The sequence below is a fragment of the Mesorhizobium captivum genome (genome assembly GCF_033977165.1).
GTDB classification, from domain to species: domain Bacteria; phylum Pseudomonadota; class Alphaproteobacteria; order Rhizobiales; family Rhizobiaceae; genus Mesorhizobium; species Mesorhizobium captivum.
Genome location: NZ_JAVIJB010000042.1, coordinates 1 through 55,695, shown reverse-complemented (window position 1 = coordinate 55,695; position 55,695 = coordinate 1). Strand labels below are relative to the sequence as shown.

At 64.7% G+C, this 55,695-nt stretch carries 52 protein-coding genes and 2 pseudogenes (1 of these 54 only partly in view); 28 read left to right on the top strand and 26 right to left on the bottom strand.

What is annotated here, in order from left to right; translation table 11 throughout:
• The 8 genes from RFM40_RS27425 to RFM40_RS27390 form a co-directional block, all read left to right on the top strand.
• A protein-coding gene (locus tag RFM40_RS27425; RefSeq protein WP_320225627.1) for an ABC transporter ATP-binding protein crosses the window boundary here: on the top strand, nucleotides 1-128 show its final stretch. Its footprint begins 1,045 nt before the window's first position; the window shows 128 of its 1,173 coding nt (coding positions 1,046-1,173); its start codon lies beyond the left edge, outside the window; it ends in the stop codon at nucleotides 126-128.
• Complete coding sequence (locus RFM40_RS27420; RefSeq protein ID WP_320225628.1) at nucleotides 109-1,272, top strand: ABC transporter substrate-binding protein; 1,164 nt, start codon at nucleotides 109-111, stop codon at nucleotides 1,270-1,272. The genes RFM40_RS27425 and RFM40_RS27420 overlap by 20 nt, the downstream gene beginning before the upstream one ends.
• Before the next feature lie 77 nt (nucleotides 1,273-1,349).
• Nucleotides 1,350-2,213, top strand: a complete 864-nt coding sequence (locus RFM40_RS27415; protein ID WP_430691735.1) for an ABC transporter permease — start codon at nucleotides 1,350-1,352, stop codon at nucleotides 2,211-2,213.
• Complete coding sequence (locus tag RFM40_RS27410) at nucleotides 2,213-3,025, top strand: ABC transporter permease (RefSeq protein WP_320278598.1); 813 nt, start codon at nucleotides 2,213-2,215, stop codon at nucleotides 3,023-3,025. The genes RFM40_RS27415 and RFM40_RS27410 overlap by 1 nt, the downstream gene beginning before the upstream one ends.
• An 11-nt stretch (nucleotides 3,026-3,036) precedes the next feature.
• Nucleotides 3,037-3,798, top strand: coding sequence for an SDR family NAD(P)-dependent oxidoreductase (locus tag RFM40_RS27405; protein WP_320225631.1), 762 nt, complete (start codon nucleotides 3,037-3,039; stop codon nucleotides 3,796-3,798).
• Nucleotides 3,799-4,183: 385 nt separating this feature from the next.
• Complete coding sequence (locus RFM40_RS27400; protein ID WP_320225632.1) at nucleotides 4,184-5,560, top strand: glutamine synthetase family protein; 1,377 nt, start codon at nucleotides 4,184-4,186, stop codon at nucleotides 5,558-5,560.
• A gap of 2 nt (nucleotides 5,561-5,562) precedes the next feature.
• Nucleotides 5,563-6,861 (top strand): NAD(P)/FAD-dependent oxidoreductase, encoded by a 1,299-nt coding sequence (locus RFM40_RS27395; RefSeq protein WP_320225633.1) that lies wholly within the window; start codon nucleotides 5,563-5,565, stop codon nucleotides 6,859-6,861.
• Nucleotides 6,862-7,158: 297 nt separating this feature from the next.
• Nucleotides 7,159-7,941, top strand: coding sequence for a DeoR/GlpR family DNA-binding transcription regulator (locus RFM40_RS27390; protein ID WP_320225634.1), 783 nt, complete (start codon nucleotides 7,159-7,161; stop codon nucleotides 7,939-7,941).
• Nucleotides 7,942-7,966: 25 nt separating this feature from the next.
• Here RFM40_RS27390 and RFM40_RS27385 read toward each other — a convergent pair whose 3' ends face one another.
• The 8 genes from RFM40_RS27385 to RFM40_RS27350 all read right to left on the bottom strand — a co-directional run bounded on the left by RFM40_RS27385 (nucleotide 7,967) and on the right by RFM40_RS27350 (nucleotide 16,717).
• Nucleotides 7,967-9,040, bottom strand: coding sequence for an ABC transporter ATP-binding protein (locus RFM40_RS27385; protein ID WP_320225635.1), 1,074 nt, complete (start codon nucleotides 9,038-9,040; stop codon nucleotides 7,967-7,969).
• A complete protein-coding gene (locus tag RFM40_RS27380; protein WP_320225636.1) occupies nucleotides 9,037-9,837 on the bottom strand; it encodes an ABC transporter permease in 801 nt (266 codons plus the stop codon). The genes RFM40_RS27385 and RFM40_RS27380 overlap by 4 nt, the downstream gene beginning before the upstream one ends.
• A gap of 1 nt (nucleotide 9,838) precedes the next feature.
• Nucleotides 9,839-10,699: an ABC transporter permease gene (locus RFM40_RS27375; RefSeq protein ID WP_320225637.1), complete on the bottom strand. Its 861-nt coding sequence runs from the start codon at nucleotides 10,697-10,699 to the stop codon at nucleotides 9,839-9,841.
• Nucleotides 10,700-10,754: 55 nt separating this feature from the next.
• Nucleotides 10,755-11,759: an ABC transporter substrate-binding protein gene (locus tag RFM40_RS27370; RefSeq protein ID WP_320225638.1), complete on the bottom strand. Its 1,005-nt coding sequence runs from the start codon at nucleotides 11,757-11,759 to the stop codon at nucleotides 10,755-10,757.
• 65 nt (nucleotides 11,760-11,824) lie between these two features.
• Nucleotides 11,825-13,297 carry an aldehyde dehydrogenase gene (locus RFM40_RS27365; RefSeq protein WP_320225639.1) on the bottom strand — a complete coding sequence of 491 codons (1,473 nt, stop codon included), beginning with the start codon at nucleotides 13,295-13,297 and terminating at the stop codon, nucleotides 11,825-11,827.
• A 12-nt stretch (nucleotides 13,298-13,309) separates the two neighbouring features.
• A complete protein-coding gene (locus tag RFM40_RS27360) occupies nucleotides 13,310-14,347 on the bottom strand; it encodes an LLM class flavin-dependent oxidoreductase (RefSeq protein WP_320225640.1) in 1,038 nt (345 codons plus the stop codon).
• On the bottom strand, nucleotides 14,344-16,137 hold the full coding sequence (locus RFM40_RS27355; protein WP_320225641.1) for an alpha/beta fold hydrolase: 1,794 nt from the start codon (nucleotides 16,135-16,137) through the stop codon (nucleotides 14,344-14,346). Before RFM40_RS27355 ends, RFM40_RS27360 begins: the two co-directional genes overlap by 4 nt.
• The gene (locus tag RFM40_RS27350) at nucleotides 16,130-16,717 is read right to left on the bottom strand and encodes an amino acid synthesis family protein (protein ID WP_320225642.1); all 588 of its coding nucleotides are present in this window, start codon (nucleotides 16,715-16,717) and stop codon (nucleotides 16,130-16,132) included. Before RFM40_RS27350 ends, RFM40_RS27355 begins: the two co-directional genes overlap by 8 nt.
• A 134-nt stretch (nucleotides 16,718-16,851) precedes the next feature.
• Here RFM40_RS27350 and RFM40_RS27345 point away from each other — a divergent pair, with 134 nt between their 5' ends.
• On the top strand, nucleotides 16,852-17,529 hold the full coding sequence (locus RFM40_RS27345) for a GntR family transcriptional regulator (protein ID WP_320225643.1): 678 nt from the start codon (nucleotides 16,852-16,854) through the stop codon (nucleotides 17,527-17,529).
• A gap of 6 nt (nucleotides 17,530-17,535) precedes the next feature.
• Here RFM40_RS27345 and RFM40_RS27340 read toward each other — a convergent pair whose 3' ends face one another.
• Together RFM40_RS27340 and RFM40_RS27335 are read right to left on the bottom strand one after the other, a co-directional pair.
• Nucleotides 17,536-18,942 carry an ROK family protein gene (locus RFM40_RS27340; protein WP_430691734.1) on the bottom strand — a complete coding sequence of 469 codons (1,407 nt, stop codon included), beginning with the start codon at nucleotides 18,940-18,942 and terminating at the stop codon, nucleotides 17,536-17,538.
• A gap of 198 nt (nucleotides 18,943-19,140) precedes the next feature.
• The gene (locus tag RFM40_RS27335) at nucleotides 19,141-20,046 is read right to left on the bottom strand and encodes a tagatose-bisphosphate aldolase (RefSeq protein ID WP_320225645.1); all 906 of its coding nucleotides are present in this window, start codon (nucleotides 20,044-20,046) and stop codon (nucleotides 19,141-19,143) included.
• Nucleotides 20,047-20,315: 269 nt separating this feature from the next.
• Here RFM40_RS27335 and RFM40_RS27330 point away from each other — a divergent pair, with 269 nt between their 5' ends.
• The 4 genes from RFM40_RS27330 (at nucleotide 20,316) to RFM40_RS27315 (ending at nucleotide 24,509) form a co-directional block, all read left to right on the top strand.
• A complete protein-coding gene (locus RFM40_RS27330) occupies nucleotides 20,316-21,221 on the top strand; it encodes a sugar-binding transcriptional regulator (RefSeq protein WP_320225646.1) in 906 nt (301 codons plus the stop codon).
• 425 nt (nucleotides 21,222-21,646) lie between these two features.
• Nucleotides 21,647-22,624, top strand: a complete 978-nt coding sequence (locus RFM40_RS27325; protein WP_320225647.1) for an ABC transporter substrate-binding protein — start codon at nucleotides 21,647-21,649, stop codon at nucleotides 22,622-22,624.
• Nucleotides 22,625-22,699: 75 nt separating this feature from the next.
• On the top strand, nucleotides 22,700-23,761 hold the full coding sequence (locus tag RFM40_RS27320) for an ABC transporter permease subunit (RefSeq protein ID WP_320225648.1): 1,062 nt from the start codon (nucleotides 22,700-22,702) through the stop codon (nucleotides 23,759-23,761).
• On the top strand, nucleotides 23,754-24,509 hold the full coding sequence (locus RFM40_RS27315) for an ATP-binding cassette domain-containing protein (protein WP_320225649.1): 756 nt from the start codon (nucleotides 23,754-23,756) through the stop codon (nucleotides 24,507-24,509). The genes RFM40_RS27320 and RFM40_RS27315 overlap by 8 nt, the downstream gene beginning before the upstream one ends.
• A 177-nt stretch (nucleotides 24,510-24,686) precedes the next feature.
• On the opposite strand, the gene RFM40_RS27310 is transcribed toward RFM40_RS27315, so the two are convergent.
• The 6 genes from RFM40_RS27310 to RFM40_RS27285 all read right to left on the bottom strand — a co-directional run bounded on the left by RFM40_RS27310 (nucleotide 24,687) and on the right by RFM40_RS27285 (nucleotide 30,535).
• Entirely contained in the window at nucleotides 24,687-25,196 is a 510-nt protein-coding gene (locus tag RFM40_RS27310) for an L-2-amino-thiazoline-4-carboxylic acid hydrolase (protein ID WP_320225650.1), read from the bottom strand.
• On the bottom strand, nucleotides 25,193-25,972 hold the full coding sequence (locus RFM40_RS27305) for an ABC transporter ATP-binding protein (RefSeq protein ID WP_320225651.1): 780 nt from the start codon (nucleotides 25,970-25,972) through the stop codon (nucleotides 25,193-25,195). Before RFM40_RS27305 ends, RFM40_RS27310 begins: the two co-directional genes overlap by 4 nt.
• A complete protein-coding gene (locus tag RFM40_RS27300; RefSeq protein ID WP_320225652.1) occupies nucleotides 25,969-26,796 on the bottom strand; it encodes an ABC transporter ATP-binding protein in 828 nt (275 codons plus the stop codon). Before RFM40_RS27300 ends, RFM40_RS27305 begins: the two co-directional genes overlap by 4 nt.
• Nucleotides 26,793-27,623, bottom strand: a complete 831-nt coding sequence (locus tag RFM40_RS27295; protein ID WP_320225653.1) for an ABC transporter permease — start codon at nucleotides 27,621-27,623, stop codon at nucleotides 26,793-26,795. The genes RFM40_RS27300 and RFM40_RS27295 overlap by 4 nt, the downstream gene beginning before the upstream one ends.
• Entirely contained in the window at nucleotides 27,620-28,606 is a 987-nt protein-coding gene (locus RFM40_RS27290) for an ABC transporter permease (RefSeq protein ID WP_320225654.1), read from the bottom strand. The genes RFM40_RS27295 and RFM40_RS27290 overlap by 4 nt, the downstream gene beginning before the upstream one ends.
• A gap of 318 nt (nucleotides 28,607-28,924) precedes the next feature.
• Nucleotides 28,925-30,535: an ABC transporter substrate-binding protein gene (locus RFM40_RS27285; protein WP_320225655.1), complete on the bottom strand. Its 1,611-nt coding sequence runs from the start codon at nucleotides 30,533-30,535 to the stop codon at nucleotides 28,925-28,927.
• A 341-nt stretch (nucleotides 30,536-30,876) separates the two neighbouring features.
• Here RFM40_RS27285 and RFM40_RS27280 point away from each other — a divergent pair, with 341 nt between their 5' ends.
• A complete protein-coding gene (locus tag RFM40_RS27280) occupies nucleotides 30,877-32,067 on the top strand; it encodes a Xaa-Pro peptidase family protein (RefSeq protein WP_320225656.1) in 1,191 nt (396 codons plus the stop codon).
• 175 nt (nucleotides 32,068-32,242) lie between these two features.
• On the opposite strand, the gene RFM40_RS27275 is transcribed toward RFM40_RS27280, so the two are convergent.
• From RFM40_RS27275 to RFM40_RS27265, 3 genes are read right to left on the bottom strand one after another with little or no spacing between them, the layout of a single operon-like run.
• Nucleotides 32,243-32,632, bottom strand: a complete 390-nt coding sequence (locus RFM40_RS27275) for a cupin domain-containing protein (RefSeq protein WP_320278597.1) — start codon at nucleotides 32,630-32,632, stop codon at nucleotides 32,243-32,245.
• Nucleotides 32,633-32,639: 7 nt separating this feature from the next.
• A complete protein-coding gene (locus RFM40_RS27270) occupies nucleotides 32,640-33,494 on the bottom strand; it encodes a phosphoenolpyruvate hydrolase family protein (protein WP_320225658.1) in 855 nt (284 codons plus the stop codon).
• Between the two features lie 11 nt (nucleotides 33,495-33,505).
• Nucleotides 33,506-34,702, bottom strand: coding sequence for a Tm-1-like ATP-binding domain-containing protein (locus RFM40_RS27265; RefSeq protein ID WP_320225659.1), 1,197 nt, complete (start codon nucleotides 34,700-34,702; stop codon nucleotides 33,506-33,508).
• 112 nt (nucleotides 34,703-34,814) lie between these two features.
• On the opposite strand from RFM40_RS27265, the gene RFM40_RS27260 reads away from it, so the two are divergent.
• The 8 genes from RFM40_RS27260 to RFM40_RS27225 all read left to right on the top strand — a co-directional run bounded on the left by RFM40_RS27260 (nucleotide 34,815) and on the right by RFM40_RS27225 (nucleotide 42,583).
• Nucleotides 34,815-35,510 (top strand): TetR/AcrR family transcriptional regulator, encoded by a 696-nt coding sequence (locus tag RFM40_RS27260; RefSeq protein ID WP_320225660.1) that lies wholly within the window; start codon nucleotides 34,815-34,817, stop codon nucleotides 35,508-35,510.
• Nucleotides 35,511-35,866: 356 nt separating this feature from the next.
• Nucleotides 35,867-37,183, top strand: a complete 1,317-nt coding sequence (locus tag RFM40_RS27255; protein ID WP_320225661.1) for an ABC transporter substrate-binding protein — start codon at nucleotides 35,867-35,869, stop codon at nucleotides 37,181-37,183.
• Nucleotides 37,184-37,252: 69 nt separating this feature from the next.
• The gene (locus RFM40_RS27250; protein WP_292341205.1) at nucleotides 37,253-38,158 is read left to right on the top strand and encodes a carbohydrate ABC transporter permease; all 906 of its coding nucleotides are present in this window, start codon (nucleotides 37,253-37,255) and stop codon (nucleotides 38,156-38,158) included.
• A 1-nt stretch (nucleotide 38,159) separates the two neighbouring features.
• Nucleotides 38,160-39,119 (top strand): carbohydrate ABC transporter permease, encoded by a 960-nt coding sequence (locus RFM40_RS27245; protein WP_126097797.1) that lies wholly within the window; start codon nucleotides 38,160-38,162, stop codon nucleotides 39,117-39,119.
• The gene (locus RFM40_RS27240; protein ID WP_126097798.1) at nucleotides 39,116-39,352 is read left to right on the top strand and encodes a hypothetical protein; all 237 of its coding nucleotides are present in this window, start codon (nucleotides 39,116-39,118) and stop codon (nucleotides 39,350-39,352) included. The genes RFM40_RS27245 and RFM40_RS27240 overlap by 4 nt, the downstream gene beginning before the upstream one ends.
• A complete protein-coding gene (locus tag RFM40_RS27235) occupies nucleotides 39,349-40,452 on the top strand; it encodes an ABC transporter ATP-binding protein (RefSeq protein WP_320225662.1) in 1,104 nt (367 codons plus the stop codon). Before RFM40_RS27240 ends, RFM40_RS27235 begins: the two co-directional genes overlap by 4 nt.
• Before the next feature lie 105 nt (nucleotides 40,453-40,557).
• Nucleotides 40,558-41,643 (top strand): ABC transporter ATP-binding protein, encoded by a 1,086-nt coding sequence (locus RFM40_RS27230; protein ID WP_320225663.1) that lies wholly within the window; start codon nucleotides 40,558-40,560, stop codon nucleotides 41,641-41,643.
• Between the two features lie 370 nt (nucleotides 41,644-42,013).
• Nucleotides 42,014-42,583, top strand: a complete 570-nt coding sequence (locus RFM40_RS27225) for a c-type cytochrome (protein ID WP_320225664.1) — start codon at nucleotides 42,014-42,016, stop codon at nucleotides 42,581-42,583.
• Nucleotides 42,584-42,788: 205 nt separating this feature from the next.
• Here the strand turns inward: RFM40_RS27225 and RFM40_RS27220 are convergent.
• Nucleotides 42,789-43,221: pseudogene (locus tag RFM40_RS27220) on the bottom strand (DUF4437 domain-containing protein).
• A gap of 107 nt (nucleotides 43,222-43,328) precedes the next feature.
• Nucleotides 43,329-44,294, bottom strand: a complete 966-nt coding sequence (locus tag RFM40_RS27215; protein WP_320225665.1) for an AraC family transcriptional regulator — start codon at nucleotides 44,292-44,294, stop codon at nucleotides 43,329-43,331.
• A gap of 92 nt (nucleotides 44,295-44,386) precedes the next feature.
• Here RFM40_RS27215 and RFM40_RS27210 point away from each other — a divergent pair, with 92 nt between their 5' ends.
• Nucleotides 44,387-45,601: an MFS transporter gene (locus RFM40_RS27210; protein WP_320225666.1), complete on the top strand. Its 1,215-nt coding sequence runs from the start codon at nucleotides 44,387-44,389 to the stop codon at nucleotides 45,599-45,601.
• 61 nt (nucleotides 45,602-45,662) lie between these two features.
• Nucleotides 45,663-45,854 (top strand): annotated as a pseudogene (locus tag RFM40_RS27205) (short-chain dehydrogenase); the annotation flags it as partial.
• Nucleotides 45,855-45,863: 9 nt separating this feature from the next.
• On the opposite strand, the gene RFM40_RS27200 reads toward RFM40_RS27205, so the two are convergent.
• On the bottom strand, nucleotides 45,864-46,211 hold the full coding sequence (locus RFM40_RS27200) for a GFA family protein (protein ID WP_320225667.1): 348 nt from the start codon (nucleotides 46,209-46,211) through the stop codon (nucleotides 45,864-45,866).
• Between the two features lie 171 nt (nucleotides 46,212-46,382).
• Between RFM40_RS27200 and RFM40_RS27195 the strand changes: the two genes are divergently transcribed.
• Nucleotides 46,383-47,678, top strand: a complete 1,296-nt coding sequence (locus tag RFM40_RS27195) for an amidase (protein ID WP_320225668.1) — start codon at nucleotides 46,383-46,385, stop codon at nucleotides 47,676-47,678.
• Between the two features lie 267 nt (nucleotides 47,679-47,945).
• Here the strand turns inward: RFM40_RS27195 and RFM40_RS27190 are convergent, their stop codons facing one another.
• From RFM40_RS27190 to RFM40_RS27175, 4 genes are read right to left on the bottom strand one after another with little or no spacing between them, the layout of a single operon-like run.
• Nucleotides 47,946-48,926, bottom strand: a complete 981-nt coding sequence (locus tag RFM40_RS27190; protein ID WP_320225669.1) for a hydroxyacid dehydrogenase — start codon at nucleotides 48,924-48,926, stop codon at nucleotides 47,946-47,948.
• A 5-nt stretch (nucleotides 48,927-48,931) separates the two neighbouring features.
• Complete coding sequence (locus RFM40_RS27185) at nucleotides 48,932-49,648, bottom strand: FadR/GntR family transcriptional regulator (protein WP_320225670.1); 717 nt, start codon at nucleotides 49,646-49,648, stop codon at nucleotides 48,932-48,934.
• Between the two features lie 2 nt (nucleotides 49,649-49,650).
• Nucleotides 49,651-50,820: a mandelate racemase/muconate lactonizing enzyme family protein gene (locus RFM40_RS27180; RefSeq protein ID WP_320225686.1), complete on the bottom strand. Its 1,170-nt coding sequence runs from the start codon at nucleotides 50,818-50,820 to the stop codon at nucleotides 49,651-49,653.
• Nucleotides 50,821-50,874: 54 nt separating this feature from the next.
• Nucleotides 50,875-51,762: a sugar phosphate isomerase/epimerase family protein gene (locus RFM40_RS27175; protein ID WP_320225671.1), complete on the bottom strand. Its 888-nt coding sequence runs from the start codon at nucleotides 51,760-51,762 to the stop codon at nucleotides 50,875-50,877.
• Between the two features lie 401 nt (nucleotides 51,763-52,163).
• Between RFM40_RS27175 and RFM40_RS27170 the strand changes: the two genes are divergently transcribed.
• The 3 genes from RFM40_RS27170 (at nucleotide 52,164) to RFM40_RS27160 (ending at nucleotide 55,582) form a co-directional block, all read left to right on the top strand.
• Nucleotides 52,164-53,219: a sugar phosphate isomerase/epimerase family protein gene (locus RFM40_RS27170; protein ID WP_320225672.1), complete on the top strand. Its 1,056-nt coding sequence runs from the start codon at nucleotides 52,164-52,166 to the stop codon at nucleotides 53,217-53,219.
• A 155-nt stretch (nucleotides 53,220-53,374) separates the two neighbouring features.
• The gene (locus RFM40_RS27165; protein WP_320225673.1) at nucleotides 53,375-54,562 is read left to right on the top strand and encodes a Gfo/Idh/MocA family protein; all 1,188 of its coding nucleotides are present in this window, start codon (nucleotides 53,375-53,377) and stop codon (nucleotides 54,560-54,562) included.
• 168 nt (nucleotides 54,563-54,730) lie between these two features.
• Nucleotides 54,731-55,582 (top strand): sugar phosphate isomerase/epimerase family protein, encoded by an 852-nt coding sequence (locus RFM40_RS27160; protein WP_320225674.1) that lies wholly within the window; start codon nucleotides 54,731-54,733, stop codon nucleotides 55,580-55,582.
• Nucleotides 55,583-55,695 lie beyond the last annotated feature (113 nt).

Genomic DNA, 55,695 nt, shown 5'->3' with positions numbered 1-55,695 from the left:
GCAAATTTTTCAAGCCGGGCGAACCCGTCGCCATCGGCTTTGCCGCCGGAGCGCCGCTGGCGTTTCCGGGCACAAAGAATAACGGGACCAACCAGAGGGAAGACCAACATGTCGAAATCCTATCGTGACGGGCTGCCGATAAGCCCCGAAAAATTCGTCGACCAATTGATGCGCCTGAAGCGCGGCTCGATCAGCCGGCGCGACTTCCTCGGCCTCACCGGCCTTGGCGTCGCGACCGCGGTGATGGCGCGCGAGCTCGGCATCATGCCGACGCCGGCCTTTGCCGCAGAAAACCTCGGCGACCGCATGTCGATCGCCACCTGGCCGAACTACCACGACCCGCAGACCTTCGAGAATTTCAAGTCCGAGACGGGCGTCGCGGTCGAGGTCAACGTCTTCGGCTCGAACGAGGAGATGCTGGCCAAGCTGCAGGCCGGCGGCTCGGGTTGGAGCCTGTTCGTGCCGACCAACTACACCATCTCGACCTACAAGAAGCTCGGCATCATCGAGCCGTTGGACATGGCCAAGCTCGGCAATTTCGACGGCTCGCAGGAGGATGTGCGGTTCACGGCGGAAGGCACGATCGACGGGACGATCTACGCCGTGCCGAAGAACTGGGGCACGACCGGTTTCGCGGTCAACACCAAGAAGCTTTCCAAGCCGATGTCGAGCTGGAAGGAGTTCTGGGACACGGCGATGGCTGAAGGCGACGGCCGCACCATGGTGCATGACTACCAGCTGACCACGATCGGCAACGCGCTGAAATATCACGGCTACTCGTTCAACTCGCTGAAGCAGGACGAGCTCGCCAAGGCCGAGGAACTGTTGCTCAAGGTCAAGCCGCATCTGTTTGCGGTGTCGAGCGACTATCAGCCGGGAATGCGCGCCGGCGACGCCTGGATGACGATGTGCTGGACCAATGACGGCGCGCAGCTCCATCGCGACATGCCCGAGATCGCCTATGTGCTCGGCAAGGAAGGCGGCGAGATCTGGACCGACTTCTACGCCATCCCGAAGGATGCGCCGAACAAGCCGGCCGGCTATGCGCTGCTCAACTATCTGATGAACCCGAAGGTGGCGGTGAAGGAGCATCTGGCCAATGGCGCGCCCTCGACCGATGCGCGGGTCAACGCGCTGCTGCCGAAGGAGGTGCTGGAGAATCCGATCCTCTATCCGGCCGCCGATCTTCTGAAGCCGCTCGAATTCGGCGCCGCCGCGACGCTCACCGATCCGGGCCGCGCCGAGCTGATGGCGCGCTTCAAGTCGGCTTGACCCGCACCAGCCACAAACCCGATCCAGACAACGAGACCGGCGGACGAATGTCCGCCGGCTCCGACCCGGCTTTCTTGATGCGCGGCAGTCCCTTTCGCAAAAATATCCTGACGGCGCTGCTGCTCGCACCGGCGACGCTGTGGCTTGTCGTCTTCCTGGTGCTGCCCTTCGTAGCCATCGCCATCTTCAGCGTCGGCGAGCGGGCGCCCGAGGGCGGCTATCAGGCGGCGCTGACCTTCGCGCAATATGCCAATTTGCCGGCGCGGGCGACCGCCTTCTGGAACACGATGGTGCTGGCGCCGGCCGGCGCGCTCGCCTGCCTGCTCGTCGCTTATCCGGTCGCCTATTATCTGGCGCTGCGCGCGCCGCAGCGCTGGCGGCTGATCCTGCTCGCGCTGATCGTCATCCCGTTCTGGACCAGCCTTCTGATGCGCACCTATGCCTGGATGTACATCCTCGGCGGGCGCGGCATCCCGGCCCTGCTCGCCTATGTCGGCATCGAGGATCTTAGGCTGATCAACACGCCGGGTGCCGTGCTGCTCGGCATCGTCTACGGCTATCTGCCGCTGATGATCCTGCCGATCTATGTCAGCCTCGAGCGGCTCGACCGCCGGCTGCTGGAAGCCTCCGCCGATCTCGGCGCGACGCCGTTGTCGACCTTTCTCGGCGTGACGCTCAGGCTTTCGCTGCCAGGCGTGATGACCGGCTTCTCGCTGGTGATGATCCTCTTGCTCGGCGAATATCTGATCCCGACACTGCTCGGCGGCGGCAAGGTGTTCTTCATCGGCAATGCGCTGGTCGACCTCTTCCTGCAGTCGCGCAACTGGCCGTTCGGATCGGCCATTGCCATCACGCTGGTGCTGGTTTCGGTGGTGGTGCTGATCGTCGCCAACCGCATCTCGACCCGGCTCTCGGGCGCGCGCCGCGTGGACCTGATCTGATGCGTGCCTTCGTCGTTGCCGTCTTTGTCTTCCTCTATCTGCCGATCGCGCTGGTCGTGCTGTTCTCCTTCAATGCCGGCCATCATGCCAGCGAGTTCACCGGCTTCTCGGCGCAATGGTACGGCAAGGCGCTGTCCAATCCGTTCCTGGTCGAGGCGCTGAAGAACAGCCTGTTCATAGCCACCACCAGCGCCCTGCTCGCGGCCTTCTGCGGCACGGCGGCGGCGCTCGGGCTGCAGCGCGTCGGCGCGCGGACGCGGGCGCTCTTCGATGCGCTGCTGGGCGCCGCGATCGTCGTGCCGGGTGTGGTCATCGGCATCTCGACGCTGGTGGCGCTGGTGCAGCTCTTCGCCGTCGTCAATCCGTTCCTCGCCTCGCTGTGGCCGACCGACCAGCCGCCGCGCCTGGCGCTCGGCTACGGCTCGATCATTGCCGCACACGGCCTGTTCTCGATGGCGCTGGTGACGATGATCGTCGGCACGCGCCTTGGCAGCCTCGACCGCAACCTGGTCGAGGCATCGAGCGATCTCTACGCCACGCCGCTGACGACGTTCCGCTCGGTCGTGCTGCCGCAGATCATGCCCGCGGTGATCGCCGGCTTCCTGCTCGCCTTCACCTTCTCGTTCGACGATTTCATCATCGCCTTCTTCGTCGCCGGCGCGCAGACGACGTTGCCGATCTATGTCTTTGCCTCCATTCGCCGCGGCGTGACGCCGGAGATCAACGCCATCGCGACGATCGTGCTCGCCGTGTCGGTCCTGCTCGTCCTGCTCGCCCAATGGCAGCTCGGCCGACGAAAGCCATCGCCTTGAAAGACAAGTCCATGATTCTGAAAGATCGTATCGCCGTGGTGACGGGCGCCGGGTCGGGCATCGGGCGCGCCGGCGCCATGATCATGGCCAGCGAAGGGGCTGTCCTGGTGATCGCCGACCGGGACCCGGCGGCCGGCGAAGCCACCGCGTCCGGCATCCGCGACGCCGGCGGCCGCGCCGAAGCGGTCGCCACGGATGTCGGCAACGACACCGCGGTCGAAGAGCTCATCGCGGGGACGCTCGGCAAGCATGGTCGGATCGATATCCTGCATAGCCATGCCGGCATCCAGGTCGGCGGCACGCTGACCGAAGTCAGCACCGACGGCATGGACGCCTCCTGGCGGATCAACGTGCGGGCGCAGTTCCTTGCGGCCAAGGCCGTCATGCCGGCAATGATCGCGCAGGGCGGCGGCGTCATCCTCAACACAGCGTCCAATTCCGGCGTCTTCTACGACCGCGAGATGATCGCCTATGCGACGTCGAAGCACGCCGTGGTGGCAATGACCAGGCAGATGTCGCTCGACTATGCCAAACACAACGTGCGCATCAATGCGCTTTGTCCGGGCTGGGTCGACACGCCGTTCAACGAGCCATTCATCGCCCAGATGGGCGGACGCGATGCGATCGAAAACTATGTCCGGACCAAGATTCCGATGGGGCGCTGGGCGAGCGCGGAGGAGATCGCCGAAGCCATTCTGTTCCTCGTTTCCGACCGTTCGTCCTTCATGACCGGCCAGGCACTGGTGGTCGATGGCGGCGAGAGCATAGGCTGAGCTGTTCCAACAGAGCGGACTTGCGCCGACAGCCAGGATCGGTCAAACCATAGTTCCAACTTGATGAGACCCGTCATGCAAGCCGCAGAACAGCGATATCGCGAAAGGCATTCGATTTTTGCCGGCGGTGTTTCATTTGCGCGAGCGGGGTACTACTGATCATGCGCTGCTGCCGGCACGAGAACCTGCAACGCGCGGAGGAGACCAAGGTCGGCTCGCATGTCGTCCGTGACGGCTGGACCGAGGGAGTAGCAGGACGCTCAATCCGGCCTCTCGGCCGGCCACCAGGCGGGCGTCCGTCATTCAGATAGCGCAGCTTATTTAACGCTTAAAACCCGACGGATGTGCCCGCCGAAGCGATCTCTCCTTCGTACGGACATGACCGATGCCTGACAAACAAGACACTTCACGTTCCAGCGGCGCCGATGCGCAAAGCTGGCTGACCACGCATGGAATAAACGAGGTCGAGTGCCTCGTGCCCGACGTCAACGGCGTGCTGCGCGGCAAGGCCTTGCCGGCGGCGAAGGTCCTCAAATCGCTCGAGGACCGGGCGCTTTACTTGCCGAGCAGCGCCTTCCTGGTCGCCATCGACGGCCGCTATTCCGGCTCCATCGACGAGGGGTTCGCCTATCAGGACCCCGATATGCGCATGGTGCCCGACCTTTCGACGCTCTGCCTTGCGCCAGGTGGCGGCGCCGGCAAGGCCTATGTCTTTGCCGACACGTTCCATATGGACGACCGGCCATGGATGGCGTCGCCGCGCCATGTGCTGAGGGCGGTGCTCGACCTCTACCGCCGGCGTGGCTGGCGCGCGGTGATGGCGCCCGAGCTCGAATTTTATCTCACGGCGCCAAACCCCGATCCGGACCGGCCGGTGACCGCGCCGGTCGGGCGCAACGGCCGGCCGGAAAGCGTGCAGCATCCATACGACATGCAGGCGCTGGAAGAGTTCGAACCGGTCATACAGCGCATCTACGCGCATTCGGCCGCTGCCGGCCTGCCGCTCGACACGCTGATCCATGAATCCGGCACGGCGCAGCTCGAGATCAATTTCCTGCATGGCGATCCGCTGGCGCTGGCCGACAAGGTGCTTTTGTTCAAGCGCCTGACGAGGCAGGCGGCGCAGGCGAGCGGTATGTATGCCACCTTCATGGCCAAGCCGATCGCGGCGCAGGCCGGCAGCTCGATGCATCTGCACATGTCGATCGTCGACGAGAACGGCGAGCCCTTGTTTGCCGGCAAAGATGGCACAGACAGCGAGACGTTCGCGCAGTTCATCGGCGGCCTGCAGAAATATGTTCCCGAGATCATGCCGCTGTTCGCGCCCAATGTGAATTCGTATCGCCGTATCCGGCCGGGGCACAGCGCGGCGGCCAATATCGAGTGGTCGCATGACAACCGCTCGTGCGGCCTGCGGGTGCCGATGGGCGGGCGCGCGGCGCGGCGGGTGGAGAACCGGCTGCCCGGCGCCGACGCCAACCCGTATCTGGCCATGGCCGGCTCGCTGATCGCCGGCTATCTCGGTATCGAGGAGAAGCTTGCCCGCTCGGCGGAAGCTTTCGGCAATGCCTATCGCAGCCAGAGCACGCTGCCGAAGACCATGGAGGAGGCGCTCGACCGTTTCGCCGCCTGCGAGCCGGTGCGAAGGCTGCTCGGCGAGGATTTCTTCCAGACCTATCTGCGCGTGAAGAGCGTCGAGCTCGACCTGTTCCAGACCGTGGTGACGTCGTGGGAACGCGACCATCTGCTGCTCAAGGTGTGACCATGGTTTCCCGTTCAACTGGTTTCAATTCCGGTCTCGATATCGGCAAATCCTACTATGTCGCCACCGCCAATCCGGCGCCGGACCATCCGGCGCTTGTTGGCGATATCGAAGCCGACCTCGTGGTCGTCGGCGGCGGCTGCACCGGCCTGTCGGCTGCGCTACATGCGGCCGAGCGCGGTCTGAAGGTGGTGCTGCTCGAAGGCGGCAAGATCGGCTGGGGTGCCTCCGGGCGCAATGGCGGCCAGATGATCCCCGGCCTGCGCAAGGGCGCCAAGGGGCTGGTCAAGGCATTTGGGCGCGAACGGGCGAAGGCGCTGTTCGACCTCGCCTTCGAGGCGCGCGGGCTGGTGCTCGACATCATCGAGCGCCATGGCATCGAGTGCGACTTGCGGCTGACAGGCCACCTGGTCGGCGCCGTCAACAGCTCCGACATGCGCGACTTCGAGGAGGAAGCCGAGTGCCTCGCCAAGGTGATGAACTTTGCCGATGTCGAGATCCTCTCGGCGGCGCAGGCGCGGCAGAAGGTGGACACGCCCTATCTGGGTGCGGTCTTCGAGAGGCTCGGCGGCCACATGCATCCGCTGAACTACACGCTGGGCCTTGCCCGCGCGGCTTCCGCTGCAGGTGTCGCCATCCACGAGAATTCGGTTGCGGTCCGGCTGGAGCGCGAGCCGTCCATTCGGATGTTCACCGACAAGGGTTCGGTTCGCGCCAAACATGTCGTGCTTGCCGGCGATGCGCTGCTCCAGGGGCTCGAGCCGCGCGTCAACAGCCGCATCATGCCGATCGGCAACTACATCGTCGCCACCGAGCCTTTGGGCGAGCGGAACGTCATCCCTTCCAATGTCGCGGTTTCGGACACGCTTTTCGTCGTCAACTACTACCGCATGTCGGCTGACGGCCGCCTGCTGTTCGGAGGCGGCGAGCGCTACACGCCTTCGCCGCCGGCCGACATTGCCGGTTTCGTGCGCCCGCATATGGAAAAGACCTTCCCGCAGCTCAGAGGCTGCCGGATCGATCACGCGTGGGGCGGGCTGGTATCGGTGACGACGTCGCGCCTGCCGCATGTCGGGCACTATGGCGAGGTCTATTTCGCGCATGGCTATTCCGGCAAGGGCGTCATCCTGTCGACGCTGTCGGGCAAGCTGCTCGCGGAAGCGATCACCGGCGATTCCTCGCGGCTCGACCTGTTCTCGACGCTGACGCCGCTGCCGTTCCCGGGCGGCACGGCGCTGCGCGGGCCGCTCTATGTGCTCGGCATGCTGTGGTATGCGATGCGGGACCGCCTCAGGCATTAGGGTCTGTTGGTGAGGCAGGCCTGCAAATGGCGGCTTCCTGCGCTTCCGGTGCTCACGTACTTTAAGTACGCTCCGCTCCGGCCTTCGCCGGCCGAAGCCCTCATAAATGTCTCCGTCCTATGAAGGCTACGGTCGGCGTAGGCCGGTTCTCGGAAACCACCCAGTTTGGTCGCTTCGCGCCCGTCTTCGACTCCGGCTCGGCCTGACCTGAATCTCAACAGACCCTGGGCTGGCTTTCCCGTTCCCGGCGTGGCTAATGTCCTGAGGCCGGGAACGACATCCCGGGAGGGAAAGGCAATGAACATCGAGCCGGGCCGACTGACGAAGAAAGAGCGACATGAGCTCATTCTGTCGGAGGTCAGGCGCTCGGCGTCTATCCGCATCTCCAAGCTTGCTCGGCGCATCGGCGTCGCCGGCGAGACCATCCGCCGCGACCTGATCGAGCTCGGCGAGGCGGGACTGATCAACCGCACCTATGGCGGCGCCACAATCTCGCTGATGACGTCGGAGCCGGTGATCGCCGAGCGCGGCCTCACCATGATCGAGGAGCGCGCGCGCATCGGGCGGGGCGCCGCCGGCCTGATCGAGAACGGGCGCATCGTGATGATCGACGGCGGATCGACGACCTATGAGGTTGCGCGCAGCTTTTCCCAGCTAAGACGGGATCTGACGGTCATCACCAACTCGATCGGCATCGCGTCGGTTGCCAATCCGAGTTTTCGGGTCATCCTTTGCCCCGGCACCTATGACCACCGGGAAGCCAGCGTGCTCGGCGAGGACACCGTCGAATTCGTGCGCCGCTACAATGCCGACGTCGCCATCATCGGCGCATCGGCCGTCAATGCCGAGGGGCCGAGCGACATGGTCTCAGGCGCTGCGGCGGTGAAGCGGGCGATGATGGCGCGGTCGCTGTCGACGATGCTGGTCGTCACCAACGACAAGTTCGGCCGCAATAGCCTGGAACGCGTCTGCGCATTGAGCGAGATTTCCGACGTCGTCACCGACAGCGAGCCGGCGGCGGAGCTTCGCGCCGCGATTGAAGAAGCCGGCGTAGACCTCCACGTTTTCGCCGGCACCTGAACAACACAACGGCGCGGCAACAGCGTCAGGCAGGAAACAGGAAGGCCGCAGCGGGATCGAAGAAGATGCGTTGGCCCGACGCAGCATCGGTCGGCTCCGCCGCGTCCGAAGTCGGCCTGACGTCGATCTCGTCACCCGACGCGGTGCGGGCTACGACGCGCCGGCGGTCGCCGAAGAAGGCAGCGTCGACGATCTCGACGGCGAGTGACGCATTCCCCTCCATGGGCGTCAGGCGGAATGCTTCCGGCCGCACCATCAGCCTGGCCTTCTGGCCGCGGTCGAGCTTATGTGTCGCCTTCACTCCCTTGACGATCGAGCCGTCGGCCAGCCGCACGACGGCGGCGCCGCTGTCGGCCTCAAGAAGCTCCGCCGGCAGGAAGTTGGAATTGCCGATGAAGCCGGCGACGAACTCGCTCGCGGGCCTCAGATAAAGGTCCTCGCCGGTGCCGATCTGCTCGATGCGTCCTTCCTTGAACAGCGCGATGCGATCGGAGAGGTGCAGCGCCTCCTCCTGGTCGTGCGTGACATAGAGGATAGTGACGCCCGTCTCGCGGTGGATGCGGCGGATCTCGGCCTGGATTTCCTGGCGCAGCTTCTTGTCGAGCGCCGACAGCGGCTCGTCCATCAAGAGGATCGGCGGATCGTAGGCGAGCGCGCGGGCGAGCGCGACGCGTTGCTGCTGGCCGCCGGATAGCGCGCCCGGATAGCGGTCGGCGAATGTCTCCAGGCGCACCAGCGCCAGCATGTCGGCGACCTTGCGTTTCACCTCGGCATCCGGTCGGCCGCGCACGCGCAGCGGAAAGGCGACATTCTCGGCGACGCTCAGATGCGGGAACAGCGTGTAGCGCTGGAAGACCATGCCGATGTTGCGCTTGTGCGAGGGCACCGAAAGCAGCGACTTGTTTTCCAAAAGCACGTCGCCCGAGGTCGGGTCCTGGAACCCGGCGATCGCATAGAGCGTCGTCGACTTGCCGGAGCCGGACGGCCCGAGAAAGGTCAGGAACTCGCCCTTCGGCACATCGATGGTGACGTCATGGACGGCGACGAAGGCGCCGAACGCCTTCCTCACCGCGCGAATGGACAGGAATGGCCGGGTCATCTGGACAGTCTTCTACGAAGGAGTGCGGTCACGATCATCAGGCACAGAGTGAGGCCGACGAGCAGGCTGGAGGCGGCGGCGACGACCGGGCTCAGATCGGCGCGCAGGCTGCCCCAGATCTTCACCGGCAGGGTCTGCAGGGTCGGGCTCGCCATGAAGATCGCCACCACCACCTCGTCCCATGAGGCGAGGAAGGAAAAGATCGCCGCCGAGAAGATGCCGATGCGGATCGAGGGCAGGGTGATCCGGAGCCTCGCCTGCAGCGGACTTGCGCCGCAGACGATCGCTGCGTCCTCGATGGATCTGTCGAAACCCTCGAGCGCGGTGGCGATCGGAATGATGGCGAAAGGCAGCGCCAGGATGGTATGGGCGACGACGAAGCCGACCGTGGTGCCGGCGAGCCCGATACGCAGGAAGAAGGCATAGATGGCGATGGCGAAGACGACCACCGGCAGCACCATCGGCGTCAGCAGCAGTCCGCGCAGAATTTGCCGGCCGCGAAACGCGCCCCTGACAAGGCTGAAGGAAGCAAGCAGGCCGATCAGCACCGCAAGGATTGCGACCATCGCGGCAATCTTGGCGCTGGTCAGCGCGGCATCGATCCAGGCCGGATCGGCCAGCAGTTCCTGGTACCATTTCAGCGTCCAGCCGGGCGGCGGAAAGGCCAGCCAGCGCGACGATCCGAACGACAGCAGGATGATGAAGATCACCGGCAGCAGAAGGAAAGCGGCGACGAGCGCGGTGAAGCCGGCAAGCGCTGCGCGCAACCATCCGAGCCGGTCGTAATCGAGCAGCATCTCAGAGCCCTCCGGCCAAACGCTTGGCGCCGACCATGCGCAGCTGGATCGCGTAGAGCGCCATGGTGACGACGAGCAGCACGAAGGCGGCGGCACTTCCCAGCCCCCAGTTGAGCAGCGACTGCACCGTCTGGGCGATCATCTCGGCGAGCATCATGTTCGATGTGCCGCCGAGCAGCGCGGGCGTCACGAAATAGCCGAGCGACATGACGAAGACCATCAGCCCGCCGGCGGCGATGCCGGGAAGCGACAGCGGCAGAAGGATGCGGCGGAACGCCTGGGCCAGGCCTGCGCCGCAAAGGGCGGCGGCGCGCAGCGTCATCGGGTCGATCGCGCGCAGCGTGCCGACCAGCGGCAGGATCATGAAAGGCAGCATGATGTAGACCATGCCGATGGTGACGCCGGTCAGATTGTTGATGAGCGGCAGCGGCTCATGGATGATGCCGAGCCCCATCAGCGTCCGGTTGATCACCCCGGTGCGCTGCAGCAGCACCATCCACGCATAGGTGCGGGTGAGAAGGTTGGTCCACATCGACAGGATGATGATGCCGAAGACGATCGAGCCGAACGCGGGCGGCATGATCGCCAGCATCCAGGCGACCGGAAAGGCCACGACGATGGTGACCGCGGTGACGACGGCGGCGACCAGGAAAGTGTTGAGGAACACGCGCACATAGGTGCCGCTGCCGAAAAGGGCGGCGTAGTTCTGCAGGCCGGGCTCCGGGTCGGTGACGCTGCGCAGCAGCAAGGCGACCACCGGCACGATGAAGAACAGGCCGACCAGGGTGAGCGCCGGCAAGGCACCGCCGCTGCCGGCCGGCAGGCCGGCAAAGGCTGGGCGTCTGAAAGCAGTTCCCGTCATGGGACGTCCCTTTCAAACGGGGCGCGTTGCCGCGCCCCGCTCCTGTCGTGGGGGGCTACTTGGTCTGCCAGGCGTACCAGCGCGTGGCGATCTCGTCGCGATGCTCGGCCCAGTAGTTCATGTCGAGGTTGATCTGGCCGTCGACATGGGCATCCGGCAGGCCTTTCACCACGTCGGCGGGCATCTCGGCCTTGGCCTTGGTGTTGATCGGCGCGTAGCCGCTCGCCTCGGCGAACTTCGCCTGGCCGGTCGGGTTGGTGGCAGTGGCGAGAAACTTCATCGCGCTGTCCTTGTTCTTGGCGCCTTTCGGCACGACGAGAACGTCGGCAGCGGTGAGGTTCTGGTTCCAAGAGACGCCGACATCGGCGCCGTCCTTCTCCAGCGCGAAGACACGGCCGTTCCAGAGCTGGCCGAAGGCGGCTTCACCCGAAGCGATGAGCTGCTGCGACTCCGCGCCGCCGCCCCACCAGACGATGTCCGACTTGATGGTGTCGAGCTTCTTGAAGGCGCGGTCGAGGTCGAGCGGATAGAGCTTGTCCGCCGGCACGCCGTCGGCCAGCAGCGCGATCTCGATCACGCCCGGCGCCGACCATTTGTAGAAGGTTCGTTTGCCGGGAAACTTCTTGGCGTCGAACATGTCGGCCCAGCTCGTCGGTTCGCCCGAGATAGCGCCCTTGTTCCAAGCGAGCACGAAGGAATAGTAGAAGCTGCCGACGGCATGTTCGTTGCTGAAGCGCGGATCGAGATCGGCCTTGGGCACGACGGCGAAGTCGATCGGCTCGAGCAGCCCGTCCTTGGCGGCCTTGATGGCGAAGTCCATCTCGACGTCGACCACGTCCCAGGTGACGTTCTTGGCGTCGACCATGGCCTTCAGCTTGCCGTAGTCGGTCGGGCCGTCCTGCAGCACCTTGATGCCGGAGCTGGCCGCGAACGGCTCGGCCCAGGACTTGGTCTGCGCCTCCTGCGTGGTGCCGCCCCAGCTGGTGAACACCATTTCATCGGCCTTGGCGGCCGTCGCCGAAAGCAGTCCGGCGAGGACGCCGGCTAAGATCAGTTTCATGTCATTCTCCTCTGATTTCTGTGTTCCGTTTCTTGTTCTTGTCTGTGCACCCTCGTCATGCGGCCTCAGCGCATGACGAAGGGATCGGGGATCGGATCGTCCGAGGTCTTGATCCAGACCGATTTCGAGCGGGTGTAATCGCGGATGGCGTCGAGCCCACCTTCGCGGCCGAGACCGGACAGGCCGTAGCCGCCGAAGGGGACGAGCGGCGAGACGGCGCGATAAGTGTTAACCCAGACGACGCCGGCATGGATGTCGCGCGCCATGCGATGCGCCTTACCGAGATTTGAGGTGAAGACGCCGGAGGCGAGACCGAAGGGCGTGTCGTTGGCGAGCGCCAGCGCCTCGGCTTCTGTATTGAAGGCAAGCACGCTCAGCACCGGACCGAACAGTTCTTCACGCACGCAGGCGAGGTCGCTGGCGCCGGCGTCGATGATGGTCGGGGCGTAATAGAAGCCGCCGCCGGTGTCGGGACGCTTGCCGCCGGTTATCAGCTTGCCGCCGGCAGCAAGGCTTTCGGCTACGATCGTCTCGATCCGGTCGCGCTGGCGCTGCGTGGCTAAAGGCCCCATCTCGGTAGCGGGATCCTGGGGATCGCCGATGCGGATCGTTTCGGCCTTGCGCTTCAGCCGGTCGAGGAATTCTTGCCTCACCGAACGCTCGATGAGCAGCCGCGAACCGGCGACGCAGCTCTGTCCCGTTGCGGCGAAGATGCCGGCGACGACCGCGTTGGCGGCGCTGTCGAGGTCGGCGTCGGCAAAGACCACGACGGGGCTCTTGCCGCCGAGCTCGAGCGTCGTATAGGCGAGATTCTCCGCCGTGTTCCTGACAATGGCGCGTGCCGTCGCCGGACCGCCGGTGAAGGCGACGCGCGAGACCAGCGGATGGCTGGTGAGGCGCCGACCGCAATCCTGGCCGAAGCCGGTGAGGATGTTGACAGCACCGGCTGGGAAGCCGGCTTCGCTGACCAATTCGGCGAAAGCGAGCAGCGGCGCCGGGCCGTCCTCGGATGCCTTGAGCACCACCGTGCAGCCCGCGGCCAGCGCCGGACCGAGCTTGACGGCCGAGAGGAAGAGCTGCGAGTTCCATGGCACCACCGCGGCGACGACGCCGATCGGCTCGCGGCGGATTGTGACGTCGAGGTCGGCCTTGTCGATCGGCACATGCGCGCCTTCATGCTTGTCGGCCAAACCGCCATAGTAGCGGTAGTAGTCGCCGACATAGGCGATCTGGGCGCGCGTCTCGCGGATGATCTTGCCGGTGTCGCGCGTCTCCAGCTCGGCCAGGCGTCCGACATTGGCGGCGACGAGGTCGCCGAGCCGGACCAAAAGCTTGCCGCGCGCGGTTGCCGTCATCGTCCGCCACGGGCCCGAGCGCAGCGCGCGGTGCGCGGCCTCAACAGCGCGGTCGACGTCGGCTTCGCTCGCTGCCGGCATCTTCGCCCACGGCGCGCCGGTCGACGGATCGACGCTGGCGAAGGTGGCGGACGGCTCGTCGAAACGGCCGTCGATGAAGTTCCTGAAAAGAGCGTCGGTCATGGAAGCTCGCGATCAGAGGAAAGCCGGCATCACCCGGTCGATGAACAGTTGCAGCGACTTCTTCTTGCGCTCGTGTGAAAGGCCGCTGTCGATCCAGATCGAGTACTGATCGTAGCCGAGCGCCTCATAGGCCTTCAGTCGCGCAATCACCTCGTCCGCTTCGCCGATCACCAGGTCCTGGCGCATCTTGTCCGGCGCATATTGCGGCATGGCGGCAATCTCGTCGGCGGTGAGCGGCTCCAATATGCCCTGGCGCACCGGCTTCTTGTTCTGGAACCAGGCGCCGAACTGGCAGTAGAAGCTCGACAGATCCTGGCAGAGGCGGTCGGCATCGGCCGCGTCCTCAGCGACGAATGTGTGCATCAAAAGCATGATTTCCGGCCGCTCGATCTCCGGATGCGCATCGCAGGCGGCGCTGAAGCGCTGCATCAGGCTCGCTACCTCGTCGTCGCCGGACGCCAGCGGCGTCACCTGCACCTTGCATTGGTTGGCGACGGCAAAGTCATGCGAGTTCGGATCGCGCGCCGCCACCCAGATTGGCGGGTACGGCCTCTGCAGCGGCTTGGGTGATGAGGTGGTGGAAGGAAACTGCCAGAACTCGCCTGAGAATTCGAAGTCGCCGTCCCACAGGCCGCGGATCGCCGGGATGATCTCGCGCATGCGCTGCCCGGCGCCCCAGGCATCGAGCCCCGGGAAGACGCGCTGGTATTCGTAGCTGTAGGCGCCGCGGGCGATGCCGATATCGAGACGACCGCCAGTAATGACGTCGGCCATCGCGGCCTCGCCGGCCAGCTTGATCGGGTGCCAGAAGGGCGCGATGATCGTGCCGGTGCCGAGACGGATGCGGCTGGTCCTGGCCGCCAGATAGGCGATGTTGATGAAGGGATTGGGCGAGATGGTGAATTCCATCCCGTGATGCTCGCCGATCCAGGCCGTCTCGAAACCCGCCTCTTCCGCCAGCAGCACCAGCTCTTCCAACTCGCCCAGAAGCTCCGAATGCGGCTTGGCGAGATCCGAGCGTTCCATATGCACGAAAAGCGAGAACTTCATCCCTGGTCACCTGTACTGAGCGAAGCGGCATTGGACCGAGCAAGCGGCCGCACCTCGCCTTCGACCTCGTTGCCGACATAGACGCCGAACGCATCCTCAGTGCATTCGCGCACGTAACGGGCGAGCATGGAGCGGATCGCCGGATCGGCGATCTTCAAGCCATCGATGGCATCGATGTCGATGAGCCTGATGCCGCGATCGCTTGACGCCGGCACGTCGAACGTGCCGCGATAATAGACATGCGTGCGCGAGGCGTCGCCAGCATCGTCCCATACGGCGAAGAGGAAGCCGAGCTGCGCCTCGATGGCTTTTGCGGCGAGAAGTCCGTTGAGGCTCTTGCCGTCGCTTGCCGAGCCAAGGCCCAGGCCGCGCGGCAGCTCAAACGAACCGCCCGGCGCTTCGAGGAACAGGATGCGGCCGCCGTTTTCGAGGATGGCGCCGACATCGGTGCCGGGCTGGGCGGCGGCAAGCGCCTCCTGGCTGAGCCCGGGGGTGACATAGGCGCCGCGGCAATAGCCGAGCGGCTGCGCGGCATTGTGCTGGAAGTCGCGGACGCGGCCGATGAGGATCGAATGATCGCCCGCCTCGACCAACCGTTCCAGGTCGCAGTCGAAGGAGGCGACCGAGCCGTCGAGAACCGGGCTGCCGGTCTGTCCCGGGCGCCAGTGGACCGTGGCGAATTTATCGGCCGCCTTGGACGCGAAGATGCCGGAAGCCGCCTTCTGGCTTTCGTTCAAGACGTTGATGGCGAAGCTCTTTGCCGTCGCGAAGACCGGATGTCCCAGCGCCTTGTGGGCGATGCAGACGAGGACCAGCGGCGGGTCGAGCGACACCGAGGTGAAGGAGTTGGCGGTGAAGCCGCGCGGCTCGCCTCCCGGCCCGATCGTGGTGACGATGGTGACGCCGGTCAGGAAGGAGCCGAGTGCGCGCCGGAACTCGGCGCTTTCGAAGCTCGTCTGCGCTCCCTCATCTTGGCTTGAGTCCTCGCTGAGGAAGTCGGCGATGTGGCGCGTGGTGAGCTCGGGATCTGCCACCGCCATCATGTGCCTTTGGCCGGCGAGCACGGTGCAGCGGCCGTGCGGCGCGAGCCTGGCCATGGCGGCCGACATTGCCGGCGAGGAGTTCCCATCCTCGGAGCCGGTCATGAACAGAGCCGGCACGGCCAGCGTCGGCAGGCGCTCGGCGTGGTCGTTGTCGGCATGGGCGAACAGGCGGTAGGTGCGGGCATAGCCTTCGGGGTCGACCTCGCTCAACGCCGCCGCCGTCTTCCCGGCAGCCGCTGTGAGCTCGGCCGGAACCGGATCGCCGAACCAGCGCGCAATGGTCTGCGCGGCGCCTGCCGCGTCGCCGTGGCCGGTGAGGGCGGCAGCTCGCTCGCGGACTGCCGCGGCCAGTTCCGGCGGGCGCCGGAACACGACATTGAGCGAAACGATGCGGCTGACACGCTCCGGCGCGAGCAGAGCCAGCTCCTGCGCGACCAGCGCGCCCATCGAATGGCCGACGACCGATACCTTTTCGAGGCCGAGATGATCGAGCAGCCGGATCGCCTGCTTGGCATAGTCGGCCAGTTCCGGTGTTTGCGGCGGCAACGGCGATCGGCCATGGCCGAGCATGTCGATGGCGATGACGTCCCAACGATCCGCCATGCGCTCGATCTGCGGCTGCCAGATCGCCGCGTTCATGCCGACGCCATGAATGAACAGCACAGGCGCACCCGATCCGGCACGGATGAAGCTGGTGCCGTCGGGCGCGGTTGCCCGGGTCCATTCATATGCGACGGCATCAGCCATGCAGGTCGCCCACTTCCTTGAGATCCTGGTAACGGTCGCCGATGCGGTGATGCGGGCGGCCGCCGATGGAAGCGCCAAGCGCCACGACCAGCTCGTCGGGCGCGGGCGCATCGCCGATCTGGAAATGCACGGTCAGGTAATGCGAGCGCCGGCCTTCGTCGTTCTTGTCCATCAGCGGGATCATGATCGGCGTGTTCGGCCCGCCGCGCAGATTGGTGAAGGCGAGATAGGTCTTGGCGCCGACGGCGCGGCGATAATGGTTGCCGAAATGCAGCGTGTGGATCAGCGCCGAGGCGTGCTCGATCTCGCCCGACGTGCCGCATATGGCGGCCTTGCCATAGCCCTCGATCGCCTCGGCCGAACCGGCGGCAGCAATGATCTCGCGGGTCAGCATCTCTCCGAGCACCGGCGCATAGGCGCGGATCTCGGGCGAAAGGTCCTCGGTGAAGCCGCGACCCGCCCAGGGGTTCGTCAGTACGGCGGCGACGCCGATCAGGCGCAGCGGCCGAGGCGCCGCCTTGCCGCCTTCTATCAGCGTGTTTTCATTGTAGGTGACGATCTTGCGAATGGCCGGCTGCATGAAAACCTCTGTCGGGTGGGTTCGAGAAAGCACCATTTTTCGCGCCGTCTTATGGTATACCATACTATGGAGCACCGAATACCTTGTCAACAGGCCATGGAATCTGTTTTCGTAGCGGTACAGGGAGCAAGGACATGCAGGACGACACGCTTCGCATCGATCGCAGCGCCAAGACCTTGAGAACATTGGCTCTCGAGCGCATGCGCGAGGCCATCATGGATTTTCATTTCCAGCCCGGCGAAAGGCTGGTCGAGCGGCCGCTTTGCGATCAGCTCGGCGTCAGTCGCTCGGTTGTGCGCGAGGTCTTGCGGCAACTGGAGGCTGAAGGTCTCGTGCAGATGATCCCCGGACACGGGCCGGCGGTGGCGAGGCCGGATCTCGGCCGCACCGACGAGATCTATGAGCTCAGGGCCCTGCTCGAGGGGATCGCGGCGCGCGCCTGCGCCTTGTCGGCGACTGACGGGCAATTGACTGTCCTCGAACGTGCGCTCGAGGCCCTTTTTGAGGCTTGGGCATCCGGCAAGCCGCCGGCGGTGATGCGGGCGACGACCGGATTCTATGAGGCGCTGTTCGAGGCGGCGGACAAGCGCGTCGCCTGGGAGATCGTCAGCGGACTGAATGTGCGTATCAACCAGCTACGCTCGATGACGATCGCCTCGGCGAACCGGCGCGAGCCGGCGATCGCCGAAATGAACGCGATCATGAATGCGATCCGGGCGCGCAAGCCGGAGGAGGCGGAAGCCGCGGCGCGGCGCCATGTCGAATCCGCCTGGAAGATCGCCCGCACGGCGCTGCAGCCGCCGGCCGCTTGAGGCGACCTACACCTCCATCGCCGCCCTCAGCCACGCCGTGATGGCGTCGAAGTCGATCGGCTTCGTCGTGTCGACGTCGAAAAGCGGTCCGCGCCGCAGCGGCTCGGCGCGCTTGGCCAGTTCGATCAGTTCGGGGATGTAAGCCGCGCCCGGATGGCCGGCGGGCCTCTGATCGAGCCGGGCGCCGTAGCGCTCGGCAAGAACCTCGCCGGGCGCGTGGCACCAGATTTCGGCAGTCCGCTCGACGCCGGCTTTGCGCAGATGGTCTTCGAGAACTTCTCGTGGCTGGAAACCGAACCAGGCATCGACGACGAATGTGGCGCCCGCCGGAGCTTCGCCGACAACGGACCAGATCGCCTGGTAGCTGGCGCGGCCAAGCGTCCGGTTAAACTCGCGGTCGGCGCCGCCGAGTGTTTCGAGGAACGGGTTCTTGACCGTGTCGAGCGCCAGCAGCGGCCAGCCCATCCGGTCGGCGACGCCGCGTGAGACGGTGCTCTTGCCGCTGGCGGGGATGCCGTTGACAAGCACGGCGCGCCTTGCGGATGGCGTTCCTGCCTTCGCTCTGAGCGCCCGCAGGCCGGCGCCTATCACGCCAGCGTCGTCGCCGAGCTTAGCCGGTTCCACCTTGCATTGATACCAGGGCGCCAGCGCCGGCGCGCAGGCAAGCGCTCGGTGTGCCGCCCGGCCAAGGCCGCCGCCGAGCAGGACAAGGTCGGGGTCGAACATGGCGACAGCCGAATCGATTGCCGCCCGTAATGGCTTGGCCCAGGCTTCCAGTATGCCGCGCGCCGTGCCGTCGCCGGCCGCATCGCGGGCAAAGAGCTGATCGACGGAGATGCCCGGCCCCAGGCCTGCGCGTGCGATGTGGCGGCCGAGCGCAGTGCCCGAACTGGTGGTCTCGACGCAGCCGCGCCGGCCGCAGGCGCAGATCTCGCCGTTGGCGTCGACGCTGATGTGGCCGAGCTGGCCGGCCGTCGCGCGCCCGCGCATGATCTGACGGTTCTGTGCAACGGCGCCGCCGATGCCGGTGCCGATCGTGAACATGACGACATTGTCGTGCCCCGCGGCCGCCCCCAGCGCCATCTCGGCGACCAGCGCCATGTTGCAGTCGTTGTCGAGCACGACGGGCTTGCCGGCCATGCTCTCAAGCCGCTGTTGCAGGGCGACCGAAGCGAGGTCGACGTAACCGCCTGACAACACCGCGCCACGCCTGGCATCGACGCGGCCGGGAACGCCGACGCCGATGGCCGCCACCTCGGGTGTGTCGAGAAGGCGCACCATGTCGGCGATGCGGCCAAGCACCAGTTCCGGATCGGGCGCGCTGTTCTCGGCGACGCGCTTGAGGATTTCACCCGCGCCTGAGATGCGGGCGGCACGCAGATTGGTGCCGCCTATATCGATCCCGATGGCCATCGACCTTTGTGGCATGATGTTCCGCACTTGTCCGGCACCGTCCTGCGATTGAGGTCAGGCCGGCATCACCTGAATCACAATGCCCTAGAGCCGGATGATTTCAGGTCGAACCGACCTGAAATCTGAATCCGGCTCTAAATCAAAGAGATAGAGCATGATGTCGCCCGAAAACCGCTTCACACTTTTCGGCATCATGCTCTAGGCGGCCTTTTGCCGGTAGCGCCCGATCACCGCCTGGATCTCGCGCAGTCGCGGCACGGCGATGGTCTTCAGCCTTTCGCGCTGGATGTCACGGTCGAGCGATATGCAGTCCTTCCACAGCGAACGGCCGGCGATGACGCCGGACGCGCCGTTCTGCATAGCGATCTCGACCTGGCCGAGGAAGGTCGCATGGTTGACGCCGGCCGACAGCACCGCCCACGGCACCTGGCCCGCCATCCTGGTGATGTTGGCGCAGGCTTCGGCCGTGCCGGGATAAGGAAGCTTAAGCACCTTGGCGCCGTACTCCAGCGAAATCCTCGTGCCTTCCTCGACGAGCCAGGGCGTCTTGGCCGCATAATCCTCGGGGCTTTCGCCTTCGAGCTGATAGGTCAGGAACTCGACCACGAGCAGCAGGTCCTCTTTCCCGAAATCGGCGATGCACTGGCGCAGGATAGCGATGTTATGCTCGTTGGCCGCCGGCCTGTCGGCTCTGAGATAGACCATGATCTTGCCACCGGTGCCGCCCAGTTCCCGCACGCGCCGCGCGTCGATGCCGGGAACGAGACGCGACAGACGGTAGCCCTCGGGCGAGACATCGAAGCCGGAGGCGTCGAGACCGATGAGCAGGGCGGTGTCGCGGCTCAGCACGCCCTTGTCGACCACATGCGGCACGGCGCAAAGCGGGTCGAGCAACACGCAGGACGCAGCGCTGGCGAGGTAGCGCGTGATGTCCGCCTTGGTGTCGCCGAGCATGTCGTTGGTGATCTTGGCCTGTTCGGCCGGATCCGACGTCAGCAAGGTGCGCATGCCGCCGCGCTGGTCGCAGGCGATGGCCATCATGGCCCCGTCCGGTCCGCAGATTTGCTGGTAGCCGCGCAACTCCGCGGTGGTCATCTTCGCCATGGTCTTTTCGTCCGATGTTGGGCGCGCCCTCGCCGAGAGCGCGGATCAGGGATGCTCAGTTTCACCCGCCTGCCGGCAGAACGATTTTTGCGCCTTTGATGGTGCCGTCGGCTGCTGAAGAAGCGGCCTCGCCGGGGCAGTGACCTCAAGTTGCGGCTTCGCCGAATTTGCGCGATAACTCCCGTCGGCGCATGTGTGTGTAACACGTTGCTGAAAGGAATTGCAAGCTGCCTGTCTCTCCGGTCCAGGATGCGACCGCATCGCGCACGATGCTGCACACGGTCGCCAAGCTGCATTACGAGGCGGAGATGTCGCAGGTCGATATCGCGCGGCAGCTCGGCGTCTCGACGGCAACGATCTCGCGCCTGCTGCAGCGCGCGCGGGCCGAGGGGATCGTGCGGATCGAGGTTATCGATCTGGTGACGCCGGAGGACATCACCCGACAGCTGATCGACCGGCTGGGGCTTCGTGACGCCGCGGTGATCGAGACGCCGTCGGCCGGCGCGCTGACGGCGCTCGCCGCTCCGCTCGGCGGCCTGCTCAAACAGGCGCAACTGGCGGCCGGCTCCGTGGTGGCCATCGGCTGGGGACGCGCCGTGCGCGAGGTGATCCGGACCGGTCTGCCGCGCATTCCGGGCGTTCTCACCGTCGCCGCCACTGGCGGCATGCAGCAGCACGCTCCGCATTTCCAGATCAACGAGTTCGTGCGGCTTGCGGCTGAGGAGTTCGGCGGCACGCCGCACTTCATCCATGCGCCCTATCTGCCGTCGAGCGAGCTGCGCGAGGTTTTCCTTGGCGATGCCGCCATCCGCGATGCCGTGGCGCTTTGGGACCGTACCGACGTCGCGATCGTCGGCGTCGGCCTGCCGCATGCCATCAACGCGCCGGAGGCGAGTGCCGCGACGCCGAGCGAGCGGGCGCTGGTCCATGCGGCGGGCGATGTGCTTCGGCACTATTTCGATGCCGATGGCGTGCTGATCCCTTGGGAAGGAGAGAGCCGGATGATCGCGATGTCGCCGGCACAGCTTCGCGCCGCGTCGCTGGCGATCGGCGTCGCAGCTTCGCCGGAGAAGGCAACCGCGATCATCGGCGCCGTCCGTGCCGGGCTCATCAATGCCCTGGTGACGGATACGAAGACGGCGCAGGCCGTCCTCGACGCCTTGCCGGCTCGTTAAATCGTTAGCAGTCGGCCAGTGCAGGTCGCCGGCGCGAAATCAGTTGTGTCGCCGCAAGCTCGGAGCAATAGTCCGCCGGGGCCTCTTCGGAGCAGGCAGATGCTGTCCGGTGCGAAAAAGCTGGCGCTGCGATCTCGGAAAAACCGAGTTGCAATTTATTTCTGCAAAGTGTTACAAGTCTGCGCACTCGGTGTGGATGAACTCCGAGCGGCGCAGTTCCTCGGGCCTGGCTGAGGCCGGCAAACGAGACTGCGGCTAATGGCCGGTCGGCTTCGACCGGCTCGCATATCGACCGGAGGGCGCTTGGGAGGAAAGCTGCCCGCGAGAGCAGACAGGCGTTCCCGGCCGTCGGCATCCTGGGCGGATCGATGGCCATTCCAGTCAATTGCAACGGCAAATCTGCCAACCATAAAGAGGAGGAGTTCATGAAGAAGATTGCTGCCGCGCTCGCGGCGCTCGCCGTCAGCGTTGGGGTGCTGATTGCGCCCGCGCAAGCGCAGGACAAGAAATACACCATCGCGCTCATTCCGGGCCTGACCACCGACGGTTTCTACATCACCATGCGCAAAGGCGCCCAGGCGGCGGCCGACGCGCTCGGCGTGAACCTGGTTTTTCAGGGCGCCCCGGAGTTCAATCCGGTGACCCAGGTGCCTGTGCTTGACGCCGTCATCGCCAAGAAGCCGGATGCGATCCTGATCGCGCCGACCGACAAGGTTCAGCTGGTCGAGCCGCTGCGCAAGGCCAATGACGCCGGCATCCCGGTCATCACCGTCGACACCTTCATCGGCACCGGCGCCTACCAGACCGGCGCCGGCGACGCCGATTTCCCGCTGGCCTATATCGCTTCCGACAACGTGCTCGGCGGGGAGATCGCGGCACGGGCTTTGGCCACCGCAATCGGCGACAAGGGCAAGGTCTATGTCTCGAACGTCAAGCCCGGCATCTCGACCACCGACCAGCGGGAAGAGGGCTTCAAAAAGGAAATGGCCAAGCATCCCGGCATCACCGTGCTGGAGACCCAGTTCAACGACGACGACGCCAACAAGGCGGCCTCGCAATTGCAGGCGGTGTTTGCCCGCAATCCCGATCTCGTCGGCGTCTTCGGCGCCAACCTGTTCTCGGCGCTGGGCGCCGCCAACGGCGTCAAGCAGGCCGGGCAGACCGGCACCGTCAAGGTGGTTGCCTTCGATGCTCCGACCAGCATCGTCGACAACATCAACACCGGCCTGGTGGACGTGGCGATCGCCCAGCATCCGGCCGAAATCGGTTATTTCGGCGTCGTCTCGGCCTATGCGCACCTGACCAGCCATTCGATCCCGGTTTCGATCGGCACCGGCTTCACGATCATGGACAAGTCCAACATCGCGGATCCGAACATCTCGAAGTATCTATACTCCGAGTAACCAAACGCGTTTGGTCTCCTCCCGAACTGCCGGGAGGGGACCTGCGCTTGAAGCAAGCCGCGCCGCGGAGCATTCATGACCTCAACAACGCCGGCCCAGCAGGCCGAAAAGCATATCGCCCCCCAGGCCGACCACAGCGAAGCGGCCAAGAGCTGGATCCGACGCATCGCCGAAGGGCGCGCATGGCTGTTCCTCGCCGCCCTGATCGTCTGTTTCGAGGTCTGGTCAAGGGTCGTCTATGGCGCGACCTTCGTGCTCAATCCGTTCAACCTGCAATCGATTGCGATATTCGCCGTGGCGCCGCTGCTGCTCGCGACCGGGCAGACCTTCGTCATCATCTCGGGCGGCATCGACCTCTCGCTCGGCTTCATCATGGGGCTCGCTGCCGTCATTGCCGCGCATGCGACCAACATGGCCGGGGCCGCCATCCCGTTGCCGCTGGCGATGCTGGCCGGAATTCTTGCCGCTGTGATCGTCGCGGGGGTGCCCGGCGTCATCAACGGCCTCTTGATCTCGCGCCTCAGGGTTCCGCCCTTCATCGGCACGCTCGGCATGTTCGGCGTCGCGCGCGGCGCCGCCTACCTGCTTGCCGGGGGCACAACGGTGCCGGTGCAGAATTCCTGGTTCGCGCTGCTCGGCAACGGCAAGTTCTACAGCGTGCCTTACCTTGTCATCATCACCGCGATCTTCGTGATCGTGATGCACTACATTCTGAGCCAGACGCGGTTCGGCCAGCACAATTACGCGATCGGCGCCAATGCGCAGGCGGCACGGCGCGCCGGCATCGACATCAAGGATCACATCTTGCGCCTCTACGTGTTGTCGGCTATGTGCGCCGGCCTCGGCGGCGCGCTCTATGCCGCGCGCTTCACGGCGGGCGCCGCGCAGGCCGGCGAGCCGCTGCTTCTGGACAGCGTCGCCGCGGTGGTGATCGGCGGCGCCAGCCTGTTCGGCGGGTCCGGCACGATCTTAGGCACCGTGGCCGGCGCGCTGGTGATCGCGGTCATCCAGTACGGGCTGGTCTTCGTCAATGTCGAGCCGTTCTGGCAGTTCATCGCCGTCGGCGTCGTCATCATCATTTCCGTCCTTATCGACCAGGCGCAGCGCCGGTTCAGTGGAGCCCGTCAGGATGAATAGCAGCGTGCAGACCGCTCCTCTCCTCGAAGTCCGGAACCTGTCCAAGCATTTCGGCGCCGTGCGCGCGCTCAACGATTTCTCCATGGTCGTGCGGCCGGGCGAAGTCGTGGCGCTTGCCGGCGACAACGGCGCCGGCAAGACGACGCTGATCAAGGCGATATCCGGGGTCTATCAGCCGACCGGCGGCGAAATCCTGCTGAGAGGTCAGCCGGTGAGCTTCGCCACGCCGCAGGAGGCGCGCGAGAAAGGCATCGAGACGATCTACCAGGATCTCGCTCTGGCCGACAATCTGTCGATCGGCGCCAACATCTTTCTTGGCCGCGAGCCGATGCGAAAGGCATTCGGCTTCCTGCCCGTGCTCGACCGCAAGGCGATGGCCAGAGCGGCCAAGGAGACGATGAGCCGGCTCGACTTCCATGTCAGCCGGCTGGAGGCGCCGGTCAGCAATTTCTCCGGCGGCCAGCGGCAGGCCGTCGCCATCGGCCGCGCCGTCTACTGGGACGCGCAGATCCTGATCATGGACGAGCCGACCGCGGCGCTCGGCGTTCCGGAGCAGCGCAAGGTCATTTCGCTGATCCATCAACTCAAGGCGCAAGGGCGCGGCGTGATCTTCATCTCCCACAATCTGCAGGACATCTTCGCCGTCTCCGACCGTATCGTCGTGCTGAGGCGAGGCGTCCAGGCGGGCGAGCGCAAGATCTCCGAGACCAATCACGACGAAGTCGTCAAGCTGATGGTCGGCGGCTAGAGCGTTTCACCGTTTCACGGAAACGGCGAACCGCTCTATCTCTTTGTTTTGACGCAATTCCGGACGGAAAACCGCTCACACTTTTCCTGGAATTGCTCTAGGTCTTTTTGAGCATGATCTTATCCGAAAACCGGTTCCCACTTTTTGCTACGCTGACCTTCGGTTCGGGATCATGCTTTAGCCGGCGTCGCGGTTGGTCAGCGCGATGTGACAGCAGCCGGAGCCGTGGCCCGGCGTCCAGGTGACATTGGCGAAACGCACGCCGGTCGCCTCGAACAGGCCGCGGTCGAACGCGCCGGCGATGCGGCAGAGAGTGGCGAGCTTTTCCTCGCCGACCCCGGCCTCGACCCAGGCGTCCTTGAGCGGGCAGCGCTTCACCTTGAAGGCGATGTGGTCCGGCCCGCGATCGACGTCGGTCGGATACATGCGGCCGCCATCCGGACTGACGGAAAGGAAGGCCTCGCCGATCGCCAGCGCGTCGTTAGGGCCGAAACCGGCAAAGGCCGCTGCTGCGACTTCCCGGCCGCGCTTTTCGATGGTGCGGATCATGATCGCCTCGGCCCTCTCGGCGCCAAGCTCGGCGGTAAGTTCATCCAGGAAGAGGCGATAGAGATCGGCCCGGTTGCGGAAAGCGGAATCGAGTTCGCGCGACAGTTTCTCGGCTCTGGCTGCTTCGGGGTCAGTCATGACGTTGTGGTCCTGCTCAATTTCGGCGTTGCCGTCACCAGCGCCTTGCCGATCGCCGATTGCGGGTTTGCGATCACGGCGCGGGCATCGCCGCTCTCGGCGATCCGGCCGGCCTCGAGGATGACGATGCGATGCGCGACGGCGCGGATGACGCCGAGGTCATGGGAAATGAAAAGATAGGCAATCCGTTCCTGTCTTTGCAGATCGAGCAGCAATTCCAGGATTTGCCCGCGCACCGAGACATCGAGCGCCGACACCGCCTCGTCGAGGACGACCAAGGAAGGTTTCGTGGCGATGGCGCGGGCGATCGCCACCCGCTGGCGCTGACCGCCGGAAATCTCGTGGATGGCGCGCGCGGCAAGGCCGGCATCGAGGCCGACGCGCTCTAGCAGCGCCGCGATACAGCGCGGACGCTCGGCGCGCGAGGCGATGTTGTGGATGCGCAACGGATCGTCCAGCACGCGCGCCACCGTCGCGCGCGGGTTGAAGGCGGCGAGCGAATCCTGGAACACCATCTGGAGCCGGGCGCGGCGGGCGCGTAATGCGGCGCCCGAAAGCGCAAGGAAGTCTGTGCCCTCGAAGTCAATGCGGCCGGAGTCTGGCTCGAGCAGCCGCAGCACCAGCCGCGCGATGGTCGATTTGCCGCTGCCTGACGGACCGGCAAGCGCCAGCGTCTCGGCCGGGCCGATCTCGAACGAGACGTCATCGACCGCGGGAAAAGGCTTGCCGCCGCGGCGATAGCGCTTGGCTAGGCTGGAGACGGCGAGGAGGGTCATGTCAACGCGCCTTGCCGGTCGAGCAACGGCTCGGCGTCGAGGCCGAGATGGGCATCGAGCAGTGCGCGCGTATAGGCTTGGCGCGGTGCGTTGATGATTTTCTCCGTCGCGCCAACTTCGACCAACTCGCCATGGCGCAGCACCGCGATGCGTTCGGCCAGCGTGGCGGCCAGAGCAATGTCGTGGCTGATGAAGATAAGCGTCATACCGTCCTCGGCGACCAGCCGGCGGATCAGGGCGACAATTTCGGCCTGGACGATGGTATCGAGCGCGCTGGTCGCCTCGTCGGCGATCAAAAGCTTGGGCGCGGTGGCGATTGCCGCGGCAATCGCCACGCGCTGTTTCTGGCCGCCGGAAAGCTGGTGCGGATAGGCGCGCAAGGCGGCTTGCGGGTCAGGCAGGCGGACGCGCTCGACGAGGGTTTTGGCGCGCGCCAGGGATTGGGACCAGCCAAGGCCGAGATGGGTGTTCACGACTTCGGCGATCTGCTTGCCGACTGTCATTACGGGGTCGAGGCTGGAGGAGGGATCCTGGAAGACGAAGCCGATGTCGCGGCCGAGGAGGGGGCCTGCACTGGTCTTGAAGGAATGAGACGATTGAAGTTGGCCTGCTGACCATTCGATCGTTCCGCCGATCTTAGCCGACCTCGCCAACAACCCCGCAATCGCCAGCGCCAGCGTGCTTTTCCCCGAGCCGCTTTCGCCGATGATCGCGAGGCGCTCGCCAGCTTCAACCTCAAGGCTCACGCCATTCAGCGCCGCCACCTCCGCGCCGTCGCGGCGATACCGCACCGAAAGATCGCGGATCGAGAGAAGCGCGGTCACGACAGGCTCCTGCGCGCCGCGGCGCTTTCCACCACGCCCTCGCCGGCGAGGTAGACGCCGAGCACGGTCAGCACCAGCGCGATGCCGGGAACGATCGACAGATACGGCGCGGTGCGCAAGACAGCGCGGCCTTCGGCGATCATGCCGCCCCAGGTGACGCGGTTGGGATCGCCGAGACCGAGGAAGGAAAGTGCCGCCTCGGTGAGGATGGCCGCCGCCACTATCACCGAGGACAGCGCCAGCACCGGCGGTAAGGCGTTGGGCAGCACCTCGCGAAAAGCGATCGCGAGCGGATGCATGCCGATGACCCGGGCGCCGGCGACATAGTCGCGCTCGCGGATCGACAGGACTTCCGCGCGGGCAACACGGGCAGGGCCGGTCCAGGCGCCGAGCGCTATTGCCCAGACGACGACGCCGAGCGAGGGGCCGACGATGCTGACGAAGGCCAGAGCAAGCAAAAAACTCGGCACGGTCTGGAAGGCGTCAGTGATGCGCATCAGCATCTCGTCGACGAGGCCTCCCGCGAAACCGGCCAGCGTGCCGACCACCGCGCCGATCAACAGCGCCGCGGCCGCTGCCGCCAGCCCGACCGCCAGCGACGTGCGGGCACCGTGGAACAGCTCGGCCAGCACGTCACGGCCGAGCCGGTCGGTGCCGAGCGGCAGCGACCAGTCCTGGAACGGCGGCAGCAGCGCCGGGCCGGCGATCGCCTGCGGATCGCCCGGGAAAAGCAGCGGCACCGCCAGCGCCATCGCCACCAGCAAGGCAAGGATGACTGCGCCCGCAATCGCCTCCGGCGTGCTGAAGAAGCGGCGCAGCCGGTTCATGCGCCGGCCTCGCTGGCGCCGACGCGCGGATCGAGGAAGGCGTAGGCAAGGTCGACCAGGAGATTGATGGCGACAACGACGACGGCGCTCACCAGGACGATGCCGAGCAGCAGCGGCGTGTCGCGCCCGGCGACGGCTTCCTGCGCCAGCCGGCCGAGGCCGGGGACGGCAAAGACGCTTTCGATGACGACGCTGCCGCCGAGCATCTGCGCCGATTGCAGGCCGAGCATGGTGACCAAGGGCAGCAGCGCGTTGCGGGCGACATGGGCAAGCACGATGCGGCGGCGCGTCAGGCCCCTGGCGCGGGCGGCGAGGACAAAGTCCTGCCGCCAGGCCTCGGCCATGCCGGCGCGCATCATGCGCAGATAGAGCGCGAGGTAGATGAAGCCGAGCGCCGATACCGGCAGCACGAGATGCACGGCAATGTCGGCGGAGCGGGAAAACCCGGTCTTGCCGGAGGCGATGGTCTCGACGCCGCCGATCGGCAGCCAGCGCAAATCGACGGCGAAGACGACGATCAGCACAAGGCCGAGCCAGAAGCCGGGCACGGCATAGAGTGCCAGCGAGCCGATCGACAAGAGGCGATCGCGAAAACTGCCGGGCCTCGCGCCGGCAAAGATGCCGAGCGCCGAGCCGAGGCCGAAGGAAAGGGCGGTGGCGCTGCCCATCAGGATGAGCGTGGTGGGGAGACGTTCGAGAATGACGTCGCGGATCGGCCGCGAGAAGGTGACGGACTGGCCGAGATCGAGGTGCAGCAATGCCCAAAGGTAGTTTGCCAGCCGGGTCAGTTCGGATTGGTCGAGTCCCCAGCGGTGGCGCAGCAATTCGATCATGCCGGCATCGCCGCCGGTCGAGACGATATAGGCGTCGACCGCGTCGCCTGGTGCCGCTTCGAGCAGGAGGAAGCTGCCGATGATGACGATCAGGAGGACGAAGATGCTACCGAAGAGACGGCGGCGCAGGAGGGTGAGGGCGCGTGTCATGCGCGCCTCGAAGGCTTACGCTCACTAAGAGAAATGTCGCGCCTAGGCACCCCCCTCTGTCCTGCCCGTCCTTCGCAGCAGCTGCGCTGCAGCTTCGGAGGGTGGACCGGACATCTCCCCCGCAAGGGGGGAGATTGGCGGCTTCGCTGACGGCACCCGTTCTGCCGGGCGACAGCGTTGGAGATTGGCGAAGGCCAAAATGAAATCTGATCTCCCCCCTTGCGGGGGAGATGTCCGGCAGGACAGAGGGGGGTGGGCGGGAACTCGGCCTTTGCCCAAGTTCCCATTCTCTTGCGAACTTTCATCCGCGCGAGTGTGTCACGATTCCAAATAGGTGTCCGCCCAGTTCGACACCGCCCAGCGCGGGTTGTTGGCGATGTTGCCGACCGTATCGCGGGCGACGGAAATGAAGCTCCATTCGGCGACATTGATCAACGGCAGGTCGGCCGCGACCTTCTTCTGGAATTCTTTGTACAGCTCGGTGCGGGCGGCAGTATGGAGCGTCTCCGAAGCCTTGGCGATCAACGCATCCAGCTCGGCATTCTTGTAGCCGCCCTGGTTGGAGAAGGGCACGCCATCGGGGATGCCGCTCTGCACCAGGATGGTGGTCGAGATCGCCGGGTCGCCGCGGAACACCGGCGGGCCGACGGCGAGATCGAAGGCATGGTCGGTATAGACGGCCTTTATGTGGGCGGCGGAATCGTTGTTGACGATCTCGGCGTCGATGCCGATCGCGGCCAGCGCCTGGCGCAGATAGTCGCCGAATTGCTTCGTCTCGTTGAAGTAGGGCGCCGGCAGCAGTTTCAGCGAAAAGCGCTTGCCGTCGTCGGCGCGCTTGTAGCCGGCTTCGTCCAGCAGATCGTTGGCCTTGGCGACGTCGAACGCGTAGGTCGGGACGCCGGCGGTGTAGAATTGCGGATCGTTCTTCGGCACCGGGCCGGTGGCGGTCGCGGCATAGCCGAGGAAGATCGTCTTGACGACGAAGTCCTTGTCGATGGCATGGGCGATGGCCTGCCGCACCTTGAGATCGGCCAGTTCCTTGCGGCGATGGTTGATCTCGACGACGAGCTGATAGGTCAGCCCCTCATAGCCCTTGGTGATGACCTTCAGGCCCGGCACCTTGGAGATGCGGTCGAGGTCGGCGAGCGGGACAGCGGAGAAGGCGGCAAGCTGGATCTCTTCGGCCTCGAGGGCCGCGGCGGCCGAGGTGCGATCGGGCAGCACCTGGTAGATGATCTCGTCGAGATAGGGCTCGTCCTTGCCCCAATAATCGTCGTTCCGCGCCAGCCGGTAGTACTGGCCGGCCTTGTATTCGGCGAATTTGAACGGGCCGGTGCCGACTGGCGCGTTGTTGGCCGGATTGTCCTCGATCTTGCCGTTCTCATAAACATGCTTCGGCACGACGCTCGACAGCGCCGGCAACGCGTTGCGGATCAGCTGGAACGGCGTGGGCTTGACGAATTTGAACACGGCGGTCAGGTCGTCGGGCGTGTCGACCGCGCTGAGATCCTTGAACACGGTGCGCCCGAGATTTTGCAACGGCTTCCAGATATGCAGCGCCGAGAAGGCGACGTCGGCTGAGGTGAAGGGCTTGCCGTCATGCCATTTGACGCCGTCGCGCAATTTGAAGGTGACCGACAGGCCGTCGGCGGCGCCTTCCCAGGAGAGCGCGAGGCGCGGCTCAAGTCCATCCTTGCCGTCGAAGGAGGCCTCGGCCAGCGTCTCGACGACCTTGCTGGAAATGAAGAAGACGCCATTGGAGGCGACAATCGCCGGGTTGAGGTTGCGCGGTTCGGAGTCGGCGGCGACGATCAATCGCCCGCCTTTCTTCGGCGTCTGCGCCCGGCCGATCGCCGGCAACGCGGTCGATGCCAAGAGCAGCGCCGAACCGGCAAGCAGGCCGCGGCGTGAAATCGTCAATTCGGACATTGCTCAAACTCCCCTCTGCACCCGCGACAGGCGCAGGCAACCTCGAAATGAGCGGGATTATGGCCCTTGGCAAAGGTTTCGCCAGAGACGGTTTTGGCGCAGTATGACTTGGCTTTGAAATTTTCGTCCACTGGACCAGTTTTTCCTGGGCTGTAGGAGCGGCTATCTGGTAGGACCAGATATGTCGATGACCGTTTCGACAGAGGGCGATAAGCCTAAGATTACCCATATGTCGCCAATTCTGGCTGGACCAGAGTGGCCAAAATGGTGCAGATTTGGCCTACGCCAAGATTTAAAGAAGATGGGCCGCTTGAACGGCCGGGGAAATCAGGGAGAGGCAGATGAACATCGCTCCGGACAAGACCGACGTCAGCGGCATCCCGTTCGACCAGGCGCGGGTGGACCGGCTGATGGAAGAGGCCGGCATCGACGTGCTCTTCGCCACCTCCAAGCACAACACGCAATATCTGCTCGGCGGCTACAAGTTCATCTTCTTCGCCGCCATGGATGCCATCGGCCACAGCCGCTATCTACCGATCGTCCTTTACGAGAAGGGCGGGCCGGAGCACGCGGCCTATGTCGGCAACAAGATGGAAGGAGGCGAGCACCAGAACCATCCGTTCTGGACACCGACATTGCATGCCGCCTGCTGGGGCACGCTCGACGCCGCCAACCTTGCGGCGGAGCATTTGCAGAAGATCGGCAAGCAGGCTGCCCGCATCGGCATCGAGCCGGGCTTCCTGCCGTCGGATGCCTATACGCTGATCCGTAAGGCGCTGCCTGACGCGAAGCTGATCGATGCGACCGGCATGCTGGAGCGCATGCGCGCCATCAAGACCGAGGCCGAGCTGGAAAAGCTGCGCATCGCCTCCGAACTGATCACCGATTCCATGCTGGCGACAATTGCCTGGGCGCGCGAGGGCACGACCAAGACCGACATCATCGAGCAGCTCAGGCGCGAGGAGACCAATCGCGGCGCGCATTTCGAATACTGCCTGCTGACGCTGGGCTCCAGCCACAACCGCGCCGCCTCGAGCCAGGCGTGGAAGAAGGGCGAGGTGCTGTCGATCGATTCCGGCGGCAATTATCACGGCTATATCGGCGACCTCTGCCGCATGGGCGTGCTTGGCGAGCCGGATGCCGAGCTGGAGGATCTGCTGGCCGAAGTGGAAGCGGTGCAGCAGGCGGCCTTTTCCAAGGTCAAGGCGGGCACGCTTGGCGGCGATATGATCGCGCATGCCGAAAGCGTGCTGAAGGCTTCGAAAGTTGCGTCCTACACGGATTTCTTCGCCCACGGCATGGGGCTGATCACGCATGAAGCGCCGTTCCTGATGACTAACCATCCGGTCACCTATGAAGGCACCTATGCCGCCAAGCCGCTGGAAAAGAACATGGTGCTCTCGGTCGAGACGACCATGCTCCACCCGACGCGCGGCTTCATCAAGCTTGAAGACACGGTGACCGTGACCGACGCCGGCTATGTGATGTTCGGCGACCGCGGGCGGGGGTGGAACAGGGGCGGGGCGGCTTAACGCCGACGGCGCTCCCCCTCACCCGGATTGCCAAACCGAATTGCAAGGGCAATTCGAGGCAATCCAACCTCTCCCCAAGGGGAGAGGAGCCTATCAGCGCCGGAGCCAGTCTCTTCTCCTCACCGGGGAGAAGGTGGCCGCGAAGCGGCCGGATGAGGGGCTGCGACGCTGAAGATCACGCGCCCGCCGGCAGCAACCTGAAATCTGGTAGCTCCCGCAGCGCCAGCTCCGGTCCGGCCGGCGAATAGACGACGAACAACTGCATCGGCTGATCGCCGGTGTTGAGCGTCGAATGGAAGCGGCTTTCCGGCACGTAGATGGTGCAGCCGGGACCGACCTTAGCCACCACCGGGTTGCCCTTTTCGTCCTCGATCATCTGCTCGCCATTGCCGGAGATGACGAAGATGATTTCCTCCGCGCCCGGATGGTTGTGGCGCGTGTGCCCCTTGCCGGGCGGCAGGTCGACGACGCCGCCGGAAAAGCGCTCCGCGCCGTTCACTTCCGGCGCGACGGTGAGCGCCAGTCTGCCCCAGTCGAAGTTTGCTCCTGTCGGCCATTGTCTCATCCCTTCCTCATTCCGCGACGGCTTTTGATGCACCGATCGCAACCGCCTTGAAATCCGCCGTCTGCCTGGCGATCGCGGCTTCGGCCGGCAGCCGCTCCATCGAGCTTGCGCCGTAGAAGCCGTGCAGCCCCCTGCTGCGCTCCAGGATGTAGCGCGCGTCGTCGGGCATGGAGATCGGCCCGCCATGGCAAAGCAGGATGACGTCCTTGCGCACCGAGCGCGCGGCATCGGCAATCGCGTCGATCTCGTTTACGCAGGCGTCGAGCGACTTCGCCGAGGTGGCGCCGATCGAGCCGCCGGTCGTGACGCCCATATGGGCGACGACGATGTCGGCGCCGGCTCGCGTCATGGCGCGCGCTTCGTCCGGGTTGAAGACGTAAGGCGTGGTCAAGAGGTCGAGCTTGTGCGCCTCGGCGATCATGTCGACCTCGAGACCAAAACCCATGCCGGTCTCCTCAAAACTCTGGCGCATGGTGCCGTCGAACAGGCCGACGGTCGGAAAGTTCTGCACGCCGGAGAAGCCCATCGTCTTCAGCTCGGTGAGCAGCAGCGGCATGATGACGAAGGGGTCGGTGCCGTTGACGCCGGCCAGCACCGGCGTTTTCTTCACCACCGGCAGCACCTCATAGGCCATTTCCTTAACGATCTCGTTGGCATTGCCATAGGCGAGCAGGCCGGCGGCCGAGCCGCGCCCGGCCATGCGATAACGGCCGGAATTGTAGATGATGATCAAGTCGATGCCGCCGGCCTCCTCGGCCTTGGCCGACAGGCCGGTGCCGGCGCCGCCGCCGACGATCGGCACGCCCTCGGCGATCATCTTGCGGAATTTTTCCAGGATTTCTTTGCGTGGAATGGCGCCCATTCTGTCGGGTCTCACTTCTTGGCGATGTCGAGGAAGGCCTCGGCCGCGGCCGTGGCGAATGCGGGATCGTTGATGTGCAGCGGCAGCCGCGTCACGGTGCGGTTCTTCGTCGGCCTGATGGTGCGTTCGATCGCTTCAAACAGGACAGCATCGGCCTCCGGGTTGAAGAAGGCGCCGCCTGCGATGTCGAGCGCGGACACACCTTTTTCCGGGATGAGGAAACGGACCGGACCGTCGCAGTTGGCGAGGCGGCCGCCGATCCATTCGCCGATCCGGCGGCATTCCTCGGCCGTGGTGCGCATCAACGTCACGTTCGGGTTGTGCTCGTAAAACAGCCGGCCCCGATAGCGCTCGGGGATCGTTGGCGGCGCCCAGAAGTTCACCATGTCGAGCGCGCCGACCGACCCGACATAGGGCAGTTTCGCGCGGGCAATCGCGCCGAAGCGATCCTCGGTCGCCGGCAACACGCCACCGAACAGCAGGTCGCAGACTTCCGTCGTGGTGATGTCGATGACGCCGGCGAGCAGACCGCTGTCGGCAAGCTTCTCCATCGAGCGGCCGCCGGTGCCGGTGGCGTGGAAGACCATGCAGTCATAGTCGGCGCGCAACCGGTCGGCGATTGCGGTGACGCATGGCGTGGTGACGCCGAACATGGTCAAGCCCAGCGCCGGCTTGCCGGCGGCGGACGATGCCGGCTTCGCGGCCATGCCGGCGATGGCTTGGGCGGCATTGTGCAGCACGACCCGCGACAGGCGGTTGAGGCCGGCCATGTCGGTCACCGACGGCATCATGATAATGTCGGAGACGTCGACATAAGGCGCGGTGTCGCCGGAAGCGAGTGTCGAGACCATGATCTTCGGCAGTCCGAGCGGCAGCGCGCGCATGCCGGCGGTGACGATCGAGGTGCCGCCGCCGCCGCCGATGCCGATCACGCCGGCGACGTCGTCGCGGGATTGGATGAATCGGGCAAACGCGACGCCCATGCCGGCGACGGCCGTGCCGCGATCGTCGATGCCGAGCACCGCGCCGGCTCCGTCCGGATGATGCGCGGCGACCTCGCTGGCCTGGATGTCCACCGGCACGGTGGCGCCGCGCGTGCCGATGTCGACGCGGGCGACCGCGCCGCCGGCGGCAGTGACGGCATCGGCCAGGAAGGCGAGTTCCTCACCCTTGGTGTCGGCCGTGCCGGCCACATAGATGCGCTTCATCCGCGTTTCCCCGTTGTCTCTCCCGTTCTCCGGCGCGCCCGGCGTTGCCGCCTGCCGCTTCTCGCACGGCGCGATGCCTTGCAATTTTTTGAGACGCGCGTATCGTATTGACATGGATGTCTCACGTCAACAAGCCGCTTCGAACGACGACGCCGAGCAAATGCCGGCAGCCGAAAAGGGGCCACGCGCGCGGACGAGACGGCTGATGCTGGAGACGGCGACGCGGCTGATGCAGGCTGGCGTGACGCCTTCGGTGAGCGAAGTCGCCGAGGCGGCGGAAGTGTCGCGCGCGACCGCCTATCGCTACTTCCCAAGCCAGGCGGCGCTGGTGCAGGCGGTCGTCGACAAGGGGCTCGGTCCGATCCTGACCTGGAAATCGGCTTCGACCGATCCGGAGCGGCGAGTGGCGGATCTGTTCGCCACCGCCATGCCGCGCATCGAGGCTTTCGAGGCGACGTTCAAGGCGGCGCTCAAGCTTTCGCTCGACCAGTGGGCACAGCGGCAGGCGGGCACGCTGGGCACCGAGCCGGCCTTCACGCGCGGTCATCGCGTCGATCTTTTGAAGGACGCGATCGCGCCGCTCAAGGGTCAACTCAAGCCGCGTCAGTTCAAGCGTCTTGCCCAAGCGCTGTCGATGATGTTCGGCGTCGAGGTGCTGATCGTGCTGAAGGATATATGGGGGCTGGAGAGCCGCGACATGATGTCGGTCGCCGACTGGGCGGCGGGCGCGCTGGTGCGCGCGGCGATAGCGGAATCGGAGGCGAAAGCGGGTGGAGTTTCGACATCACCCAAGACGGAGATGTCTTAAATCTGGTTCGACCAGATTGGACGGCCGGCTACCGATAATAATTGTGGTGCATCGCCGGAAGCAAGGCTTTCATGTATCAAGGAGTAGGGAAAATAAGGGAAAACAGACAGATACTGCCTCGATTGGCTTGTCGAACCGCTTCGAGGCGTCCAAGAAAGCGCTTGACGTCCCTCTTGAATTGGTAATACCAGATCAGTACACATAAAGCGGATCGAAAGTGAGGGCTGCGATCTATTTTTTCCGGCAGGACGAGGAGGCTCGAAACCGGAAAAGTGCCGTCACGGGAGGAACTACCAGGGCCGACCATGCTGCCGGCTCTCAATGACACGGTAGAATGCGCACCAGGGAGGAAAACTATGCGCAAGATAGTAACCAGCGTGCTTGCTGGTATCGGCCTGTCGCTTGCCTGCGGGACATCCGTCTATGCGCAGGACAAGGAACTCACCATCTTCTGGGCGGAATGGGATCCGGCCAACTATTTGCAGGAACTCGGCAACGAGTACGAGAAGGAAACCGGCGTCAAGATCACGGTGGAAACCACCCCCTGGTCGGACTTCCAGACCAAGGCCTTCACCGAATTCAATGCCCATGGCGATGCCTACGATATGGTGGTCGGCGACTCGCAATGGCTCGGCGCCGGCTCGACCGGCGGCCACTATGTCGACCTGACCGACTTCTTCAACAAGCACAAGCTGAACGACGTGATGGCGCCGGCGACGGTGAAATATTACGCCGAATATCCCGGCAACAGCGGCAAGTACTGGGCGATCCCGCTCGAAGGCGACGCCGTCGGCTGGTCCTACCGCAAGGACTGGTTCGAGGACCCGAAGGAAAAGGAAGCCTTCAAGGCCAAATACGGCTACGACCTCGACGTGCCGAAGGATTTCAAGGCGCTGCATGATATCGCCGAATTCTTCCACCGGCCGGACCAGAAGAAGTACGGCATCGCCATCTACACCGACAATTCCTATGACGCGATGGCGATGGGCTTCGAGAACGCGCTGTTCTCCTATGGCGGCGAATTGGGCGACTATTCGACCTACAAGGTCGATGGCATCATCAACTCGGACAAGGCGGTCGCCGCGCTCGACGCCTACAGGGATCTCTACAAGTTCACCCCTCCGGGCTGGGCCAAGTCGTTCTTCGTCGAGGACAACCAGGCGATCACCGAGAACCTGGCGGCGATGAGCATGAACTATTTCGCGTTCTTCCCCTCGCTGATCAACGAGGCGTCGAACCCGAACGCCAAGAACACCGGCTTCTTCGCCAACCCTCCGGGACCTAACGGCGATCAGTTCGCAGCGCTCGGCGGCCAGGGCATCTCCATCGTCTCCTACTCGCAGAAGCAGGACGAGGCGATGAAGTTCCTCGAATGGTTCATCAAGGACGAGACCCAGAAGAAGTGGGCGGCGCTCGGCGGCTACACCTGCAGCGCGGCCGTGCTGAAGTCGCCTGAATTCCAGAACGCCACGCCTTACAACAAGGCCTTCTACGAGACCATGTTCAAGGTGAAGGACTTCTGGGCGGTGCCGGAATATGCCGAACTGCTGCAGCAGCTCAACCAGCGCATCTATCCCTATGTGATCGGCGGACCTGGCTCGGCCAAGGAGACGCTCGACGCACTGGCTGGCGACTGGAACGCGACCTTCAAGAAATACGGCCGCGTGAAGTAACCGACATGCCTCACGGAGGAGGCATTCCATGCCTCCTCCGCTCTTTTTTCTGAAATCTGGAGCAGGGTTTTGGCGACCACGATGATCACCACGCTGGACAGGTCCTCGCGGGCCGCGGCCCGCGGCCTCAGCGACATTTCGATCCGCAATCTCTTCATCATCCCGACGATCCTGTTCCTGATCGTCTTCAACATCTTCCCGCTGATCTATTCGCTGGGCTACTCGTTCACCGACTTCCGCGCCTCGACCAATGCGCCGGCTAATTTCGTTGGGTTGCAGAACTATCGCGACCTGCTCAACGATTCCTATGTGTGGTCGAACTTCGCCATTACCGCGAAATATGTGATCATCTCGGTTGCCGGCCAGCTGTTCGTCGGCTTCGGCGTGGCGATGCTGCTCAATCGCGACATCCCGATGAAGGGCCTTTTGACGACGCTGCTTCTGTTGCCGATGATGCTCTCGATGGCCGTTGTCGGCCTGTTCTGGAAGCTGCTCTACGATCCGTCCTTCGGCATCATCAACTATGCGCTCGGGCTCGGCACGTTCGAATGGCTGTCCGATCCGAAGATGGCGCTCTATGCGGTGGCGCTCACCGATATCTGGATGTGGTCGCCCTTCGTCATGCTTCTGTCGCTGGCCGGTCTCTCGGCGGTGCCGAAGCATCTCTACGAGGCCGCCGCGATCGATCGGGCCGGCCCCTTCTATACCTTCTTCCGTATCACCCTGCCGCTGGTCGCGCCGATCCTGATGATCGCGATCATCTTCCGCACCATGGAAGCGTTCAAGACCTTCGACCTCGCCTATATCCTGACCAGTCAGCCGACGGCCGAGCTGATCTCGATCCGGCTCTACAAGATGGCCTTCCAGGAATGGCAGACCGGTCGCTCCTGTGCCATGGCCTACATCGTGCTCATCATGGTGCTGGCGATCACCAACATCTACGTGAAATACCTCAACAAGGTGAAGGAGCGCTGAGATGGCTGCCGTCCGCACGTCTTCCGAAGTCGCCTTCAACCGCATCGCTATCGTCGCCGTGCTGGTGGTGACGATCATCTTCCTGGCGCCGATCTACTGGATCGCCTCGACCGCCTTCAAGCCGCGCAACCTCGCCACGACGATCCCGCCGACGGTGGTGTTCCAGCCGGAGATATCGCCCTTCGTGAAGCTGTTCGCCAAGCGCTCGCAACTGCGCAGCCCGCCGACGCCGGAAGAGTATGCGGCGGCCCCATGGTGGGAGCGCGTCGTCTTCAATGGCGGCGAGAAGATCGTGCGCGACGGCCAGGGCAATGTGCAATGGTCGGGTTATCCGAGCCGCTTCATGAATTCGCTGATCGTCGCCATCACCTCGACGATCCTGGCGGTCGGCATGGGCACCTTCACCGCCTACGGCTTCTCGCGCTTCAAGGTGAAGGGAGAGGCGGACCTGCTCTTCTTTATCCTGTCGACGCGCATGCTGCCGCCGGTGGTGGTCGCCATCCCGATGTTCCTGATGTACCGGGCGGCGGGTCTCAACGATTCCCATCTCGGCCTCATCATCCTCTACACCGCCTTCAATCTCTCCTTCTCGGTGTGGCTGATGAAGGGCTTCATCGACGAGATCCCGAAGGAATATGAGGAGGCGGCGCTGGTCGACGGCTACACGCGCATGGAAGCCTTCTTCAAGATCGTGCTGCCCGAGGCCGCGACCGGCATCGCCGCTACCGCCGTGTTCTGCTTCATCACGGCGTGGAACGAATATGCCTTCGCGCTGATCATGACCAACCGCCGCGCGCAGACGGCGCCGCCCTTCATCCCCAGCCAGGTCGGTTCCGGTCTGCCCGACTGGACGGTGATCGCGGCGGGCACTTTTCTGTTCCTGCTGCCGGTCGCGATCTTCACCTTCCTGCTCCGCAACCATCTCTTGCGCGGCATGTCCTTCGGAGCGATCCGCAAATGAGTTTTCGCGCCATCAACGAAAAGTACCTGGAGCCTGGATCGCAGATCCTGATGGTGCTGGGCATCATTGCGCTCTGCCAGCCTTGGAACATGCTGCTCCACAGCTATGGCGTGACGATCATCCTGATCGGGCTGATCGGCTTCAACATCACCTCCAAGATCCCGCGCGAGGAGGAAGCTGGCACCGGACACGGGGCGGCTGAGCAGGCGCGAAATCAGGGGGCACAGCATTGACCCAGATCGAGCTTCGCGGCCTCCAGAAATTCTTCGGCGCGGTCCAGGTCATCAAGGACCTGAACCTCAAGATCGACGACAACGAGTTCATCGTGCTGCTTGGACAGTCGGGCTGCGGCAAGACGACGACGCTGCGCGCGATAGCCGGGCTGGAGACGATCGACCAGGGCGATATCCTTATCGACGGCAAGCCGGTGCAGCATCTCAAGGCCGCCGACCGCGACATCGCCATGGTGTTCCAGTCGTTCTCGCTCTATCCGCACATGAACGTTTACGAGAACATCGCCTTCCCGCTGCGCGCGACGCGCAAGAGCAGGAGCGAGATCGATACCGAAGTGCGCTCGGTCGCCAAGACGCTGCAGATCACCGACCTCATCAACAAGAAGCCTTCGGCGCTGTCGGGCGGCGACATGCAGCGCGTGGCGATCGGCCGCGCCCTGGTGCGGCGCCCCAAGGCGATGCTGATGGACGAGCCGATCGGCGCGCTCGACGCCAAGCTGCGCGAGGAAATGCGCGCCGAGATCAAGCGGCTGCACATCAAGCAGGGCTCGACCAGCATCTACGTCACCCACGACCAGATCGAGGCGATGAGCCTCGCCGACCGGATCGTCATCATGCATGAAGGCGTGCTGCAGCAGGTCGGCACGCCGGACGAGGTCTATTCGCACCCGGCCAATCTGTTCGTCGCGCAGTTCGTCGGCAGCCCGGTGATGAATGTGGCCGAAGCCAAGGTCGCCGAAAACGCCTCGGCCGCGTCGGTCACGGTCGGGGATGCGGCCGGCGGCTTCGAGTTCCCGCGCGCGCTGCTGTCGAAACTCAACGGCCATGCCGGCGGCCAGCTTGCGCTTGGCATCCGGCCGGAGGGCGTGCTTGTGCGTCACGAGGCGGCGGAAGGTTTCCTGCCGGTCGAGACGCAGATCGTCGAGCCGCTTGGTTCCTTCGACATCGTCGACCTCAAGGTCGGCTCCAAGATGCTGCGCGCCCGTACCAAGAGCGGCTTTGTCAGCGGACCGGGCGAGAAGGTCTATGCCCGGATCGATCCCTCGCAGGCACATTTCTTCGATACCGCGAGCGGCAAGTCGCTCGGAGTGAGATTGTGACGGCCGAAGGGCGCGAAAGGCCAACGATTTGGCCTTTCGAACAATCGAACGCCCGGAGCCATAGCGGAGGGCAGACGCCCTCGAAGAGAAATTGAGACGGTAGACATGGCCCATATCCAGCTCAAGAACATTTCAAAGACGTTCGGCGCGCACACCGCGCTGTCGGGGCTCAACCTCGACATCGCCGACGGCGAATTCTTCGTGCTGCTGGGCGAAACTGGCGCCGGCAAGACGACGACGCTCAGGATGATCGCCGGGCTGGAGAAGCCGACCGAGGGCCAGGTCTTCATCGACGGCGTCGACGTCGCTGACTGGGGCGCGGCCGAGCGCGACGTGGCCCTGGTGCTGCAGCAATATTCGCTCTATCCGCGCTACACGGTGCGGCAGAATCTCGAGTTCCCGCTGAAGCCGAAGATCCGTCGCCTGCCCGATGCGGAGATCAAGGACCGTGTCGCGCGCGCCGCACGCACGCTGCGCATCGAGCACCTGCTCGACCGCAAGACCGACCGGTTGTCCGGCGGCGAGATGCAGCGTGTCTCGATCGGCCGGGCCATCGTGCGCAAGCCGCGCGTGTTCCTGATGGACGAGCCGTTGTCGGCGCTCGACGCGAAGCTTCGCGAAGCGCTGCGCACGGAGTTGAAAAACCTCCAGATGCAGCTCGGCGCCACTTTCCTGTTCGTCACCCACGACCAGATCGAGGCGATGTCGATGGGCGACAAGGTCGGCGTGCTCAACCATGGCCGTATCGTCCAGACCGGCACGCCGCAGGAAATCTACAACAATCCGCGCGACACCTATGTCGCAAGCTTCGTCGGCTCGCCGCCGATGAATCTCATCGACGGCAAGCTGGTCGAGAGCCGCGCGGTGATGGCGCCGATGAGTTTCGAATTGCCGGTCACTGGGGGAGCCAGGACGGGCGGCGCGACCGACGGTCGCCCGCTCGTCTTCGGCATCCGTCCGGAGGACGTCTATCTGGAGAGCGGCGCACCGGTCGAGGCACGCGTCCACGACGTCGAGAATCACGGCGTCGAGAAGATCGTGACGCTGAGGGTCGGCGACGCGATGCTGAGAGCCACCGTGCCTGCCAGGACCGCCGTCGAGATCGAGCAGCCGGTCCGGTTTGCCTGGAACCCGGACAAGGTGGTGATGTTCGACAAGGGCAGCGGGGTGAGCCTGCGGCACGCCGGATAGGGCATGGCACCGAAAATCAGAACGGTTTTTGACTTATGTTGAAATCGACATAAGCCGAACTGTGCGGAGCGGGATTATGTCGGCCGGCAGCTTCGCCGCGCCTCCGATCAGGTTGCGCGATACGTCGTAGCGTTCGGCCAGGCCACGCAGCGCTTCCTCACAGGCGATCTATTCACGCAGGGGCGCACCCAATAGGGGCCCGATTCGATGCTCTGATTGACACACCAGCCGGACTACCACCGCGCTGGTCTTGAGTACGTGGCTCGTGATGTCGTGATGATAAGCCCGCGGAATAATTCGGCGGCTCAAGCCGTTCACTTTGGTAGACGGTGGGCATACGCGATGACGCCTGCCGCCACGGAGTTAACCCGTGCGAATCTTGGCTGCGACCGCTGTTGTCCTGCTGGCAATCATCGTCGGATTGGCAGGCTACACCTATGCCGGATTCTACAATGTTGCTGCCAGCGAGCAGGACGTGAACGTCATCCGTTGGTCGCTTGAGACAATCCGGACCAACTCCATTGAACGCCACGCCGGCCGCAATGTCAGCCTGGCTCGATCGCTTGACGATCCGGAGATGATCCGCACTGGCGGCCTTCACTTCAAGGAGGAAGGCTGCGTCGCCTGTCACGGCGGCCCGGGAATTTCCCGGGCGGAGTTCGCCATGAACATGCAACCCCAGCCGCCGGACCTTAAAAGAGCAGCAACCACCTTAAATGATGCCGAGCTGTATTGGGTGCTCCAAAACGGCATAAAGATGACCGGGATGCCTGCGTTTGGTCCAACGCATACCCAGGAAGAGCTATGGGCGATGGTGGCCTTTGTTCGCCGTCTTCCGCAGATGTCGCGATCCGAATACGAGAAGATCACCGAAGCCTCCCAAGGTGGGGGGCATCGTCAGGCTGAAGGCGAAGACCATGGATCGGCGTCTCGCAAATGAGTTGTGTGCACCGATAGCGGTAGGGCCGTCGATCGCTGTCGGTTGTGGCGACGAAGGGCCGCCTGATTCGGTTGCCGCCGGCGGGCGTGGCAAGCATTCGCACCTTGCTGGAGGTGATCAAGCGCCGGTGATCAGAGCAGCCGTCGTTCCTTTGGCTGACGAGCCTGCCTTTTGTCCGCGGAGACCCCGCCTGCCCGCCGCTCGGCTACTTCGGCAGATAGGTCTCGTAGGGCGTGTCGTTGATCAGCAAGATCACGCATTCGGTGTCCGACAGGCAGGCATCGTCATGCATCTCGTCGGCCTTCTGGGTCCAGTAGGAGCCCGGAGGCAATTCGACCTTGGTTGCTTCGCCGCCGCCCATCTGCCAATGCGCCCCAAAGACCCTTGATCACCACGGCGCGATAGTCGGCGGTGTGGGCATGGACCGGCGCGCGCCAGTTGCCGGGAACTTTCAGCAACGTGCCGGCCGGACCCTTGGCCCTCGAGCCCCATAGCGGGCCGAGGCGCTGCGGCTGGTCCGGCGCTTCGACGACATAAGGGATCTTGTCGGCCGGCAGGTAGCTGTCTTCGAGCGCGAATGCCCGTCCCGGAAGGACGGCCAGCGCGGCAAGCGCGAGCTGTGCAAAATGATTGGCCATGGCGGTTTCCTCCGCCAAAAGTTTATGCCGCCTCGGTGGGCTAGGAATGGCCCTTCGTCCAAAAGACTTGGCAATTCCTCCAGCCTGGTGGCGGCGTGGCCGCGATGTCAGGGATGCTCGTCGCCGTTGTTGCGCAGATGGCTCGGCGCGATGCCCATCACCCGCTTGAAGGCGCGGCTGAACGAAGCTTCCGAGTCGTAGCCCAGTTTCGACGCCGCCACCGATACCCGCATGCCGTCGCGGGCGAGCCACTGCCGCGCCTGGTGCATGCGCACGCGCAGCACATATTTAGCCGGCGTCTCTCCGACCACCGTTGCGAAGCGCTGCGCGAAAGCGGAGCGCGACGCCCCCATCAATCGCGCCAGCGCGTCGACCGTCCAGTCGCGGTCGGGCTGCAGATGGATGGCGGCGAGCACCTTGCCGATATCGGGATTGCGGACGGCGGCGATCCACCCGGTGGCGTCACCGCAGCCGTTCTCCACCCAGGAGCGGATGATCGTGGCGGCGAGCACGTCGGCCAACCGAGCCAGGATGCCGCCGGAGCCGACCCGGTCCATCGTCACCTCGCCGGCCATCGCGTCGAGCAGGTGCTGGATGCCCGGCGCATTCGCCATCAGCTTATGCGCCTGCATCAGGTCTGGCATCATGTCGAGCAGCGGGTGCGAGCCGTCGAGATTGAAATGCATGCTGCCGCAAAACAGCAGGGTCTTGCAGCCGTCGCAGCCGTTCGAGACGTCATAAATGTTCTCGCAGACCGGCTCGATGGTGTAGCGGCCGATCGGCACGGGCGGCACGCCCGGCGCGCTTGCCAGCACGTGCTCGTCGCCGCGAGGGATGAGCAGCGCGTCGCCCACCGAAAGCTCGATCCATTCCTTGGCCGGCGAGAACAGCCAGCAGCCCTGCTGGCCGATGAAATGGAACCGGGCCGCCTTCTGCGCGGGAAAGGAAACGGCCCAGGGCTCGCCCAGCACGCAGCGGCCATAATCGACGCCGTCGAGCCGCAGACCGCGCAGCATGTCGGTCAGCGGATCGCCGGATGCCGGTAAGGTGGTTTTGGACGAATTGTAATTCATTTCGGTGTTTTTAACATGGAAACTCCAGGTCGTCACTCCCTATGTTGCACTGCAGCCAAATGTTGCGCTGCAACTTTCCCGGAGACGCTTCCATGACCGAACCTGCCACAGGCGTTGTCGACGCCGCTATCCTCGACCGAACCGATGACGAAGAACGAACCGCGCCTGTGTGGGGCGCGGTGGTCTCGCTGGCGCTCGGCGTTTTCGGCTTGGTGACCGCTGAATTCCTGCCTGCCAGCCTGCTGACACGGCTGGCGCAGGATCTCGGCGTCAGCGAAGGCGCCGCCGGCCAGGCGGTCACCGCGACCGCCGTTGTCGGCGCGATCGCAGCGCCGACCATGGCCATCGTCACCAAGCGGCTCGACCGCAGGCTGGTGATGTGGATGCTCACCGTGCTTCTGATCGTTTCCAACCTGCTCGCCGCCTTCGCATCGTCGCTCACCATGCTGCTGGCGGCGCGTGTCGTCCTCGGCGTCGCGCTCGGCGGCTTCTGGTCGATGTCGGCCGCCATGGCGATGCGGCTGGTGCCGATGCGGCTGATGCCGCGGGCCATGTCGATCATCCTGACCGGCGTTTCGGTGGCCACCGTGACGGCGGCGCCGGTAGGCGCCTATGTCGGCGACATCTGGGGCTGGCGCACGGCCTTCATGATCGCGGCGGTCGTCGGCGCGCTGACCTTGCTCGTGCAGCTTGCCACCATTCCCAGCCTGCCGCCGACGGCCGTGGCAAGCTTCCGCACCCTGATAGAGGTGCTGAAGCGCCGGACGATCCGCGTCGCGCTTCTTGTCGTGCTGCTGGTCGCTTCGGGACAGTTTGCCGGCTTCACCTATGTGCGGCCGTTCCTGGAGACGGTGCCGGTGATGCCGATCGAGACGATCTCGCTGGTGCTGCTCGCCTATGGCGTCGGCGGTTTCTTCGGCAACTTCGCCGGCGCCTTTCTGGCCGAGCGCAACCTGAAACTTGCGGTCGGACTGGCGCCGCTGCTGATCGCGCTGTCGGCATTGGCGCTGCTCACGCTCGGCGCCTCGCCGGTAACGGCAGCCATCGCGGTGACCACCTGGGGCTTCGCCTTCGGCGCGGTGCCGGTCGGGCTGCAGACCTGGCTGGTGCGCGCCGCGCCCGACCAGGCCGAAAGCGCCGGCGGCCTGATGGTCGCGACGTTCCAGGTGGCGATTGCGCTGGGTGCCGTCTTCGGCGGCCTGCTGGTCGACCATGCCGGCGTTGCCAGCGCCTTCGCCTATGGCGCCGTGGCGACGCTGCTCGCGGCGCTGGTGACTTTCGCCATCGGCCCGAAACAGGCCGAGTAGACAGATCCCTATCCGCCTTCTGATCGGCCCGAAACCTTCACGGGATTCGGGCCGATGCCATGTCGGCCGCGCCGTCGCGGCGCTGGCTGCGGATCCGGAGCGGTCGCGCTGGAACGGGCAGTCGCTCTCCAGCGGCGGGTTGGCGCAGGTCTATGGCTTCACCGACCTCGACGGCTCACGTCCCGATGCCTGGCGCTACGTTCTGGAGGTCCAGGATGCCGGCAAGCCGGCCGATGCGACCGGATATCGCTGACCGGTAAGTTCAGGCAGAGCGGCCGTCGAATTCGAAGACCTGCACCGCGGCGAGGTCGACGTCCTCGAGGCAATTGATATTGATGTAGGCGCTGCGCTCGCTGCCCAGGGTGGCATCCTCGGCGAAAGGATGAATGCCGCAGGTCCGGCAGAAGCGATGGGCGATGGCGCTCCTGCCAAAAGTGTATTTGCCGAGGTCGTCGCCCCAGGCCACCAGACGCAGGCTGCCGTGCGGCACGGCCCACAGCAGCGCGCCCTTGCGCGCACAGATCGAGCAATTGCAGCGCACGGCGCCGCCGAGCTCGCCTTCGACCTCGAACGCCACCTTGCCGCAGTGACAGCTGCCTTTGTACAGCATCAGTCTCTTCCTATCGCTGGCAGGTGCAAAGGCACGCTTGCCGGGTTATCCATTCCACAGGCCCAATCGGCCGATGCCTTTGTTCCTACGCAATTCCGGACGGAAAACCGCTGCGCACTTTTCCTGGAATTGCCCTAAAGACGTTCGATTCTTGCGGAGTCCGACATCGACATGCAATCCGTCCGCGACCGTCTCGAAACCATCCTGTCACGTCTTGCCAATCGTGCCGCGGACGAGAGGGTCTACACAAGGCTCTATGCCGAGGCCGCGCGGGCGGCAGCCACCGCAGCCGATGACCGCCGTAAGGCTGGTGTCAGCCTTGGGCCGCTCGACGGCACGATCCTGTCGATCAAGGACCTGTTCGATGTCGCCGGCGAGCCGACCCGGGCAGGCTCGCTGATGCTCGCGGATGCCCAGCCTGCCGCGCGGGACGCGGCGATCGTGCGCCGGCTGCGCCAGGCGGGCGCGGTCATCCTCGGCAAGACCAACATGACCGAATTCGCCTTCACCGCCATCGGCGACAACCTGCATTACGGAACGCCGGGCAATGCCGCCGATGCCAGCCTGATCCCGGGCGGCTCGTCGTCGGGTGCAGGCGTGGCGGTGGGCGAGGGCAGCAGCGACATCTCGATCGGCTCGGATACCGGCGGCTCGGTGCGCATTCCAGCCTCGCTCAACGGTGTCGTCGGCTTCAAGCCGACGGCGCGGCGGGTGTCTTTGGCCGGTGCCTTTCCCTTGTCGGCGACGCTGGATTCGATCGGGCCGCTCGCCCGCAGCGTTGCCGATTGCGCCGCCACCGACGCGATCACGGCAGGGGAAGAGCCAACTGTTTTTCAGCCGATCTCGCTCGTCGGGCTGCGCATAGGCGTTCCACGCGGCGTGCTCTTCGGTGAGACGCAACCCGAGGTTCTCGATGCTTTCGACCGAAGTGTTCGCGGGATGGGGCAGGCCGGCGCGCACGTCGTCGATTTATCGATCGACGACCTCATTGCCGAGATGCGCGCCGCGACCAAGCGGGCCTCGATCGCATCCATGGAGGGCGCTGAGGTGCATGCCGACTGGCTGGCGGCCGGTGTGTCGGTGCCGGTCGATCCGCATGTGACCGGGCCTTTGTCGCGCGCGCTGACCGTTCCCGCTTCCGCCTATATCAGGACGATCCGCCGCCGCCGGGAACTGGTCGCGGCCATGGAGGAGCGGCTGCAGGCAGTCGACGTGCTTGCGCTGCCGACCGTGCCGATGGTCGCGCCGTCGATCGCCGCCATGGCCGACGATGAGGCGCTTCGCGACCGCACGGAAGGCCTCCTCTTACGCAACACCCAGGTCGCCAACCAGTTCGATCTCTGCGCGATCTCGCTGCCGATGCCCGGCGCGAAGCTTCCGGTTGGATTGATGCTGGTGGGCAGGCATGGGCATGATCGTCGTTTGCTTGCGATTGCCGCCGCGGTCGAGGCGTTGCTTGGCCGTTAACTGTGGACGCCGCGAACTGAGGCAAAATTGGCATCAGGGAAATAGCCGTTGCGTTCCTTCGCGCCCCCCTCTGGCCTGCCGGCCATCTCCCCCACAAGGGGGAGATTGAACGTCACGCGGGCTTTCGCCAATCTCCGACGTTGCAGAACGAGCGAGGCGCTGAAACAGCCAATCTGCCCCCTTGTGGGGGAGATGTCCGGCAGGACAGAGGGGGGCGCTGTCCCGCCGGCATCTCATGTCTGCACCGTCGCGACGTTCGCCGGGGAACTAATCGCCGGTCGAAAAGCGCCTGCGGTAGTGCTCGATCACTTCAGGGTTGCGCAGGTTGACCGGCAGCTTGTTGGCTAGCACCAGCAAGGCCTCGTTCGCCGCGCCGACGCCCATGCGCATCATCGATTCCTCGGTGATGCCGGCCATATGCGGGGTGACGATGACGTTGTCGAAGCCGAAATAGGGATGGTTCGGCGGCAGCGGCTGGGTCGAAAAGACGTCGAGCGCGGCGCCGCCGATGCGGCTCTTTCGCAGGGCTTCGATCAGCGCCTCGTCATCGACCACCGGTCCGCGTGAGACATTGATCAAAAGCGCATGCGGTTTCATGCGGGCGATACGCTCGCGGCTGATCAGGCCGCGCGTCTCCTCGGTCAGCGGACAGCACAGCACGATGATGTCGCTCTGCTCGACAAGCGCGTCGATCGACAGGAAGCCGACGCGTTCCGGTGCCGGACGCAAGCTGCGCGTGGTCGCCACGACATTGAGGTCGAAACCGTGTGCTGCGATATGGCCGACGGCCTGACCGACCGCGCCGAGGCCTACAATGCCGATGGTCTTGCCGGCGAGCTCGCTGGTCGAATTGGCGTGCTCGCGCCCGGCGAACCAGCCTTTGGCGCGCAAGTCGCGGTCCATCACGCGGAAGCGCCGCAAGAGCGCGAGTGCCGCGAACATCACATGCTCGGCGACCGAGCGGGCATTGACGGCCGGCACATTCGCCACCAGCACGCCGGCGGCGGTCGCCGCCTCGACCGGGATCATGTCCAGCCCCGCGCCATGGCGGACCGCGGCCCGCAGATTCTTGGCTCCGTCGAACAGCTCGGGCGGCAGCGGCGCGCGGACGATGACGATGTCGGCGTCCCTGGCTTCAGCCGTCAGCACCTTGGCGTCGAGGGCGGAAGCGATCGCCAGCCGGCCAGCCCCCGCCAGCATGGCCGTGGCGCGCGGGTGCAGCGGATGCGTCGAGAGAATCTTGCGCATCGGGTTCAGGCCTTTTCGAGCGCCGCGCTTTTCGGCTCGGCCCCGCGGCCTTCGATCAGGCCCTTCCAGTAGCTCTCGGCGCCCTGCAGATGGGCGCTCATCAGCGCTTGCGCCAGATTGCCGTCACGGCGCAACAGCGCCTCGTAGATCTGGATGTGCTCGGCATGCGAACGCACATTGCGTTCGGGATCGTTGAAATAGATCGGCAGGCGCTGCTCGCCCATCAGATAATAGACGCTGCAGATGTTGTGGAAGACGCCGTTCTTGGTCGCCCGCACGATCTCGAGATGGAACTCGCGGTCTTCCTTGGCTAGGCCTTCACCGGCGGCGATGCGTTCCTCGGAAGCTTTCAGTATCTCGCGCAGACGCTCGAAATTCTCCTCGGTGGCGCGCGAGCAGGCAAGTTCGGCCGCCTTGATCTCGTGGATCTTGCGCAGCTCGACGGTTTCATAGATCTGCACCGGGTCGAGCGGCAGGCCCGCGCGGGCGAAAAGCGCTAACGCTTCTACGCTGGCCTGCTTGGTGTCGATATAGATGCCGGATTTGGCGCGGCGCTCGACGATGCGCATGGCTTCCAAAATCGCCAACGCTTCTCGGATTTGCCCGCGACTGACACCAAAATGTTCCGCCAGCTCGCGCTCCGACGGCGTGCGGCCCGACTCCTTGTCCGAGTTGGAGAACAGATAGGCGGCGAGTTCCGCGAGAAGGTTCTTTTCTTTCATCGTCAAATGCGTTGCGCGTGCGCCTCCAGGAATCGCTCCGAAACGGTGAATCCCAATCCAGGCTTTTCAGGGATCGCTATCATACCGTCCTTTGCTTCGACAGTCTCTTCGACGAGATCGTGGATCATCGGGTTGGCGCCGAGCGAATATTCGACGGTGAAGCTCGCGGGCGAAGCGGCGCAGACATGCAGCCCGGCGAAGAAGCAGGGCGCGCCGGCCCAAAGATGCGGCGCGAAACGCAGGTTGAAGGCGCTGGCGATGGTGCCGATCTTCATCGCCTCGCTGATGCCGCCGCAGAAAGCGGGATCCGGCTGGAAGATGTCAGCCGATTTCAGCACTGCAAGATCGCGGAAGGCATAGCGCGTCGCCTCGCTCTCGCCGGTGGCGACCGGAACCGAACCTGAGGCGCGCACCTCGGCCATGCCCGGCTTGTCGTCGGCGATCACCGGCTCCTCGAACCAGGCGAGGTCGAGATCGGCGGTGAGCTGGATGAAGCGCTTCGCCTCGGCAACGGTGTAGGTGCCGTGCGCGTCGACCATCAGGTCGACGTCAGGGCCGATCGCTTCCCTGGCGGCACGTACGCGTGCGGCCGAGATATGCGGCGCGCCGTCCATGGCGCCGACGCGCATCTTCAGCGCCTTGAAGCCGCCCCTGGCGATGTAGGATTTGAGCTGCTCGCCGATTGCATCCGCCGATGCCCAGCCGCCCGAGGCATAGGCCTGCATGCGCTCGACCTTGCGGCCTCCGAGCAGCCGCCAGACCGGCTGTCCCAAGGACTTGCCGAGGATGTCCCAGAGCGCGATGTCGACGGCGCTGATCGCCGCAACGTTCATGCCGCGCCGCGCCAGCTGCGGCATGGCATGGCCGGCATGGGCCGCCGTGTTGTGGCGCACGCCGTTGTAGAGCATCTCCCAGATGATGCCGATGTCGGCCGGGTCGCGGCCGATGAGCTGCGGCGCAATCTCGTGGTTCAGCATGTGGACCAGCGCGCCGTAGCTGCCGGCGCTGCCGGCGGCGTTCTTGCCTTCGCCCCAGCCGACCAGGCCGTCATCGGTCTCGACGCGCAAAATGGCGGCGTCGAACGTCGTCACCTGACCGAAGTCGCTGCGATGCTGCTTCGCGACTTCGATCGGTATGCGAACCCACCAGGCCTGGACGCTTTTGATGTGCATCTTCATCCCCGGCCCCGCCGCCCGGCGCGGGCGGAAGGGCTAAGCTTCGATCGGCTACTTGATCAGCGGCAGCAGCGTTTCAGCGGTGATGCGCATCTGATCGGTGTAGAACTTCTCGGTGAGCAGGCTGGAGCCATGGTCCTGGATGAATTTGAGCTGCTCGGGCGAGATATCGACCGGGTTGCGCTCCACCATCTCCGGATAGGGCGCGGCCGGCGTGCGGTCGACGGGCGCGACGAATTCGTTGGTCAGCGCGCCGTCATAGCCGATCTCCTTCAGCGTGCCGACGATCTTCGGCCAGTCGATCTGGCCGAGGCCGGCGGCGAAGCGGTTGTTGTCGGCGACATGGAAGTCGAACAGGCGCTTTCCGACCTGGCGGATGGCGTCGTAGACGTTAAATTCCTCCATGTGGATGTGGTAGGCGTCGAGGCAGACGCCGCATTCCGGGCTCACCGCGTCGGCAAGGGCGAGCGCCTGGGCGCCGCGATTGAAGAGATAGGTCTCGAAGCGGTTGAGCGGCTCGACGGCGATCTTGACGCCGACCTTCTTGGCATGCGCGAAGCATTCGCGCGTGGCATCCACAACCCAGCCCCATTCTTCGGCTTCGGTGCCGTCCGGCACCACCTTGCCGACGGTCGCGGGAACCAGCGTGATGATCTCGCCATCGAGTTCGCTCACCATGGTCAGCACGTCCTTGACATACTGCACCGAGCGTTCGCGCTGGCCCTGGTTCTTGGCGACGAGATTGCGTTCGCCCAACATCAGCGTCACCGAGCCCCAGCAGCGGATGCCGTGCTCCTTCAGCAGCGCGCGCGTTTCCTTGGTCTTGTACTGCTCGGGCTCGCCGGAAATCTCGATCGACTCATAGCCGAGCTTCTTGATGCGCTTGAGCGTCGTCTCCAGGGGCTCCGCCCGCATCCAGTTGTGCGTCGAAAGATGCATGGTCTATCCTTCCCAGAATTCGCCTGTCATGTTTGCCCGCGACGACTTCAAAAGAGGCCGCCACACGATTCCTCCCCAAGGCGCTCCAGCGGTTTTTCTTGAAACTGGTTCGACCAATTGGGCCTTACAAGACCTCTACAGCAAATTCGTATGAACGGCAAGGAGGCCGGTTATGGCACCTGGGTCGTTAAGCAAATTATTGATTTCAATGAATTAAATCTTCCCTTCACGGTTGTGGCCGCCGCCTTCTCGCCGTTTGCAACGGCTTGACCGAATGGCTGGATTTGGTAATACCAGAATGTCGCCATGTTCTGGCGCCAACACCGAACGACCAAACAGGCTGGCCCTCACTCCAATCGGCGCTATGCTTGGTCGCGAAAACCGAGAGAGGGAGGATGCCGATGCCGACGACGATGAAGGGTCCCGGCCTGTTTCTGGCGCAGTTCGCGGGTGACGCGGCGCCGTTCAATTCGCTGGCTTCGATCACCAAATGGGCGGCAGGGCTCGGCTACAAGGGCGTGCAGATCCCGACCTGGGACGGGCGCCTGTTCGACCTCAAGAAAGCGGCATCGTCGAAGGCCTATTGCGACGAGGTGAAGGGCATCTGCGCCGACGCAGGCGTCGAGGTCACCGAACTGTCGACGCATCTGCAGGGACAGTTGGTGGCGGTGCATCCGGCCTATGACGCGCAGTTCGACGGCTTCGCGCCGGCCGAGGTGCACAACAATCCGAAAGCTCGGCAGAAATGGGCCGTCGAGCAGATGGAGTTCGGCGCCAAGGCGTCGAAGAATCTCGGGCTCAAGGCCTCGGTGAGCTTCAGCGGCGCGCTCGCCTTCCCGTACCTCTATCCGTGGCCGCAGCGGCCACCGGGGCTGATCGAGGAGGCCTTCGCCGAGCTCGGCAAGCGCTGGAAGCCGATCCTCGACGTCTATGACGAGAACGGCGTCGATGTCGGCTACGAGATCCATCCGGGCGAGGACGTGTTCGACGGCGCGACCTTCGAGATGTTCCTCGACGCGGTCGGCGGCCACAAGCGCTGCAACATCAATTACGATCCGTCGCACTTCCTGCTGCAGCAGCTCGACTATCTCGAGTTCATCGACATCTATCACGAGCGGATCAAGGCGTTTCATGTCAAGGACGCCGAATTCAACCCGACGGGACGGCAAGGCGTCTATTCCGGCTATCAGGGTTGGGTGAACCGGGCAGGGCGTTTCCGTTCGCTGGGCGACGGGCAGGTGGATTTCAGCGGCATCTTCTCCAAGCTCACCCAGTACAATTACGATTCCTGGGCGGTGCTGGAATGGGAATGCTGCGTCAAGCATCCTGAGGACGGCGCCGCCGAAGGCGCGCCCTTCATCCAGCACCACATCATCCGGGTCACGGAGAGGGCTTTCGACGATTTCGCCGGCGGCACCAGCGACAAGAAGCTGCTGCGGGCGATGATGGGAATCTAGCACCGCTTTACCCTCCCCCTCGAGGGGAGGGTGGCCCGAAGGGCCGGGTGGGGTCGGTTCATGCCGAACTCCACGCCGGGCGACCCCACCCGATCCGCTGCGCGGATCGACCTCCCCTCAAGGGGGAGGTAACCAACAATGGAGGACAAAAAAGCATGGTCGGCGCATCGAAGTCGGAAACGGGAGGCGGTCCGATCCGCTACGGCATGGTCGGCGGCGGGCAGGGCGCCTTCATCGGGGCGGTGCACCGGATCGCGGCTCGAATGGACAATGATTTCGTGCTGGTGGCCGGCGCGCTGTCGTCGAATGCGGAACGGGCAAAGGCCTCGGCCGAAGAACTCGGGCTCGATCCGGCGCGCAGCTACGGCTCCTACGCCGAGATGGCAAAAGCGGAAGCCAAGCGCCCGGACGGCATCGAGGCGGTGGCGATCGTGACGCCCAACAACGTGCATGTGCCGGCGGCCAAGGCTTTCCTCGAGGCCGGCATCCACGTGATCTGCGACAAGCCGCTGGCGACGTCGCTTGCCGAGGCAAAGAAGCTTGCGGCCCTGGTCGAAAAGACCGGCAAGGTGTTCGTGCTCACCCACAACTACACCGCCTATCCGATGATCCGGCAGGCGCGCGAGATGGTGGCCAAGGGCCAGCTTGGCGATATCCGCATCGTACAGTCGGAATATCCGCAAGACTGGCTGACCGAAGACCTCGCCGCCACCGGCCAGAAGCAGGCCTCATGGCGCTCCGACCCGAAGCAGGCCGGCGCCGGCGGCGCGCTCGGCGACATCGGCACCCATGCCTATAACCTTGCCCGCTTCGTGTCGGGACTGGAGCTCGATTCCTTGTCGGCCGACCTCGACGCCTTCGTGCCGGGCCGCCAGCTCGACGACAATGTCAACGTCATGCTGCGCTTCAATCCGGTCGGCAAGGCGCATCCGGCCAAGGGCATGATCTGGGCAAGCCAGGTGGCGCCAGGGCACGAGAACGGGCTGAAACTGCGCATTTACGGCTCGAAGGGCGGGCTGGAGTGGGTGCAGGCCGACCCGAACTATCTGTGGTACACGCCGTTCGGCCAGCCGAAGCAACTGCTGACCCGCGCCGGCGCCGGCGCGATGCCTGCGGCTGCGCGCGTGACGCGCGTGCCGTCCGGCCATCCGGAAGGATATCTCGAAGGTTTTGCCAACATCTACCAGGAAGCGGCCCGCGCCATTCGCGCGGCGCGCAGGAAGGGCGGTAAGCTGGCTAAGGATGTCGTCTTCCCGACGATCGCGGACGGCGTCGAAGGCATGGCGTTCATCGAGGCCTGCGTGAAGTCGTCGAAGAAGAATGGGGCGTGGACGAAGCTGTAGGGGTGACGATATTTAGGTGAGGCCGGCCTGCAAACGGCGGTTTCCTGCGCTTCCGGTGCTCACGTACAGTAAGTACGCTCCGCTCCGGTTCTCGAATCCGCCATTTTCGGCTCGGCCTGACCTAAATCTCATCACCCCTTGATCGAAGGTGATGAGGGAGGGGTGTCGATGAAAATCGGCATGTGCATGTTCTTGTGGACGACGATCGTCTCGAAGAAGCACGAGGCGCTGCTGAAGGACATCAAGGCGACTGGCTTCGACGGCGTCGAGATACCGGTCTTCGTCGGACAACCGGACGACTACAAAAAGCTCGGCTCGATGCTCGACCGAATCGGGCTGGAGCGCACCGCGGTCTCGGCCATGGGCGATCCGGCGATGAACCTGATCTCGCCTGACGGCGCGACACGCAAGGCCGGCATCGACTACATGAAATGGGCGATCGACTGCAGCGCCGCCCTTGGCGCGGACAGGCTGAGCGGGCCGCTGCATTCGACGCTCGGCGCCTTCTCGGGCAGCGGACCAACGGCGGCCGAGAAGAAGCGCTCGGTCGCCTCGCAGCGCGCCATCGGCGACCATGCCGGCAAGAAGGGCGTGACCATCGGGCTCGAAGCGCTCAACCGCTTCGAATGCTATCTGGTGAACACCATGGACGATCTGTGCGAACATATCGACGCGATCGACCGGCCGCACATCAAGGCGATGTACGACACGTTTCATGCCAATATCGAGGAGGCCGACCCGATCGGCGCCTATACGCGCAATCGCCGAAACGTCGTCCATATCCATATTTCGGAGAACGACCGCGGCGTGCCGGGGCGCGGCAACATCCCCTGGAAGGAGACTTTTTCCGCGATCCGCAAGAGCGGCTATGACGACTGGCTGACCATCGAGTCCTTCGGCCGCTCGCTGAAGGATCTGGCGGCGGCGACCAAGGTGTGGCGCGATTTTGCGGAGAGCCCGGAGGCGGTTTATCGCGAGGGATATCGGCATATCAGGGACGGGTGGAAGGCTGCCGGGTAACTCCTCCCTTCGTTCCACGGGCGGAGCGGGAGCGAAGCGGACGCGGAGACCCGAGGATCCTGTGTGTTGGTTCTGGTGTATGGTTGAAGTGGGAAGGAGACCGAGTGGATCCT

Bases quoted from the DNA above. Each gene is read 5' to 3' on its own strand.
- RFM40_RS27420 (WP_320225628.1), top strand. From the start codon at position 109: ATGTCGAAATCCTATCGTGACGGGCTGCCGATAAGCCCCGAAAAATTC.
- RFM40_RS27415 (WP_430691735.1), top strand. From the start codon at position 1,350: ATGCGCGGCAGTCCCTTTCGCAAAAATATCCTGACGGCGCTGCTGCTC.
- RFM40_RS27410 (WP_320278598.1), top strand. From the start codon at position 2,213: ATGCGTGCCTTCGTCGTTGCCGTCTTTGTCTTCCTCTATCTGCCGATC.
- RFM40_RS27405 (WP_320225631.1), top strand. From the start codon at position 3,037: ATGATTCTGAAAGATCGTATCGCCGTGGTGACGGGCGCCGGGTCGGGC.
- RFM40_RS27400 (WP_320225632.1), top strand. From the start codon at position 4,184: ATGCCTGACAAACAAGACACTTCACGTTCCAGCGGCGCCGATGCGCAA.
- RFM40_RS27395 (WP_320225633.1), top strand. From the start codon at position 5,563: ATGGTTTCCCGTTCAACTGGTTTCAATTCCGGTCTCGATATCGGCAAA.
- RFM40_RS27390 (WP_320225634.1), top strand. From the start codon at position 7,159: ATGAACATCGAGCCGGGCCGACTGACGAAGAAAGAGCGACATGAGCTC.
- RFM40_RS27385 (WP_320225635.1), bottom strand. From the start codon at position 9,040: ATGACCCGGCCATTCCTGTCCATTCGCGCGGTGAGGAAGGCGTTCGGC.
- RFM40_RS27380 (WP_320225636.1), bottom strand. From the start codon at position 9,837: ATGCTGCTCGATTACGACCGGCTCGGATGGTTGCGCGCAGCGCTTGCC.
- RFM40_RS27375 (WP_320225637.1), bottom strand. From the start codon at position 10,699: ATGACGGGAACTGCTTTCAGACGCCCAGCCTTTGCCGGCCTGCCGGCC.
- RFM40_RS27370 (WP_320225638.1), bottom strand. From the start codon at position 11,759: ATGAAACTGATCTTAGCCGGCGTCCTCGCCGGACTGCTTTCGGCGACG.
- RFM40_RS27365 (WP_320225639.1), bottom strand. From the start codon at position 13,297: ATGACCGACGCTCTTTTCAGGAACTTCATCGACGGCCGTTTCGACGAG.
- RFM40_RS27360 (WP_320225640.1), bottom strand. From the start codon at position 14,347: ATGAAGTTCTCGCTTTTCGTGCATATGGAACGCTCGGATCTCGCCAAG.
- RFM40_RS27355 (WP_320225641.1), bottom strand. From the start codon at position 16,137: ATGGCTGATGCCGTCGCATATGAATGGACCCGGGCAACCGCGCCCGAC.
- RFM40_RS27350 (WP_320225642.1), bottom strand. From the start codon at position 16,717: ATGCAGCCGGCCATTCGCAAGATCGTCACCTACAATGAAAACACGCTG.
- RFM40_RS27345 (WP_320225643.1), top strand. From the start codon at position 16,852: ATGCAGGACGACACGCTTCGCATCGATCGCAGCGCCAAGACCTTGAGA.
- RFM40_RS27340 (WP_430691734.1), bottom strand. From the start codon at position 18,942: ATGGCCATCGGGATCGATATAGGCGGCACCAATCTGCGTGCCGCCCGC.
- RFM40_RS27335 (WP_320225645.1), bottom strand. From the start codon at position 20,046: ATGGCGAAGATGACCACCGCGGAGTTGCGCGGCTACCAGCAAATCTGC.
- RFM40_RS27330 (WP_320225646.1), top strand. From the start codon at position 20,316: ATGCTGCACACGGTCGCCAAGCTGCATTACGAGGCGGAGATGTCGCAG.
- RFM40_RS27325 (WP_320225647.1), top strand. From the start codon at position 21,647: ATGAAGAAGATTGCTGCCGCGCTCGCGGCGCTCGCCGTCAGCGTTGGG.
- RFM40_RS27320 (WP_320225648.1), top strand. From the start codon at position 22,700: ATGACCTCAACAACGCCGGCCCAGCAGGCCGAAAAGCATATCGCCCCC.
- RFM40_RS27315 (WP_320225649.1), top strand. From the start codon at position 23,754: ATGAATAGCAGCGTGCAGACCGCTCCTCTCCTCGAAGTCCGGAACCTG.
- RFM40_RS27310 (WP_320225650.1), bottom strand. From the start codon at position 25,196: ATGACTGACCCCGAAGCAGCCAGAGCCGAGAAACTGTCGCGCGAACTC.
- RFM40_RS27305 (WP_320225651.1), bottom strand. From the start codon at position 25,972: ATGACCCTCCTCGCCGTCTCCAGCCTAGCCAAGCGCTATCGCCGCGGC.
- RFM40_RS27295 (WP_320225653.1), bottom strand. From the start codon at position 27,623: ATGAACCGGCTGCGCCGCTTCTTCAGCACGCCGGAGGCGATTGCGGGC.
- RFM40_RS27290 (WP_320225654.1), bottom strand. From the start codon at position 28,606: ATGACACGCGCCCTCACCCTCCTGCGCCGCCGTCTCTTCGGTAGCATC.
- RFM40_RS27285 (WP_320225655.1), bottom strand. From the start codon at position 30,535: ATGTCCGAATTGACGATTTCACGCCGCGGCCTGCTTGCCGGTTCGGCG.
- RFM40_RS27280 (WP_320225656.1), top strand. From the start codon at position 30,877: ATGAACATCGCTCCGGACAAGACCGACGTCAGCGGCATCCCGTTCGAC.
- RFM40_RS27275 (WP_320278597.1), bottom strand. From the start codon at position 32,632: ATGAGACAATGGCCGACAGGAGCAAACTTCGACTGGGGCAGACTGGCG.
- RFM40_RS27270 (WP_320225658.1), bottom strand. From the start codon at position 33,494: ATGGGCGCCATTCCACGCAAAGAAATCCTGGAAAAATTCCGCAAGATG.
- RFM40_RS27265 (WP_320225659.1), bottom strand. From the start codon at position 34,702: ATGAAGCGCATCTATGTGGCCGGCACGGCCGACACCAAGGGTGAGGAA.
- RFM40_RS27260 (WP_320225660.1), top strand. From the start codon at position 34,815: ATGGATGTCTCACGTCAACAAGCCGCTTCGAACGACGACGCCGAGCAA.
- RFM40_RS27255 (WP_320225661.1), top strand. From the start codon at position 35,867: ATGCGCAAGATAGTAACCAGCGTGCTTGCTGGTATCGGCCTGTCGCTT.
- RFM40_RS27245 (WP_126097797.1), top strand. From the start codon at position 38,160: ATGGCTGCCGTCCGCACGTCTTCCGAAGTCGCCTTCAACCGCATCGCT.
- RFM40_RS27240 (WP_126097798.1), top strand. From the start codon at position 39,116: ATGAGTTTTCGCGCCATCAACGAAAAGTACCTGGAGCCTGGATCGCAG.
- RFM40_RS27230 (WP_320225663.1), top strand. From the start codon at position 40,558: ATGGCCCATATCCAGCTCAAGAACATTTCAAAGACGTTCGGCGCGCAC.
- RFM40_RS27215 (WP_320225665.1), bottom strand. From the start codon at position 44,294: ATGAATTACAATTCGTCCAAAACCACCTTACCGGCATCCGGCGATCCG.
- RFM40_RS27210 (WP_320225666.1), top strand. From the start codon at position 44,387: ATGACCGAACCTGCCACAGGCGTTGTCGACGCCGCTATCCTCGACCGA.
- RFM40_RS27200 (WP_320225667.1), bottom strand. From the start codon at position 46,211: ATGCTGTACAAAGGCAGCTGTCACTGCGGCAAGGTGGCGTTCGAGGTC.
- RFM40_RS27195 (WP_320225668.1), top strand. From the start codon at position 46,383: ATGCAATCCGTCCGCGACCGTCTCGAAACCATCCTGTCACGTCTTGCC.
- RFM40_RS27190 (WP_320225669.1), bottom strand. From the start codon at position 48,926: ATGCGCAAGATTCTCTCGACGCATCCGCTGCACCCGCGCGCCACGGCC.
- RFM40_RS27185 (WP_320225670.1), bottom strand. From the start codon at position 49,648: ATGAAAGAAAAGAACCTTCTCGCGGAACTCGCCGCCTATCTGTTCTCC.
- RFM40_RS27180 (WP_320225686.1), bottom strand. From the start codon at position 50,820: ATGCACATCAAAAGCGTCCAGGCCTGGTGGGTTCGCATACCGATCGAA.
- RFM40_RS27175 (WP_320225671.1), bottom strand. From the start codon at position 51,762: ATGCATCTTTCGACGCACAACTGGATGCGGGCGGAGCCCCTGGAGACG.
- RFM40_RS27170 (WP_320225672.1), top strand. From the start codon at position 52,164: ATGCCGACGACGATGAAGGGTCCCGGCCTGTTTCTGGCGCAGTTCGCG.
- RFM40_RS27165 (WP_320225673.1), top strand. From the start codon at position 53,375: ATGGTCGGCGCATCGAAGTCGGAAACGGGAGGCGGTCCGATCCGCTAC.
- RFM40_RS27160 (WP_320225674.1), top strand. From the start codon at position 54,731: ATGAAAATCGGCATGTGCATGTTCTTGTGGACGACGATCGTCTCGAAG.